The 56,401-nt window shown below is 71.6% G+C and carries 49 protein-coding genes, 2 pseudogenes and 1 riboswitch (2 of these 52 cut by a window edge); of the genes and pseudogenes, 26 read left to right on the top strand and 25 right to left on the bottom strand.

Annotated elements, in window-relative coordinates; all coding sequences use genetic code 11:
- A protein-coding gene (locus tag EJG53_RS16525; RefSeq protein ID WP_125045481.1) for a hypothetical protein crosses the window boundary here: on the bottom strand, positions 1-309 show its 5' portion. It extends 201 nt beyond the left edge of the window; only the first 309 of its 510 coding nucleotides appear in the window; the start codon lies at positions 307-309; its stop codon lies beyond the left edge, outside the window.
- Between the two features lie 207 nt (positions 310-516).
- Here EJG53_RS16525 and EJG53_RS16520 point away from each other — a divergent pair, with 207 nt between their 5' ends.
- Positions 517-906: a hypothetical protein gene (locus EJG53_RS16520; protein WP_125045480.1), complete on the top strand. Its 390-nt coding sequence runs from the start codon at positions 517-519 to the stop codon at positions 904-906.
- On the opposite strand, the gene EJG53_RS16515 is transcribed toward EJG53_RS16520, so the two are convergent.
- Positions 878-1,831 (bottom strand): IS481 family transposase, encoded by a 954-nt coding sequence (locus tag EJG53_RS16515; protein WP_125045479.1) that lies wholly within the window; start codon positions 1,829-1,831, stop codon positions 878-880. The two genes, EJG53_RS16520 and EJG53_RS16515, sit on opposite strands and share 29 nt — an antisense overlap.
- Before the next feature lie 140 nt (positions 1,832-1,971).
- Positions 1,972-2,861, bottom strand: a protein-coding gene (locus EJG53_RS16510; RefSeq protein WP_174856555.1) for an IS5 family transposase whose coding sequence is annotated in 2 segments (ribosomal slippage) — positions 1,972-2,504 and positions 2,504-2,861 — 891 coding nt in all. Because the reading frame shifts where the segments join, the coding sequence is not laid out codon by codon here.
- 36 nt (positions 2,862-2,897) lie between these two features.
- Between EJG53_RS16510 and EJG53_RS16505 the strand changes: the two genes are divergently transcribed.
- Positions 2,898-3,527 carry a class I SAM-dependent methyltransferase gene (locus tag EJG53_RS16505; RefSeq protein WP_125045478.1) on the top strand — a complete coding sequence of 210 codons (630 nt, stop codon included), beginning with the start codon at positions 2,898-2,900 and terminating at the stop codon, positions 3,525-3,527.
- A gap of 257 nt (positions 3,528-3,784) precedes the next feature.
- On the opposite strand, the gene EJG53_RS16500 is transcribed toward EJG53_RS16505, so the two are convergent.
- A complete protein-coding gene (locus EJG53_RS16500; protein WP_125045477.1) occupies positions 3,785-4,660 on the bottom strand; it encodes an AraC family transcriptional regulator in 876 nt (291 codons plus the stop codon).
- A 186-nt stretch (positions 4,661-4,846) separates the two neighbouring features.
- On the opposite strand from EJG53_RS16500, the pseudogene EJG53_RS16495 reads away from it, so the two are divergent.
- Positions 4,847-5,587: pseudogene (locus tag EJG53_RS16495) on the top strand (M24 family metallopeptidase); the annotation flags it as partial.
- 82 nt (positions 5,588-5,669) lie between these two features.
- Here the strand turns inward: EJG53_RS16495 and EJG53_RS16490 are convergent.
- Entirely contained in the window at positions 5,670-6,683 is a 1,014-nt protein-coding gene (locus tag EJG53_RS16490) for a zinc-binding dehydrogenase (protein WP_125045476.1), read from the bottom strand.
- Positions 6,684-7,090: 407 nt separating this feature from the next.
- Here EJG53_RS16490 and EJG53_RS16485 point away from each other — a divergent pair, with 407 nt between their 5' ends.
- Complete coding sequence (locus tag EJG53_RS16485; protein ID WP_125045475.1) at positions 7,091-7,735, top strand: pentapeptide repeat-containing protein; 645 nt, start codon at positions 7,091-7,093, stop codon at positions 7,733-7,735.
- Between the two features lie 156 nt (positions 7,736-7,891).
- On the opposite strand, the gene EJG53_RS16480 is transcribed toward EJG53_RS16485, so the two are convergent.
- Positions 7,892-8,389 (bottom strand): hypothetical protein, encoded by a 498-nt coding sequence (locus EJG53_RS16480; RefSeq protein WP_031004826.1) that lies wholly within the window; start codon positions 8,387-8,389, stop codon positions 7,892-7,894.
- A 357-nt stretch (positions 8,390-8,746) separates the two neighbouring features.
- On the opposite strand from EJG53_RS16480, the gene EJG53_RS16475 reads away from it, so the two are divergent.
- The gene (locus EJG53_RS16475) at positions 8,747-10,078 is read left to right on the top strand and encodes an SGNH/GDSL hydrolase family protein (RefSeq protein WP_125045474.1); all 1,332 of its coding nucleotides are present in this window, start codon (positions 8,747-8,749) and stop codon (positions 10,076-10,078) included.
- A 973-nt stretch (positions 10,079-11,051) separates the two neighbouring features.
- Here EJG53_RS16475 and EJG53_RS16470 read toward each other — a convergent pair.
- Positions 11,052-11,627, bottom strand: coding sequence for a TerD family protein (locus EJG53_RS16470; RefSeq protein ID WP_030022317.1), 576 nt, complete (start codon positions 11,625-11,627; stop codon positions 11,052-11,054).
- 224 nt (positions 11,628-11,851) lie between these two features.
- On the opposite strand from EJG53_RS16470, the gene arfB reads away from it, so the two are divergent.
- Entirely contained in the window at positions 11,852-12,289 is a 438-nt protein-coding gene (gene arfB / locus EJG53_RS16465; protein ID WP_125045473.1) for an alternative ribosome rescue aminoacyl-tRNA hydrolase ArfB, read from the top strand.
- Between the two features lie 211 nt (positions 12,290-12,500).
- Here arfB and EJG53_RS16460 read toward each other — a convergent pair whose 3' ends face one another.
- Positions 12,501-13,103 (bottom strand): flavin reductase family protein, encoded by a 603-nt coding sequence (locus EJG53_RS16460; protein WP_125045472.1) that lies wholly within the window; start codon positions 13,101-13,103, stop codon positions 12,501-12,503.
- A 301-nt stretch (positions 13,104-13,404) separates the two neighbouring features.
- Between EJG53_RS16460 and cdgB the strand changes: the two are divergent.
- Positions 13,405-15,092 (top strand): annotated as a pseudogene (gene cdgB, locus EJG53_RS16455) (diguanylate cyclase CdgB).
- A gap of 257 nt (positions 15,093-15,349) precedes the next feature.
- Positions 15,350-16,321: a carbohydrate-binding protein gene (locus tag EJG53_RS16450; protein ID WP_125045471.1), complete on the top strand. Its 972-nt coding sequence runs from the start codon at positions 15,350-15,352 to the stop codon at positions 16,319-16,321.
- Positions 16,322-16,451: 130 nt separating this feature from the next.
- Here EJG53_RS16450 and EJG53_RS16445 read toward each other — a convergent pair whose 3' ends face one another.
- The 3 genes from EJG53_RS16445 to EJG53_RS16435 all read right to left on the bottom strand — a co-directional run bounded on the left by EJG53_RS16445 (position 16,452) and on the right by EJG53_RS16435 (position 19,799).
- Complete coding sequence (locus EJG53_RS16445) at positions 16,452-17,381, bottom strand: 1-phosphofructokinase family hexose kinase (protein WP_125045470.1); 930 nt, start codon at positions 17,379-17,381, stop codon at positions 16,452-16,454.
- A gap of 274 nt (positions 17,382-17,655) precedes the next feature.
- Positions 17,656-18,867 carry an N-acetylglucosamine-6-phosphate deacetylase gene (nagA, locus tag EJG53_RS16440; RefSeq protein ID WP_125045469.1) on the bottom strand — a complete coding sequence of 404 codons (1,212 nt, stop codon included), beginning with the start codon at positions 18,865-18,867 and terminating at the stop codon, positions 17,656-17,658.
- Entirely contained in the window at positions 18,867-19,799 is a 933-nt protein-coding gene (locus tag EJG53_RS16435) for an ROK family protein (RefSeq protein WP_125045468.1), read from the bottom strand. Before EJG53_RS16435 ends, nagA begins: the two co-directional genes overlap by 1 nt.
- Positions 19,800-20,152: 353 nt before the next feature.
- On the opposite strand from EJG53_RS16435, the gene EJG53_RS16430 reads away from it, so the two are divergent.
- The 3 genes from EJG53_RS16430 (at position 20,153) to otsB (ending at position 22,827) form a co-directional block, all read left to right on the top strand.
- On the top strand, positions 20,153-21,424 hold the full coding sequence (locus EJG53_RS16430) for an extracellular solute-binding protein (protein WP_125045467.1): 1,272 nt from the start codon (positions 20,153-20,155) through the stop codon (positions 21,422-21,424).
- 119 nt (positions 21,425-21,543) lie between these two features.
- Complete coding sequence (locus EJG53_RS16425; RefSeq protein ID WP_031001642.1) at positions 21,544-21,813, top strand: DUF3263 domain-containing protein; 270 nt, start codon at positions 21,544-21,546, stop codon at positions 21,811-21,813.
- Between the two features lie 159 nt (positions 21,814-21,972).
- Complete coding sequence (otsB, locus tag EJG53_RS16420; RefSeq protein WP_125045466.1) at positions 21,973-22,827, top strand: trehalose-phosphatase; 855 nt, start codon at positions 21,973-21,975, stop codon at positions 22,825-22,827.
- A 50-nt stretch (positions 22,828-22,877) separates the two neighbouring features.
- Here otsB and EJG53_RS16415 read toward each other — a convergent pair whose 3' ends face one another.
- Both EJG53_RS16415 and EJG53_RS16410 read right to left on the bottom strand, forming a co-directional pair.
- Positions 22,878-24,338, bottom strand: coding sequence for an alpha,alpha-trehalose-phosphate synthase (UDP-forming) (locus EJG53_RS16415; protein WP_125045465.1), 1,461 nt, complete (start codon positions 24,336-24,338; stop codon positions 22,878-22,880).
- Between the two features lie 166 nt (positions 24,339-24,504).
- The gene (locus EJG53_RS16410) at positions 24,505-25,452 is read right to left on the bottom strand and encodes a glucosyl-3-phosphoglycerate synthase (protein ID WP_125045464.1); all 948 of its coding nucleotides are present in this window, start codon (positions 25,450-25,452) and stop codon (positions 24,505-24,507) included.
- Between the two features lie 163 nt (positions 25,453-25,615).
- Positions 25,616-25,772, top strand: a riboswitch (SAM riboswitch).
- Positions 25,773-25,789: 17 nt separating this feature from the next.
- Between EJG53_RS16410 and thrC the strand changes: the two genes are divergently transcribed.
- The 6 genes from thrC to EJG53_RS16380 all read left to right on the top strand — a co-directional run bounded on the left by thrC (position 25,790) and on the right by EJG53_RS16380 (position 32,967).
- Positions 25,790-27,079, top strand: coding sequence for a threonine synthase (gene thrC, locus EJG53_RS16405; RefSeq protein WP_125045463.1), 1,290 nt, complete (start codon positions 25,790-25,792; stop codon positions 27,077-27,079).
- A 183-nt stretch (positions 27,080-27,262) separates the two neighbouring features.
- Positions 27,263-27,541, top strand: a complete 279-nt coding sequence (locus tag EJG53_RS16400; RefSeq protein ID WP_031001649.1) for a MoaD/ThiS family protein — start codon at positions 27,263-27,265, stop codon at positions 27,539-27,541.
- A 438-nt stretch (positions 27,542-27,979) separates the two neighbouring features.
- Positions 27,980-28,183 (top strand): cold-shock protein, encoded by a 204-nt coding sequence (locus tag EJG53_RS16395; protein ID WP_003986833.1) that lies wholly within the window; start codon positions 27,980-27,982, stop codon positions 28,181-28,183.
- A 427-nt stretch (positions 28,184-28,610) separates the two neighbouring features.
- Positions 28,611-30,233 (top strand): chaperonin GroEL, encoded by a 1,623-nt coding sequence (gene groL / locus EJG53_RS16390; RefSeq protein ID WP_030022296.1) that lies wholly within the window; start codon positions 28,611-28,613, stop codon positions 30,231-30,233.
- Between the two features lie 326 nt (positions 30,234-30,559).
- Positions 30,560-31,294 (top strand): SDR family NAD(P)-dependent oxidoreductase, encoded by a 735-nt coding sequence (locus EJG53_RS16385; protein ID WP_244955173.1) that lies wholly within the window; start codon positions 30,560-30,562, stop codon positions 31,292-31,294.
- Positions 31,295-31,476: 182 nt separating this feature from the next.
- Positions 31,477-32,967, top strand: a complete 1,491-nt coding sequence (locus EJG53_RS16380) for an alanine/glycine:cation symporter family protein (RefSeq protein WP_125045461.1) — start codon at positions 31,477-31,479, stop codon at positions 32,965-32,967.
- Here the strand turns inward: EJG53_RS16380 and EJG53_RS16375 are convergent.
- The 3 genes from EJG53_RS16375 to EJG53_RS16365 form a co-directional block, all read right to left on the bottom strand.
- A complete protein-coding gene (locus EJG53_RS16375; RefSeq protein ID WP_125045460.1) occupies positions 32,964-34,448 on the bottom strand; it encodes a PTS transporter subunit EIIC in 1,485 nt (494 codons plus the stop codon). The two genes, EJG53_RS16380 and EJG53_RS16375, sit on opposite strands and share 4 nt — an antisense overlap.
- A 62-nt stretch (positions 34,449-34,510) precedes the next feature.
- On the bottom strand, positions 34,511-35,470 hold the full coding sequence (murQ, locus tag EJG53_RS16370) for an N-acetylmuramic acid 6-phosphate etherase (protein ID WP_125045459.1): 960 nt from the start codon (positions 35,468-35,470) through the stop codon (positions 34,511-34,513).
- A gap of 111 nt (positions 35,471-35,581) precedes the next feature.
- Positions 35,582-36,529 (bottom strand): MurR/RpiR family transcriptional regulator, encoded by a 948-nt coding sequence (locus tag EJG53_RS16365; protein ID WP_031001657.1) that lies wholly within the window; start codon positions 36,527-36,529, stop codon positions 35,582-35,584.
- Between the two features lie 152 nt (positions 36,530-36,681).
- On the opposite strand from EJG53_RS16365, the gene EJG53_RS16360 reads away from it, so the two are divergent.
- The gene (locus tag EJG53_RS16360) at positions 36,682-37,044 is read left to right on the top strand and encodes a hypothetical protein (RefSeq protein ID WP_125045458.1); all 363 of its coding nucleotides are present in this window, start codon (positions 36,682-36,684) and stop codon (positions 37,042-37,044) included.
- Position 37,045: 1 nt separating this feature from the next.
- Positions 37,046-37,327 (top strand): DUF4031 domain-containing protein, encoded by a 282-nt coding sequence (locus EJG53_RS16355; protein ID WP_125045457.1) that lies wholly within the window; start codon positions 37,046-37,048, stop codon positions 37,325-37,327.
- Between the two features lie 130 nt (positions 37,328-37,457).
- On the opposite strand, the gene EJG53_RS16350 is transcribed toward EJG53_RS16355, so the two are convergent.
- Positions 37,458-38,765, bottom strand: a complete 1,308-nt coding sequence (locus EJG53_RS16350) for a Cmx/CmrA family chloramphenicol efflux MFS transporter (protein WP_125045456.1) — start codon at positions 38,763-38,765, stop codon at positions 37,458-37,460.
- A 260-nt stretch (positions 38,766-39,025) separates the two neighbouring features.
- Between EJG53_RS16350 and EJG53_RS16345 the strand changes: the two genes are divergently transcribed.
- Complete coding sequence (locus EJG53_RS16345) at positions 39,026-39,508, top strand: DUF2243 domain-containing protein (protein WP_125045455.1); 483 nt, start codon at positions 39,026-39,028, stop codon at positions 39,506-39,508.
- Positions 39,505-40,329, top strand: a complete 825-nt coding sequence (locus EJG53_RS16340; RefSeq protein ID WP_125045454.1) for a cytochrome c oxidase assembly protein — start codon at positions 39,505-39,507, stop codon at positions 40,327-40,329. The genes EJG53_RS16345 and EJG53_RS16340 overlap by 4 nt, the downstream gene beginning before the upstream one ends.
- On the opposite strand, the gene EJG53_RS16335 is transcribed toward EJG53_RS16340, so the two are convergent.
- Positions 40,316-41,047: an HD domain-containing protein gene (locus EJG53_RS16335; RefSeq protein WP_174856417.1), complete on the bottom strand. Its 732-nt coding sequence runs from the start codon at positions 41,045-41,047 to the stop codon at positions 40,316-40,318. The genes EJG53_RS16340 and EJG53_RS16335 overlap by 14 nt on opposite strands.
- A 184-nt stretch (positions 41,048-41,231) precedes the next feature.
- Between EJG53_RS16335 and EJG53_RS16330 the strand changes: the two genes are divergently transcribed.
- A complete protein-coding gene (locus tag EJG53_RS16330; RefSeq protein ID WP_125045453.1) occupies positions 41,232-41,936 on the top strand; it encodes a copper homeostasis protein CutC in 705 nt (234 codons plus the stop codon).
- Here EJG53_RS16330 and EJG53_RS16325 read toward each other — a convergent pair.
- Complete coding sequence (locus EJG53_RS16325; RefSeq protein WP_125045452.1) at positions 41,933-43,174, bottom strand: MFS transporter; 1,242 nt, start codon at positions 43,172-43,174, stop codon at positions 41,933-41,935. The genes EJG53_RS16330 and EJG53_RS16325 overlap by 4 nt on opposite strands.
- Before the next feature lie 135 nt (positions 43,175-43,309).
- On the opposite strand from EJG53_RS16325, the gene EJG53_RS16320 reads away from it, so the two are divergent.
- Positions 43,310-43,675 carry an ArsR/SmtB family transcription factor gene (locus EJG53_RS16320; protein ID WP_218041918.1) on the top strand — a complete coding sequence of 122 codons (366 nt, stop codon included), beginning with the start codon at positions 43,310-43,312 and terminating at the stop codon, positions 43,673-43,675.
- Between the two features lie 61 nt (positions 43,676-43,736).
- On the opposite strand, the gene EJG53_RS16315 is transcribed toward EJG53_RS16320, so the two are convergent.
- A complete protein-coding gene (locus tag EJG53_RS16315) occupies positions 43,737-45,815 on the bottom strand; it encodes a HelD family protein (RefSeq protein WP_125049406.1) in 2,079 nt (692 codons plus the stop codon).
- Positions 45,816-46,310: 495 nt separating this feature from the next.
- Between EJG53_RS16315 and EJG53_RS16310 the strand changes: the two genes are divergently transcribed.
- Complete coding sequence (locus tag EJG53_RS16310; RefSeq protein WP_125045450.1) at positions 46,311-46,502, top strand: hypothetical protein; 192 nt, start codon at positions 46,311-46,313, stop codon at positions 46,500-46,502.
- A 339-nt stretch (positions 46,503-46,841) separates the two neighbouring features.
- Positions 46,842-48,083: a glycosyltransferase 87 family protein gene (locus tag EJG53_RS16305; protein WP_371858800.1), complete on the top strand. Its 1,242-nt coding sequence runs from the start codon at positions 46,842-46,844 to the stop codon at positions 48,081-48,083.
- Between the two features lie 75 nt (positions 48,084-48,158).
- Here the strand turns inward: EJG53_RS16305 and EJG53_RS16300 are convergent, their stop codons facing one another.
- The 4 genes from EJG53_RS16300 to EJG53_RS16285 form a co-directional block, all read right to left on the bottom strand.
- On the bottom strand, positions 48,159-49,802 hold the full coding sequence (locus tag EJG53_RS16300) for a DNA repair helicase XPB (protein ID WP_125045449.1): 1,644 nt from the start codon (positions 49,800-49,802) through the stop codon (positions 48,159-48,161).
- A 110-nt stretch (positions 49,803-49,912) separates the two neighbouring features.
- Positions 49,913-52,294 carry a tetratricopeptide repeat protein gene (locus EJG53_RS16295; protein ID WP_125045448.1) on the bottom strand — a complete coding sequence of 794 codons (2,382 nt, stop codon included), beginning with the start codon at positions 52,292-52,294 and terminating at the stop codon, positions 49,913-49,915.
- The gene (locus tag EJG53_RS16290) at positions 52,291-53,928 is read right to left on the bottom strand and encodes a hypothetical protein (RefSeq protein ID WP_125045447.1); all 1,638 of its coding nucleotides are present in this window, start codon (positions 53,926-53,928) and stop codon (positions 52,291-52,293) included. The genes EJG53_RS16295 and EJG53_RS16290 overlap by 4 nt, the downstream gene beginning before the upstream one ends.
- Positions 53,929-54,417: 489 nt before the next feature.
- Positions 54,418-55,476, bottom strand: coding sequence for an NADH:flavin oxidoreductase/NADH oxidase (locus EJG53_RS16285; protein ID WP_244955634.1), 1,059 nt, complete (start codon positions 55,474-55,476; stop codon positions 54,418-54,420).
- A 157-nt stretch (positions 55,477-55,633) separates the two neighbouring features.
- Between EJG53_RS16285 and EJG53_RS16280 the strand changes: the two genes are divergently transcribed.
- On the top strand, positions 55,634-56,206 hold the full coding sequence (locus EJG53_RS16280) for a TetR-like C-terminal domain-containing protein (protein ID WP_125045445.1): 573 nt from the start codon (positions 55,634-55,636) through the stop codon (positions 56,204-56,206).
- 7 nt (positions 56,207-56,213) lie between these two features.
- Here the strand turns inward: EJG53_RS16280 and EJG53_RS16275 are convergent, their stop codons facing one another.
- On the bottom strand, positions 56,214-56,401 hold the end of the coding sequence (locus EJG53_RS16275) for a helicase-associated domain-containing protein (RefSeq protein ID WP_125045444.1). The gene runs 2,413 nt beyond the window's last position; 188 of the gene's 2,601 nt are visible here — the last part of the coding sequence; the start codon falls outside the window, past its right edge — the gene reads right to left on this strand; its stop codon occupies positions 56,214-56,216.

Below are 56,401 nucleotides of genomic sequence, written 5' to 3'. Positions count from 1 at the left end.
GGACCTCGGGTCGTCTGCGTAGTTGAACTTGTTCGTGCAGCGCTCGTCCGTCCCCTTGGAGGCGCTCGACGACGCGCCGTGGGAGGTCTTCTGCGTGGTCTTGGTCGAGGCGGCGGACGCCTGCCGGCCGCTCTCGGAGGTGGACGAAGAGGGTGCGGACGAAGAGGACGCGGACGTGGCCGTCGTCGACGAAGGCGCGGCCTTGGTGTCGCCCCCCTGACCGCAGGCGGTGAGGCCGAATGCGGCGGCGGCGATGACCGCGGCGGCGGCAGCCTTGCGGACGTGACCCAGTGTGGTGAGGTGCGACATTTTTCTCCCCGTTCGACGTCGGTTGGTGAGAACAAGACTGTCGGCCACCCCTTATTTTTTCCCGTCGCGTGACTAACGCTTCGCTAACGAGCGGCGCGTACGGGCCCGGGCGGCCCCGGTCGGCTCCGGTCGGCTCCGCCCCCCGTCCAGCTCCGGGAGGCGCTGATGCGACAATCCCGTCATCCGTTACATCAGGGTGAGGGGACTATGCGGGACCGGGACCGGGAAGCCGTCTGGTGGGAACTGGACAACGGCAATGGGGTGGCGGCCGTGTCCATGGGCTGGCTGCGGGAGCAGTACAACGGCGAATGGGGCCGCCTCAGCATCGGCCGGGCCGCCGAAATCAGTAAGTGGCTCACCGATGACGGCATAGCCCACCTGCCGTCGCCGATGCCTTCCCGGGAAGCCGAGGAGGTCCTGCTGTACAAGCGGGAGTCCCCCATAGGGCTGCTCATCAGGGCTGCCCGGATGGAGCCGCCCTTTGCCGAGAATCCGGTGGCTGCGGCCTACTTCCTCTCGGCAGTGCACAGCAACAGCTCCACGGGCGCTCCCGACTCCGGCGTCGGCCCTAGATGTGTTGTTCGCAGAGGTTGGTGACGCGGCTGGCTGGGGTGTGGCCGCCGATGCCGGTGTGGGGTCGGTGGTAGTTGTACCAGTCCAGCCAGTCGGCGAAGGCGGCCTGGCGTTCGGTGTCTGAGGTGTAGGGCCGGTGGTAGGCCCATTCGTCGAGCAGGGTGCGGTGGAAGCGTTCGACCTTGCCGTTGGTCTGCGGGCGCCAGGGCTTGGTCCAGCGCGGCTGGAGGTCCAGCTCGCGGCAGGTGCGGCGCCAGGTGTTCTGGGAATAGGCCCAGGCGTTGTCGGTCAGGACGCGTTCGACGGTGATGCCCCGGGCGGCGAACCAGGCCGTGGCCCGGGTGAGGAAGCCCGCGCAGGTATCTGCCTTCTCGTCGGGCAGGTCTTCGGTGTAGGCGAGGCGGGTGTGGTCGTCCAGGGCGGTGTGCAGGTAGGCGAGCCCGGCGCCGGCGCGGTTCTTGCGGCCGGCGGCCCGGCCGAGAGCTCTGTGGCCGCCGCCGTCGGGGATGCGGCCGAGTTTTTTGACGTCGACGTGGAGCAGTTCGCCGGGCCGCTGTCGTTCGTAGCGGCGGACCGGCTCGCCGGTGGCCCGGTCGGTGGCGGCCAGCGGCGGCAGACCGTGCCGGCTGAGGACGCGGTGGGCGGTTGAGGGGGCGACTCCGGCGCGGACGGCCAGTCGCAGTGGGCCGATCCGGTGCTCGCGTCGCAGGCGGACGACTTCGTTCTCCACCGCTGCGGGTGTGCGGTGCGGCTGGTGGTGGGGCCTGCTGGAGCGGTCTTCCATGCCTGCGTGACCGTGGCGTTGGTAGCGGCCGGCCCAGCGGGCCGCTGTGGTGTGGCTGACCTGGAACCGTTCGGCCGCCCGGCGCAACGGCCAGCCCTCCTCGACGACGCACCGGGCCAGCCGCAGGCGGCCGGTCGGGGTCAGTGGAGCGTTACGGTGGATCACGAGGGTCTCCTGCACTCGGCGGTAGATGTCGCAATCCACACCGAGCCAGAAGGCCCTCACCTCGTTCAAGCACCACGCACGGCGCGTCGCCTGTCACCAACGTCCCGAGACAACACACCTAGAGCCTTTCTGACAAATGATCACCTGGCCGTTTCGCGGAGCCAGAGAATCAGGGAGGCTAGGACGACTCCCGCGCGGTAGCGGTCCGCGAGCTTGTCGAACCTAGTTGCGATCGCACGGAACTGCTTGAGGCGAGCGAAGCATCGTTCGACCACGTTGCGGTCGCGATAGATCTCCCTGTCAAAGGCGGGTGGCCGGCCACCGAAGCGCCCCCTGCGTCGACGGTTGGCCACCTGGTCGCGGCGCTCGGGGATCGTGGCGGCGATGCCCCGACGCCTCAGCAGATGACGGATGGCCCTGCTGGAGTAGGCCTTGTCACCCAGCACACGGTCCGGTGTCGTGCGCGGGCGGCCCGTGCCGACGCGCGGGGTGCGGACCCCGTCGAGGACGTCGGCGAACGCGGTGGCGTCGTTGACGTTTCCGGGTGTGAGCACGATCGACAGCGGCAGTCCCCGGCCGTCGACGGCGAGATGGACCTTGGTGGTCAGCCCGCCCCGGGACCGACCGAGTGCCTGATGCGCCTGCGAGCGGCCCGGATCTTCCAGTTCGTCCCTGTCTGCGTCCCCCTTTTACGGGCGCCCGCGGCGTGCTGGTGGGCCCGGTTGATCGTGGAGTCAACGGCGACGATCCACTCCACCCGGCCCCCCGCGTCATCATGGACCTGGACATGCTCCAGCAGCTTCGCCCACGTGCCATCGGCCTCCCAGCGGGCGAACCGCTCGTAGACGGTCTGCCACGGCCCATACCGCTCGGGCAGGTCGCGCCAAGGAGCCCCGGTCCGTAGCCGCCACAGCACGCCGTGGACCACCTGCCGGTGATCACGCCACGGACGGCCCCGTCCGTCCACCTGGGGCAAAAGGGGCTCTATCCGCCCCCATGCCGCATCCGTCAACTCACCTCGACCTACCACAAGATCAATTATCAGACCGGCTATAGAGTCCTGCCCGTGGTGAATCACCAGGACGAGACCAGGACGGCCTACGACGGAGTCGTCGAGCTGTACGCATCGCTGTTCGCAAACCGGCTGGAGACACAGCCTTTCTCCCGGACCATGATCGGCACCTTCGCCGAACTGGTGCGCGCGACGGGCAACCCGCGGGCAGCGGACGTCGGGTGCGGTCCCGGACATCTGACAGCCATGCTGCACGAACTGGGCCTGGACGCCTTCGGACTCGACCTCGCCCCCGGCATGATCGACCACGCCCGGCAGGCCCATCCGGCGCTGCGCTTCCAGGAGGCGCGGATGGAGTCCCTGCCGATCGAGGACGCCGCGCTCGGCGGCGTACTGGCCCACTACTCGATGATCCACACCCCTCCGGGAGAACTGCCGGAGCTGCTCGCCGAGCAGGCACGCGTCCTGGCGCCGGATGGCCTGCTCCTGGTCTCCTTCTTCGGGACCGACGAACAAGAACCGGTCCGCTTCGACCACAAGGTGGCGCCTGCCTACAGCTGGCCGGCGGATCGCCTGGCCGAACTGCTGGCCGACGCCGAGCTCGTTCCCTTCGCCCGGTTGCTCCACGATCCAGCCTCCGAAAGGGGCTTCCTCGACGCCCATCTGCTGGCCCGCCGTTCGTAGGCCCTGCCCGGTAATCCCCGCCGGACGGTCGGCGCACCTCCCGATTGCCAACTCAGCCGAACCTCGCTGATTGGACGGGAATTGTCAGACAGGCTCTAGCCTCCCTGATTCTCTGGCTCCGCGAAACGGCCAGGTGATCATTTGTCAGACAGGCTCTAGCACTGACCCCATCGCCGTCGACGTATAGGAAGATGTGGCCGGGTGGGCCGCGCAGGTCGGGAGACGGACGACGTCAGTCGGAAGACGGGTGAGGCGCGTCAGTCGGAAACGGCTACGCGTTCCACAGGAATCCACAGTGCCGCGTCCGCCTGGGTTCCGTCGTCGGAGAGGCGGGTGCGGAGGATTTCGGGGCCCGGCCTGCTCTGGTACGGGTTGGACGGGAACCACTGCGTGAACACGTCGCGCCAAAGGATCTGCAGCGCCTCGGGGAAAGGGCCGGCGTTCTCGAATACCGCCCAGGTGCCCGGCGGGACGACCAGCGTGTCCAGGTCGTCGTCCGGCGCGTCCGCCCGGGTCACCACGCCGTGGTAGTAGTCGAGTTCGGTGCCCTCCGCGCGGCTCGGGTCGAGGTCGTCGCACACGGCCACGAGGCCTTCCGGCCGCTGGTCGGAGAGCGCGGTGATCCGTTCCGTCGTCTCCTGGCCGATACTCCGGATAAATTCCGCGATGGCCGGGTTCACCCCTTGATGTACGAGCGGGACGCGCGCCTTCTTGCCTACGACGTGGAACTGTTCCTTCTCCACGATTCGGTATCGCATACTGCTGCTTCCTTCGACGACGAGTCGGAAGGACATCCGGGGCTGCGCGTGCAGCGGAGCACCGTACCGCCGGGCTTCGCCGGGGCCCACACCGTGTACGGCCCGGAAAGCCCGCGCGAACGCTTCGCCCGAGCCGTATCCGTACCGCACCGCGATGTCCAGCAGTGTCCGGTCCCCGGCGAGCACTTCGGCCCCAGCGACCGTGAGCCGCCGGCGGCGGATGTATTCCGACAGCGGCATCCCGGCGAGCGCGGAGAACATACGGCGGAAGTGGTATTCCGACGTGACGGCGATTCTGGCCAGCTCGGTCACCTCGACCCGGCGGCGAATGTGCGCCTCGATGTGATCCAGGGCCTCGTTCAGCCGTTCCAGCACTCCGGTCTCCTTCTCTTACGCCTGCGACGGTAGGCAGACTGCATGGTCCCGCACCCGATATCTCGTGCCCGGCTCGGTCGGGTGCGGCGCGTAGGAGGCGGTTCGGGGTCAGGGCACCGGCTGCGGCTCTTCTGTGGCGTGCCGGACGGGGGTGGGCTCGCGCGTAGCGGCGTGGGTTTTCGCGCCATGGCGACTTCATTGAGGGCCGAGGACTACGGACGGCGGTTGACGCGGGCAGCCCGCGCCGCGGAGGACGCGGGGCTGGCGGGGATGATTGTGAAGCCTGGTCCGTTGATGGTGTGGTTGTGCGGCTACACGCCGGCGCGCTTCAGGGGGCTGATGACCGCGCTGGTCGTCAGCGCGCAGGGGCAGCCGCGGCTGCTGGTACCGGCGGACGAGGAGGCCGTCGCGGAGCAGGCCGCAGGGGCGGGCGTGCTGTCGGTGGCTGCTTGGGCGGAAGGCGCGGGCCCGTATGGTCTGCTCGCGAAATGGCTCGGCCAGGAGGGGCGTTACGGCGATTCGGACATGACGTGGGCCCGATGACCTGCTGGCTTTGCAGCGCGCCGCGCCGGGGATCTCGTACCTCGCGGTGACGGAGGCGCTGCCGATGCTGCGTGCGGTCAAGGTCACCTTCGAGGCGGTCCGACCGGGTGCGGCGTGCCAGGAGATCGATCGGCGGCCCGGCGGGTCGTCAAGGCGGCGGGCTACGGCGAGTACTTCACCCAGCGTACGGGCCGGGGGATCGGCGCCCTCACTCGCGAGCCGCCGTACCTGGTCGAGGGCGAACATCTGCCGCTGGTCCCGGGGATGTGCTTCTCGATCGAGCCGGGGATCTACCTTCCTGGACGCTTCGGCGTGCGGATCGGGGACATCGTGACGTGCACGGAGACGGGCGGGCGGTGGCTGAATGCGAGTGATCAGGCGTTGGGGGGGTGGGGTGAGGGCGTAGCCCTACGGGTCCCGGGGCGCGGCCCCCGGGCTACGGGCTTCGGGGCCCCGGGCCCCGGGGCTACGGGATCAGGACGACCTTGCCCATCGTGCCGCGGTTCTCCAGGGCGCGGTGCGCGGCCGCCGCCTCGGCCAGGGGGAAACGCTGCACGTCCGGTACGAGACGGCCGGCTACCGCCTCGGCGAGGGACGCGGTCTCCAGAGTGCGCATCGGCTGGTCGCCGCCCGCCTTGGCCATCATCGCCGGGCCGAGTACGTACTCCGAGGTGATGCCGCGTTCGGCCAGCTCGCCTTCGGCGAACTCCAGCGGTCCGCCGGTCAGCGGCCCGCCCGAGGACCAGCCGAAGACGAGGTGACGTCCGCCGCGGGCGAGCAGGTCCACGGCGGCGCGGCCCGGTGCGCCGCCCACGGAGTCGAAGAGGAGGGTGGCGCCGGGGGCGTCCCGCCCGTCCAGGAAGGCGCGTACCTCGGCGGGCCAGTCGGCTTCCTTGTAGTCCACGGCGAGGTCGGCCCCCAGCTTCCGTACGCGTTCGGCCTTGACCGGGCCGCCGGCGAGGCCGATGACGGTCGCGCCGGCGTTCTTCGCGTACTGGACGAGCAGCGAGCCGATGCCGCCGGCCGCCGCCGTGACGATCACGACGTCGTCGGCTGCGAGGTCGGCGAAGAGCAGGATGCCCATGGTGGTGCGGCCGGTGCCGATCATGGCTACGGCCTGGGCCTCGTCCAGGTTTTCGGGGATGTCGTGGAGCTTTTCGGCGTGGACGACGGCCTTCTCGGCGTAGCCGCCAGGGTTCATGCCCAGGTGGGCGACGACCCGGCGGCCCAGCCACACGGGGTCCGTGCCCTCGCCGAGGGCCTCCACCGTGCCGGCGACCTCTCGGCCGGGGACGGTCGGCAGGTCGGGGAGCGGGGCGGGGCCGCCGGTGAGGCCCTCGCGGATGAAGGTGTCGAGCAGGTGGACGCCGGCCGCTGCCACGGCGATCCGCACCTGGCCGGGGCCCGGGCTCGGGTCTTCGACCTGCTCATACGTGAGGTTCTCGGCGGGGCCGAAGGTGTGCAGCCGGATCGCGTGCATGGGGTCTCCTGATGAGGGCGGTGGCCGGCCGCCGGGCGAACCGGCGGGGCGGTTGAACGTTTCGTCCGCCCTCACTCTGTTTCCTCAACTTTGGTTGAGGTCAAGGCCGGATCGTGAAAACCGCGGACGCGTGGGCGGACGTGGGCCGACGTGAGTTGGAGTGAGTCGGGATGGGTCGTCGCGAGCTGTCGCGAGAGGGCGTGGGCCCGTGCGGGTCGAGTGATGTTTTCGCTGGTCAGATGGCTGGTTCAGGGAATTGTCAGTGGGGTGGGTCACGATGGGGTCAGTTGGTCGTGCGGGTGGGTTCGGGACGGAAGAGCGAGAAGGCGGTGGACGGGCATGAGGGAGCGTGACGGCGGGACGGGGCGGCCGGGGCAGAGAGGGCGGCGGGACGGGGAGGGGGTTTGGTGCGGGAGGCGCGGCGGCCGACGGTGCGGTTGCCGGAGCTGAAGGCGTACACGGACACCGAGTTGGAGACCGAGGGCGACTACGACGGGCTGGAGTTCGCGGACGCCGACCTGATGGGGCAGCCGGCGCGCGGGGCCCGGTTCATGGACTGTGCGCTGCGGCGGTGCGCGCTGGACGAGACGGTCCTGAGCAGGGCGCGGTTCATCGACAGCGTGCTGGACGGAGTGCGCGGGGTGGGGACGGACCTGTCACAGGCGTCGCTGAGGGATGTCGAGGTCCTGGACGCCCGGCTCGGCGGCGTCCAGATGCACGCGGCGGTGCTGGAGCGGGTGGTGGTGCGCGGCGGGAAGATCGACTTCCTGAACCTGCGCAAGGCGAAGCTGAAGGACGTCGCCTTCGAGGGATGTGTCCTGGTGGAGGCGGACTTCGCCGGCGCGGAGCTTGAACGGGTGAGCTTCGACGACTGCACGCTGTCCCGGGTGGACTTCAGCGCCGTACGGATGCGCGATGTGGACCTGCGCGGGGTGGCCCGGCTGGACATCGCCCGGGGGGTCGACCGGCTGGCGGGCGCGGTGATCAGTTCGGCACAGCTGATGGACCTGGCGCCGGCCTTCGCGGCGGAGATAGGGGTGCGGGTGGAGTGAGCGGGGTGTGCGGCGGGGAGTAAGTCATGGGGAGTGCATTACGGGGAGTGGTCCGGACGCCGGAGGCGCGGCGGACCGGCCGGGGAGGGGACTGCGGAGTGGGATGGGCAACCGGAGCGCGCGAGCGGAGTGACCGAGGCGCGCGGGGGCGAACGTTCAGACGCGGGGGAAGCGGGCCTGGAGGTCCCATACGGCCGGGTTGTCACCGAGCCCGTCGTGCAGGTCGGTGAGGTCGGCGATCAGGTCGTGCAGGAAGTCACGGGCCTCGCGGCGCAGGGCGGAGTGCTGGAAGGTGAGCGGAGCTTCGTCGGCCGGCATCCAGTCGGCGTCGACGTCCACCCAGCCGAAGCGGCGCTCGAAGTACATCCGGTCCGCCGATTCGGTGAAATCCAGCTCCGCGAACTGCGGCTGTGCGGCGCGGTTGCCGAGGGGATCACGGTCGATCCGCTCGACGATGTCGCACAGGGCCCAGGCGAAGTCCAGCACCGGCACCCAGCCCCAGGAGGTCTGGACCTCGCGGTCCTCCTTGGTGTCGGCCAGGTAGACATCGCCGCAGAAGAGGTCGTGGCGCAGGGCCCGCACGTCAGCGGTGCGGTAGTCCGTCTGCGGGGGGTCCGGGAAACGGCGGGAAAGGGAGTAGCCGAGGTCGATCACGTTCCTGATGGTGTCACGCTCGTACGTTCGTCCGCGCCGTCGCGGTCGGCGTAGTGGATGGAGGCGGGACGGGCGCAGGCGGACGGACGGGGGAAGAGCGGGCGGAGACGAGGGCGGGCGGGAGCGGCAGTCCTGCCTGTGAAAGAGCGACGAAGCGGCCAAGCAGCCAGGCGGCCAAACAACCAAGCAGGCAAGCAGTCAAGCAGTCAGACAACGAATCAACGCGGAGGCCCGCGGACACGGACAGGCCTGCGGACAGGCCCGCGGATACGGACAGGCGCGCGGGCAGAACCACGGACGGACAGCGGACCAACGAGGCAACGAAGCAGAGGGTGGGGATGGATCATGACGGGTTCCATGACCAGACGGTCGGGCGTCGCACTGTTCGCCGCCGCGGTACTGGCGGCACTTCCGGTGCTCGGCACGGAGCGGGATGCGGCCGCGGTGGCCGCGGCGACGCCTGTGGCGGGGGCCGCGGGGGCTCAGAGCGGCGGCCACGGCAGCGGTGGCTACCGTGATCACAGCAGCGGGCAGCGATGGCGGGGCGGCTGGGCGACCTCCGTGCAGGCACCGAACGCGCTGAATCCGAACTGGTCGACGCAGGGCTTCACCGACCAGACGGTCCGGCAGGTGGTCCGGGTGAGTACGGGTGGCACCCAGGCCCGTATCGAGCTGTCCAACCGATACGGCCGTACGCCGCTGACCATAACCGGCGCGACCATCGCCCGTACGGGTAAGGGGGCGGCGGTGCAGGACGGGACCGTACGGCAGTTGCTCTTCGGGCGGCAGCAGTCGGTGACCGTGCCCGCGGGCGGCGAGGTGCGCAGCGACGGGCTGCCGATGAAGGTCAAGGCGCTGGAGTCCCTGACCGTGACGCTGTACCTGGCCGGGCCCACCGGGCCGGCCACCTACCACCAGTCGGCCCTTGCCACGACCTACCGCGCGGCGGGTGACCACCGTGCGGACACCGGGGGCGCGGCCTTCACCGAGCAGTCGCAGTCCTGGTACTACCTGTCGGGGGTGGAGGTCACCGGCGGTAAGGACGACGCCCGCCGTGGCGCGGTGGTGACCTTCGGCGACTCCATCACCGACGGCTTCGGCGCGACCGTGGACGCGAACCGCCGCTATCCGGACGTGCTGGCGGAGCGCTTCGCGGCCATCGGGCACCCGCGCAGCGTGCTCAACCAGGGCATCAGCGGGAACCGGGTCACCGCGGACTCGACGTGGGCCGGTGAGAAGGGCGTGGCCCGTTTCCGGCACGACGTACTCGGCGAGCCGAACGTGGGCACGGTCATCGTCCTGGAGGGGATCAACGACATCGGCGCCAGCGCCTGGCCGGACTGGCCCGGCGGCCCGGCCCCGGACGTGTCGCTCGCCCAGCTCATCGAGGGGCACCGCTCACTGATCCGCCAGGCTCACGCGGCGGGAGTGAAGGTGATCGGAGCGACGGTGACGCCGTTCAAGGGCGCCGCGTACTACTCCGAGCGGGGCGAGGCCAAGCGGGACGGGCTCAACGAGTGGATACGTACCTCCGGCGAGTACGACGAGGTCGTGGACCTGGACCGGGCCCTGGCCGACCCGGCCGACCAGGACCGCCTGGCCCCTGCCTATGACGTCGGCGACCACCTGCACCCGAGCGACGCGGGATACCGCGCCATGGCGGAGGCGGTCGATCTGGACGAGCTGTAAGGGGGAGGCCGACGGGCGGCGGATTGGCGGATTGGCAGCGCGGCGGTGAGGGCTCGCGGTAGGTGGTCGCGGCCTCGCCGGGGTGGGCCAGGCCCGGCCAGTCCGGGTCCGGCCAGTCCGGGGCCGGTCGGGCCGGGGCCGGTCGGGCCGTTTCGGCCCGACCGGCACGGCTCGTCCTCCTGGATCGCGCTCGGTGGTGGCCCTGGCGACACCTCATCGCCGCAGCCGTGAGCAATCCACACGCTCAGGCTCACGTTTGCGGTCACGTCCGCGTCCACGATGCGGCCGGCCCACGGCCACGTCCACGGCTTCGAAGGGCGGGGGAGAGGGCGAGGGGGTGGGGCAGAGGGGGAGGGGACGATAGGGCGAGGAGGCGAGAGTAAGCAGGCAAGTGGTGGGCAAGTGGTCGGTGGCCACTGCCGTGGTCCCTCGGCCGCCAACCGGTTCTGGTCCACCACCAGAGCCCGCCTCACCCGTTCACACCCGTCCAGTCGCGTTCACGGCGTGGGCCCGCCCGTCGCCCGGGCCCACCAACTCCCGCCCAGGCGCGCAGAACCACCGCCCCACGCCACACCGCAGGACAAGCCGACCGCCGTGGCATCAGGGGCCGACCCGACGTGCGTGGACCACCGCGAGCGCAACGCCAGAGTGTTATGAGTGTCGGGACCAGCCTCGCCGTGCGGGGACCACCCACTCAGGGGGGCGGTAGCCCCCCAAGGGCCGGGAGTAACCCCATACCCGTCAAGGCCGGATGGCACGACGGTCTACCGTCCGTCACGGCAACCTTCGCCCCGCCCCAAGCGACGCCCCCATGCCCCAAGCCCCGCGCCCACAAAAAACCTCACCCCAAGCACCGCACCCCACCCCAAACACCACACCCCACCAAGACCGAAATCCTGGCGGGGCGCGGTGTGAAGCTGTCCGAGGCGCAAGCCCGTCAGGGGCGGGCGGCGTCGGAAACGAAGGCTCTGGGTCAGACGTTGACGCCGAAGTCCTTTGCGATGCCGACCAGGCCGGAGGCGTAGCCCTGGCCGACGGCGCGGAACTTCCACTCGGCGCCGTTGCGGTAGAGCTCGCCGAAGACCATGGCGGTCTCGGTGGCCGCGTCCTCGCTCAGGTCGTAGCGGGCGATCTCGGCGCCGCCGGCCTGGTTGACGATGCGGATGAAGGCGTTGCGCACCTGGCCGAAGTTCTGGCTGCGGTTCTCGGCGTCGTAGATCGAGACCGGGAAGACGATCTTGTCGATGTCCGCCGGGAGGGCGGCCAGGTTGACCTTGATCTGCTCGTCGTCGCCCTCGCCCTCACCGGTGACGTTGTCACCGGTGTGCTCGATGGACTGGTCCGGCGTGACCTTGTTGTTGAAGAAGACGAAGTGCTGGTCCGAGTAGACCTTGCCGCTCGTGTTGACCGCGATGGCGCTCGCGTCGAGGTCGAAGTCCGTGCCGGTGGTGGTGCGGACGTCCCAGCCGAGGCCGACCGTGACGGCGGTCAGGCCCGGTGCCTCCTTGGTGAGCGAGACGTTGCCGCCCTTGGACAGGCTTACAGCCATGGGGATGTCCCTTTCCTCGTCGAATCGTCGGGCTCCGTACTGCGGACGAAGCTACCGTCACCCTGCACAACGCCACTAAGGGACCGTCGGGTTCCAGCTCCCTTTACTTTCTTTGCCAATTCCTGATGCCGGGGGGCGGGGAGAGGGCACGGGCGAAGGCGGGCGGCCGGGTGGATGCGGCAAAAGAAGGTGACGGGAGCGGGTGGACGCGGGATCATGGGGGCATGTCAGGGCCCTATGTCATCCGCGGTTCGGTCGCTCTTCCGGAGGCCGAGCTGGTGTGGCGTTTCACGCGTTCCTCGGGGCCCGGCGGGCAGCACGTCAACACGTCGGACAGTCAGGTGGAGTTGCGTTTCGACGTCGCGGCCACCGACGCGCTGCCCGAGGTGTGGAAGGAACGGGCGCTCCAGCGGCTCGCCGAGCGCGGCCGGCTGCTGAACGGCGGAGTGGTGTCCGTACGGGCCTCCGAGCACCGTTCCCAGTGGCGCAACCGGGAGACCGCCGCCGTACGGCTCGCCTCGCTCCTCGCCGAGGTCACCGCGCCACCGCCCAAGCCCCGGCGCAAGAGTCGGATACCGCGCGGGATCAACGAACGCCGGCTGCGGGAGAAGAAGCAGCGCGGCGACGTCAAGCGCGGCCGCTCCGGCCGCGACTGGGGCTGAACACTCCCCACCACGCGCGCGCCCTCTGCACCTCCGCGCTCCAGCCCGCGTCGGCCGGCAGAAATGCTCCCCTACGCACGCGCCTTCTGCACCTCCGCGTTCCAGCCCGCGTCGGCCAGGGGAAATCCCCCTATGCGCGTGCCCTGCACCTCCGCGCTCCAGCCCGCGTCGGCCAGCGGACATACTCCCCTACGTGCGCGCCCTCTGCCCCTCATCCCAAGTGCCGGTACTTCCCCCGGAAGTAGGTGAGCGGCCCCTTGTCGTCCCCGCCTGCGTCTGCCGCCAGCACGCGCCCGATGACCAGGGTGTGATCGCCGGCCACGACCCGCTGTTCGGTACGGCATTCCAGGTGGGCCAGGGCGCCGCCGATCAGCGGGGCTCCGGCCTGTTCGCCCCGTTCCGTAGGAATGTCCTCGAAGAGCAGTCGGTCGCTGATGCGGTTCTTCATGGCGAACCGGCCCGCAATGTGCCGCTGTCCCTGCGACAGCACCGAAATAGCCCAAAGGGGCTGGCGCTCCAGCAGGTCGTCCATGCGGGAGTTGTTGCGAACGCTCACCATCACCAAGGGCGGTTCGAGCGACACCGACATGAACGCCGTGGCGGTCATGCCCACGTCCTCGCCGCGCGGTCCGTCGTCCGGATCGTGCGCGGTGATCAGTACGACCCCGGCGGCGAGCCGGGACAGGGCGGCGCGGAACTCGTCGTCACTCACCCCTCCAGGATGGGGGATCGACCCTTCACCGGGCGCGGAGAGTGGCGTGGCGGGCGCCGCGGGGTGATCGCCGGGCGTGGCGGCGGAGGTTTTCGTGAACACGCCATGAACGCTAACGGGGGTCGTAGGCTGCTTGCATCGGGCCCGGGGACCAGGCGTGGCCTAGGTCCGGCGGCCGAGTGTGTTTTGCGTCCGGATTTGCGTTCAGGAATTGTAGAAGTGCCCCCAGCGGCAGCCATTTGAAGATCATCAAGCGACCGCCACGCTCTGTGACTTGAGTCACAGCAGCCAGTAATTGTTGACCCTGTGTACCGAGTGAACAGCTCACTGTGATTCAGTGGCCGTGGCAATCGGACGACACAGAATCCTGGAGTTGCTGTCGAGGTCTCGGGGAGAGCGAGCGATGGAGACCGAGTCGGAGCCATACGTCCGTCTTGCGACCCTGAGGCAGCTGCACCAAGTGGTCGCCGAGCTGAACACCGCACGCAGCCTTGCAGACACCCTGCAGACCGTCGCCGACGGAGTGATCACGGGGCTCGGGTACGAGCTGGCCGCGGTCAACCTCGTACGGCCGGACGGTGACCTCGTGGTGGCCGCGGTCGCCGGCAGCGCCGGTGCCGAGGCCCTCATGGCGGGCCGGGTCGGCTCCCGCGCCTCGTGGGACCGCCGGCTGAACATGGCCGAACGCTGGGGCGGTCTGTGCTTCATCCCGCACACCGAGGGCTGGGTGCTGGACGACGACGATGTGCCGCAGTGGCACGCCGCCGGGCCCGAGCCGCGCTTCCCCGACGAGTGGCACCCGATGGACCGCCTCTTCGCGCCCATGTACACGGCCGCGAACGGCGGGGGCGAGCTGCTCGGCGTGCTCTCCGTCGACAAGCCGCGCAACGGCCGCCGTCCTGGCGCGTGGGGTCAGGAAGCGCTCCAGATGTACGCGTTCCAGTCCGCCATCGCGATCAGTAACGCCCGGCTGCGCGCCAACATGCAGCGCGCGCTGGTCCGCCTGGAGCGCGAGCAGCAGGCCCTGCGCGCCAGTGAGGAAAGCTTCCGGCAGGCGTTCGAGTACGCGCCCAGCGGCATGGCCATCGCCGAGATGGGCGGTGACCAGCACGGCCGGCTCCACCGTACGAATGACGCGCTGTGCCGCCTGCTGGGCCGCCCGGCCTCCGCGATGCGCCGCTACTCCTTCTCCGACCTCGTCCACCCCGAGGACATCGGCACCCTGCTGCGCACCTCCGCCGAGGGCGGGCGCGCCGAGCTGCGGCTCGCCCGCCGGGACGGCACGTACGTGTGGGTCTCGCTGCGCAACTCCGTCGTCGCCGACACCGCCGACGGCCCGCGCTTCCTGCTCACCCACGTCGAGGACATCGAGGAGCGCAAGCGCCACGAACTCCAGCTCGCGCACCGCGCCAGCCACGACGCGCTGACCGGGCTGCCCAACAGCGCCGAGCTGCGCGCCCGGCTCGGTGCCCGGCTGTGTTCGCGCCCGCCCGGCTCGGACGCGGACGCGTACGCCTCGGCCGCCTCCGCCGCGTCGGTCGCCGCCTTCCAGGAGGCGCACGGCTTCGGCTCGGACGGCCCCGAGGTCTTCGACGGGTACGACGCCGCCGACGGCCCGGAGCGGGGCCGTCCGGACCGTACGACCACCATGTCCACGTCATCGCGCCGTCGGACGGGCCGGAGGACGACGGCGCCAAGGGCCTCGCGGTGCTCTTCTGCGACCTGGACGGCTTCAAGTCGATCAACGACCGGTTCGGGCACCACACGGGTGACGCGGTGCTCATCGAGGTGGCCCGGCGGCTGACCAACGGGGTGCGGGACGGCGACACGGTCGCCCGGCTCGGCGGCGACGAGTTCGTGGTGCTCGCGGACGGCCTGGGCAAGGCCGACGCGCAGGACCTCGCGGTCCGGCTGCGCAACGGCATCATCCCGCCCATTCGGGTGGACGGGCGTGGCGTACGGGTGGGCGCGAGCTTCGGCATCGGGTGGGCGGCCTGCGGGATGTCCGCCGAGGAGGTCCTGCAATCCGCCGACCAGCGGATGTACGTCGAGAAGCGGTCCCGCTCGAAGGCGAGCCGGCGCGCGGGGTGAGCCCCGGCGGGGCACGAGCGGGCGCGCGCCGTCCGAACGCGCGACCTGGCGCTCCGGCGCGCCCCGGGCCGCCGCAGTACGCCTCCTGAAGGCTTCGGAAGGGCGCCCGCCGCAGGTTTCTGTAGCGATCCTGTGGCCGTTCCGGCTCGGCGTGCCATCGCTCGAACGGGGTAGGCTGCGCCGATGCGGCGGGGCGCCGCCGGGGGCCCGAAGATCAGCACAGCCATCTCGCACAGACCGCTGGGGAGTGACACGGAATGACGGCCGGCAACAACGGTGCGGGCACGCCCGAGGACGACGACCCGTTCGCCCACCTCTACCGCTCCGAGGGCGGCGAGGGCGGCGGGCAGGGCGCGGCGGGCGGCGGCTCGGCAGCGCGTCGGCCGGGTGTACCGCGTGCCTCGTACAACCAGGTGCGCGCGGTCGGTGAGCGCCAGTACGGACAGCGGCAGTACGGCCAGCAGCAGGTCCCCGCGCAGCAGCCGTACGGACAGCAGAACCAGCAGCCGTACGGGCAGCAGAACGCCCACTACGCCGCCCCCGAGACGCTCCCGGGCGGCGGCGACGCCCGCCAGGGCCCGCCCCCGGGCCACGGCAACGGCGGCGCGCCCCGGCGCAACCACAAGGGGCTGCTGATCGGCGCGGTCTCGGTCGTCGCGGTGGTGTGCATCGGCATCGGCGTGGCGATGATCACCAACAAGGACGGCGGCAAGAAGGACGAGGCGGGCGGCGGTGCCGACCCGACCCCGACGGCCGGCGAGTCCGTCAAGCCCAGCGACAAGCCGTCCGGCAAGCCGTCCCAGGGGCCGCTGCCGAAGGAGGCCGCGGCGTCGCTCTCGCTCAGCCCGGAGGCGACCACGGACAAGTCGGTACCGGGCGCCAAGGCGGCGAACGGCGCCTACGTGTCGCTGAACAAGGTCGGCGCTTCCGCCACCTGGTCGGTCGACGTTCCCAAGAGCGGTGAGTACACCCTGCTGATCGACTACGGGGTGCCGGGGAAGGACATGAAGGCGTCGCTCGGGGTGAACGGCGGGCAGCCCGACAAGATCAACATGTCGAACTTCGCGCACGCCGCCGAAGGAGCCTGGGACAAGGGCTGGACGACCACCTACCGGTGGATCAACCTCAACCAGGGCACCAACACGCTCAAGATCTCCTGCGAGCAGGGCGACCAGTGCGAGGTCAACCTCGACCGGGTCTACCTCAAGGCGGGGCACGTCAAGCGCTGAGGCCCGGCACTCAGCGACGCCCGAAAGCACCCGGCAGCGGCCGTCACACCCCTCACGCCGGACCGGATGCGCCGCCACGCCCCTACGCCGCCACGCGCCTACGCCGCCACGCGCCTATGCCGCCACGCGCCTATGCCGCCACCGGATGCTCCGTCACCGTCACGCGCCCCAGCAGCTCTTCGTACGTACCCCGGTCGAACTCCCCGGCCGCCGGGGCCCGTACGGTCGCCGCCGACAGAGCCACCGCGCGCGCCAGCCGGGCCGGCCAGGGCAGGTCTTCGACCAGGCCGGAGAGCAGGCCGGCCACCGCGGAGTCGCCGGCGCCGGTCGGGTTGCCGGCGATGCGGCGGGGCGGGGCGGCCTGCCAGGCGCCGTCCGCGGTGACCACGAGCATGCCGTCGGCGCCCAGAGAGGCGGCCACCGTGTGGGCGCCGCGGCGGCGGGCGTCGCGGGCGGCGCGCAGGGGTTCGGTGGAGCCGGTGAGGGCGGCCAGTTCGTCGGCGTTGGGCTTGGCGAGGTCGGGGCGGGCGGCCAGGCCGCGGCGCAGCGGTTCGCCGCTGGTGTCCAGGAGGACGGGTACGCCCGCCGTACGGGCGGCGCGGGTCAGCCGCGCGTAGACGTCGACGGGGACGCCCGGCGGGAGGCTGCCGCACAGGGCCACCGCCTGTGCGCCGGTGAGCAGTTCGCGGTAGGTGGACATGAACGCGTCCCACTCGGCGGGGGTGACGACCGGGCCCGGCTCGTTGAGCTGGGTGGTGTCGCCGGTGGACTCGTCCACGACGGCGACGGTGCGCCGGGTCGCGTCGCCGACCGGGACCAGCGCGTCGGTCACCGAGGTCTCCTGGGCGAGCAGCGAGCGCAGCGCGTCGCCGGTGCCGCCGCCCGCGAAGCCGGTGGCGACCGCCCGGTGGCCGAGCGCGGTCAGCACCCGGGCGACGTTCAGGCCCTTGCCGCCCGGGCGCTCGGAGACCTCGGTGACGCGGTTGGTGGAGTGCGGCTGGAGCCGGGGCACGCGGTAGGTGATGTCGAGGGCTGCGTTCAGCGTGACCGTGAGGATCATGGTTCCCCCTCCCCGGAACGTACGTGGACATACGGCGGCACACCGGGCCGGTGACCGGTGGGTCCGTACGGGACGGACCGGTGCGCCGGTGCGCGAGTGCGCAGCGATCATGCCATCGCGAGCGGTGGTTGGCCCAGCCCTTGGGCCGACCGCCGCACGGTCTGCACCGGTCCGGGCACCCCGAACCGGCCATGTGGCACGTGCGGGGGCCCGTTCGGCCCTGCCGCGCGTCACTCGGGCGCGGACGCTCCGCCCCGCTGTCCCGTGCGCCGCCTCACACCCCCGTCGGCCGCACCACCCATTCCCCGCGCCGCACCACGCCCACCAGGTCGTACGCGGCGTCCAGGACGACCAGGTCCGCGTCCTTGCCCGCCTCGATCGAGCCGGTGCGGTCGGCGACGCCGAGCAGCCGGGCCGGGTTGCCGGACAGGGCCTGTACGGCTTGCGCGACGGTGAGTCCGTCGATGGTGAGCGCGCGCTTGAAGGCGCGGTCGAGGGTGAGGGTGGAGCCCGCGATGGAACCGGCGGTGGGGCCGTCGGCGATGCGGGCGACACCGTCCTTGACCTCGACGGTCATCGGGCCGAGCGGGTACATGCCGTCGTTCATGCCGGCCGCGCCCATCGCGTCGGTGATGAAGGCGACCCGGTCCGCGCCCGCGTCCCGGAAGGCCATCTCCAGGACGGCGGGGTGCAGGTGCGTACCGTCGTTGATCAGCTCGACGGTGATCCGCTCGTCCTCCAGAAGCGCGGCGATCGGCCCCGGCGCGCGGTGCCCGAGCGGCGGCATCGCGTTGAACAGGTGGGTGGCGACGGTCGCGCCCGCGTCGATGGCCTCGCGGGTCGCGTCGTACGAGGAGTCGGTGTGGCCGATGGCGGCGATCACCCCGGCGTCGGCGAGCAGCCGTACGGAGTCCAGGCCGCCGGGCAGCTCGGGCGCCAGGGTCATCATCTTCGCGGTGCCGCGCGCGGCGTCGACGAGCTTGCGCACGTCCGCCGGGTCGGGGTCGCGCAGCAGGCCGGGCTGGTGGGCGCCGCAGCGGTGCGGGGAGATGAACGGGCCCTCGAAGTGGATGCCGGCCAGGTCGCCCTGCTCGGTCAGCTCGGCCAGGACGGCGGCCTGCCGGGCCAGCTCGTCGAGGTCGCCGGTGACGGTGGAGGCGAGCAGGGTGGTGGTGCCGCGCCGCCGGTGGGTGCCGATCGCCGTCAGGCACTCCTCGGGGTCGGCGGACGAGAAGGAGCCGCCGCCACCGCCGTGTACGTGGATGTCGACGAAGCCCGGGACGACGAGATGGCCGGTCAGGTCGATCACCCGGTCGCCGGGTGCCGGGGCGGTCGCCCCGGCGGCGTCCGCCGCGTCGGTGATACGGGTGCCCTCGAAGGCCACCAGGCCCTCGTCGGCGACGCCGGACGGCAGGGCGACCCGGGCGCCCGTCAGGACGGTGCGCCGGGGGCTCGGGGCGCTGTCCCCGGACTGTTGCAGCGGCATCAGGCAGTTACCTCCGTGGAGAGAAGATCCCAGGCGAGCAGACCTGCGCCCAGGCAGCCGGCGGCGTCCCCGAGCGCAGCCGGAACGATCAGGGGGAGCCGCTGGAAGGTCACCCGGGAGCGGACCGCCGCACGCAGCGGCTCGAACAGCGTGTCGCCCGCCTCGGCCAGCCCGCCGCCGATGATCAGCGTGTGCGGGTCGAGCAGGGTGAGCGAGGTGACCAGGCCGGCGGCGAGGGCGTCCACCGCGTCCTGCCAGACGGCCTGCGCGCGGGCGTCCCCGGACTCGACGGCCTTGGCGGCGTCGGCGGCGGTGGCCCGCGGGTCGCCGCACGCCTCGGCCCAGGCGCGGCCGACGGCGGCGGCCGAGGCCAGCGTCTCCAGGCAGCCGCGCTGGCCGCAGCCGCAGTCGGGGCCGTCGGGCCGTACGACGATGTGGCCGATCTCGCCCGCGCTGCCGTGCGCGCCCGCCTCGATGCGGCCCTCGATGCCGATGGCGCCGGCGATGCCGGTGCCGAGCGGTACGAACAGGAAGCGGTCGGCGCCGCGGCCCGCGCCGATCCGGCCCTCGGCGAGGCCGCCGGTGCGGACGTCGTGGCCGAGGGCGACCGGGACGCCGCCCAGGCGCTCGGAGAGCAGGGCGCGCAGGGGGACGTCGCGCCAGCCCAGGTTGGCGGAGTAGGCGGCGATGCCGCGCGCGTCGTCGACGATGCCGGGGACGGCGACGCCGGCCGCCGCGGCGGTGCTGCCGAACCGCTGCCGCCCGGTCTCGCGCAGTTCCTCGGCGAAGTCCAGGATCGAGGCGACGACCGCTTCCGGGCCGCGTTCCCGGCCGGTGGGGCGCCGGGCCTCGTGGAGCAGTGTGCCGTCCGCGCCTGCCAGGGCGGCCTTCATTCCGGTGCCGCCCACATCAAGGGCGATGACGTGTCTCACGGGGACAGTTTCGCGCGATCGGCCGTGAAAGGTCTAGTCCACTCGCGGGGATGGCGTGGTTCCGCTCCCGCGAAGGGCGTGCTCGGGCCTGGGGGCAGGAGGTGGTTCCGCAAGGTCCGGACGGGGTGGGTCGGCCGGCCCGGACGGGGTGATTCCGGTCCGTACGGCCGCTTCCGTACCACCGCGACCTGTGGGTGTGACAGGCGATACGCCAACGAAATGAGGGGTGGTGTAGACCTTGTGTGGGTAAACGGGGGAGACTCGTCGTTCATGCCGGTTGAGGGTGGACCTCTGAAGCCACCGGGCATTCCCCGGCAAGCACGGAACATTCGGGACAAAAGGCGGTAACGGCAGTGCAGCGGCGGTACTTGAGCCTGGCGGCAGCGGGACTCACCACGGCCATGACGCTCTCCTTGTCCTCCTGCGGCAGCGGCGTGGGCGACGGTGGCGACGTCACTCTCAAGCTCGTCGCGGCGGACTACGGCGACAACGCGTCGAACTCCTCCAAGCACTACTGGAACAGGCTCGTCAAGGACTTCGAGAAGAAGAACCCGGGCATCAAGGTCGACGTCTCGGTCTACAGTTGGACGGACGTCGACAAGAAGGTCGAGGAGATGGTCAAGTCCGGTAAGGCTCCGGACATGGCCCAGATCGGCGCGTACGCCGACTACGCGGCCGAAGGCAAGCTCTACAAGGCCAGGGACGTGCTCTCCATCCCCGTGCAGGCCGACTTCGTCCCCGCCCTCGCGGAGGCGGGGGAGTACAACCGCGAGCAGTACGGGATGCCCTTCGGCTCCAGCACCCGCCGCCTGTTCTACAACAAGAAGCTCTTCGCCGAGGCGGGCATCACCGACCCGCCGGAGACCTGGGCGCAGGTCGCGGCCGACGCGGCCAAGCTCAAGGCCAAGGGCGTGAAGATGCCGTACGCGCTGCCGCTGGGCCCGGAGGAGACGCAGGCCGAGACGCTGATGTGGATGCTCAGCGGCGGCGGCAGCTACACCGACAGCATCGGCAAGTACACGATCGACTCGAAGGAGAACGTCAAGACCTTCGAGTGGCTGAAGAAGGAACTGGTCGCCCCGGGGCTGACCGGCGGCGATCCGGCCAAGCTCAACCGCCAGGACGCCTTCAACGCCTTCGCGGCCGGCGACGTGGGGATGCTCAACGGCCACCCCACCCTGATGAAGCAGGCCGAGGCCAAGGGCGTCGAGTACGGCACCGTCGAGCTGCCGGGCCCGGCCGGCAAGGCCAAGGCCACCATGGGCGTCGCCGACTGGATGACGGCGTTCAAGCAGAACGGCCACCGCGACCAGGTCGGCAAGTTCCTCGACTTCGTCTACGACGAGAAGAACGTCATGGACTTCTCGGGCCACTACGGGCTGCTGCCGGTCACCACCTCCGGCTCCCACGCGATGCTCGCCGACAGCAAGTACGCCAAGCTGCACAGCTTCCTGCGCCAACTGGACAACGCCGTGTTCTACCCCGCGGACAAGACCTCCTGGCCGCTGGTCAGCAAGACCGTCAAGGCGAAGATGGGCAAGGCGGTGGGCGCCAACGGCAACCCGGCCGGCGTGCTCAGCGACATCCAGAACACGGCCAACGAGGCGGACAACTCCGCCGAGTGAGCCGCCGCGCGCCCCGGCACCCCGTAGCGCGCCCCGGCACCCCGTAGCGCGCCCCGGCGCCCCCCGCCTCCGGACCGGCGGCGGGGATTGTCGTACCGCGGCCTTATCGTGGACGGGTGATGACGAGTGAGGGCACCGACGGCGGCACCGGAGGCGGTGGCATAGGAGCACTGTCCCCGCAGGACGAGGCGGTGCTCGGCGTCGAGCGCCGCTCCTGGCCCCGGCCGGGCGTCAAGGAGCGGGTCATCCGCGAGCGGCTCGGCATCTCGCCGACCCGCTACTACCAGTTGCTGAACGCCCTGCTGGACGACCCGCGGGCGCTCGCCCACGACCCGGTCACGGTCAACCGGCTGCGCCGCGTCCGCGAGGCCCGGCGCGGCCGCCGCTGAGGGACGGCCCGCGGGGCGCCGGACGGGCCGGGGTGCGGGGCCGGAAGACGGCACGAGCCGCCGATACGCCCGTACCCAGGCACCCGCAGCCGACGCCGCGCTGCGCCGGTCCCCCCCGTACCCGGCACCCGCCCGCACCCGCCCGGTAACCTCGTCGCCATGGGCAGCCCCCCGAACTCCTTGCCGACACCGGTCACCGAAGCGGGCCGGGACGGTCTCGCCGCGCTGCTGGACAGCCCCGGCCGAGCCGTGCTCGCTCTCGACTTCGACGGCACACTCGCCGACATCGTGCCCGACCCCGAGAAGGCCCGCGCCCACCCCGGCGCCGTCGCCGCGCTGGCCCGTCTGGCGCCGCGGCTGTGTTCCCTGGTGGTCATCACCGGCCGCCCGGCCGGCGTCGCGGTCCGCCTCGGCGGCTTCACGGACGCGCCGGGCCTGGAACGGCTGGTGGTCCTCGGCGGCTACGGCGCCGAGCGCTGGGACGCGGCCACCGGCACGGTACGGGCGCCCGCGCCGCCGCCCGGCGTCGCCGCCGTACAGGCCGAACTCCCCGGCGTCCTGGACGGACTGGGCGCCTGGCACGCCTCCTGGGTGGAGGACAAGGGCCGCGCCATCGCCGTGCACACCCGCCGCGCAGAGGACCCGCAGGCCGCCTTCGAGCTGCTGCGCGAGCCGCTGTACGCGCTCGCCGAGCGGCACGGCCTGATCGTCGAGCCCGGCCGGTACGTCCTCGAACTGCGGCCGCCCGGCATGGACAAGGGCGTCGCGCTCGCCGAGTACGTCCGCGAGACCGGCGCCACCACCGTCCTGTACGGGGGCGACGACCTCGGCGACCTCGCCGCCTTCTCCGCCGTGGACAAGCTGCGGTCGGACGGACTGGCCGGGGTGCTGGTGTGCAGCGGCAGCGCGGAGGTCGCCGAGCTGGCCGGCCGGGCGGACCTGGTCGTCGACGGCCCGGCGGGCGTGGTCGCGCTGCTGCACGCTCTCGCGGACCGGCTGGAGGAGCCCGCCTGACGGGCGACCTGACAGCTCTGCGGCCGGGGCCCTCCCGGGGCCCCGGCGCGCTACTCCTCCAGCGCCCGAAGCTGCTGGAGGAACCACCGGTCCGGCGGCAGCGCGGTGGCCGCGGCGGCCAGCCGCTTCGAGCGCTCGGCCCGCTCGCCGTCCTCCATGGACAGCGCCTCGTGCAGCGCGCGCGCCGTGGCCGAGACGTCGTACGGATTGACGCAGACCGCGTCCTCGCCCAGCTCCGCGTACGCCCCGGCCTCCCGGGACAGCACCAGCGCGCAGCCCGCCTCGGAGATCACCGGGACCTCCTTGGCGACCAGGTTCATCCCGTCCCTGATCGGGTTGACCAGCGCCACGTCGGCGATCCGGTAGGCGGCCAGCGACCGCGCGAAGTCGTCCTTCACGTGCAGCACGACCGGCTGCCAGCCCGGGGTGCCGTACTCCTCGTTGATCTCCTCGGCCAGCCGCCCGACCTCGTCGGTGTAGGAGCGGTAGACCTCCAGGTCCTGCCGGGAGGGGTAGGCGAACGCGATGTGCACGACGCGTTCGCGCCACTCGGGGTGCCCGGCCAGCAGCGCCCGGTAGGCGCGCAGCCCGCGCACGATGTTCTTGGACAGCTCCGTACGGTCCACCCGCACGATCGTCTTCCGGTCCGGCCCGCCGATCTGCTCGCGCAGCGCCGCCAGCCGCTCGTCCACGTCCGGGCGGTGCGCCCGCTCCCGCAGGAACTCCGCGTCCGCGCCCAGACCGTGCACGCCGAGCCGCGTCGTCCGGCCCTCGTGGACGATGCTCAGCCCGCCGTCCGCGTCGCGTGCCACCTCGGCGCCCAGCACCGCCGCGCAGCACTCGGCGAACGCCTCGGCCCAGCGCCGCGTCAGGAACGCGGCGCGGTCGCCGCCCAGCATGCCGCGCAGCACCGCCTCGGCCACGTCGTCCGGCAGCATCCGGAAGTAGTCGGCGGGCGCCCACGGCGTGTGCGAGAAGTGGCCGATGCGCAGGTCGGGGCGGCGGGCGCGGAGCAGACCGGGCACCAGCGTGAGGTGGTAGTCCTGCACCAGCACCACGGCGCCGGGCGCGGCCTCGTCGGCGAGCGCGTCCGCGAAGGCCGCGTTGTACGCCTCGTACGAAGCCCACTGGGCGCGGAACGCGTCGTCGAAGGAGGGCTCCAGCGGCGTCTGGTAGAGCATGTGGTGGACGAACCACAGCACGGAGTTCGCGATGCCGTTGTAGGCGTCGGTGAAGACGTCGGCGGGGATGTCCAGCATGCGTACGTGCTGGCCGCCGGTATCGGCGGTGTCCAGATGGCCGCCGCTGCGCCGGGCGGCCTCGCGGTCGCCGTCCCCGAGGGCGGCGCACACCCACACCGCACCGGCGTCCGGGCCGATCGCGGACAGCCCGGAGACCAGCCCGCCGCCGCCCCGTTTGGCGGTCAGCGTGCCGTCGTCCCCCTTCGTGTACGAGACGGGACCGCGGTTGGACGCGACGAGGACCTTGGCACCAGAACGCTCGGAGACCATGTTGCGAGACTAGCCCGCCACCCATCCGCTCAAACGTGCGGAGCGGAGGCGGAACGTCACTGTTTACGCGGCGTCGGAAGCGGGCCGCGCGGCGCCCGGCCCGGGACCCTGGGTCGGGCCCATCGGGCCGCCCACCGATCGCCTCTCGGGCCGCCCGCCGCCCGTCTCAGGCCGCCCGGCGCTCCGCGTACTCCGGTATCTCCGCCATCGGCGGCCGCTCCTCGGTGTCCACGTCCCAGGTACGCGGCACGAAACCGGTCTCCCCGCGCTCGAACTGGGTGAGCCGCGGGCGCACCAGGTGGCCGCGGGCCAGCCGCAACTGCGCGGTGCGGTAGATGGCCGCCGCCATCCTGCCGAGCGCCTGGCCGCTCTGGTGGCGGTGCTTGCGCACCCCGATGTCCACCTGGGCCAGCGCGTCCAGCCCCACCGTGTGCAGCGCGTCGACCAGCAGGCCCAGCTCGACGCCGTAGCCCACCGGGAACGGCAGCCGCTCCAGCAGCGACCGGCGGGCCGCGTACTCCCCGCCGAGCGGCTGCACGAACCCGGCGAGCTGCGGCCAGTGCAGGTTCAGCAGCGGCCGGGCGACCAGCTCGGTGACCCGGCCGCCCTGGCCCGCCGCCTCGCCCAGCGGACGGTCGTACATGCCCTTGACGAACTGCACGTCCGGGTCGGTCAGCAGCGGACCGACGATCCCGGAGACGAAGCCCGCGTCGAACTCGCGCAGGTCGGCGTCGACGAAGCAGACGATGTCGCCGCCGGTGGCCAGCAGGGAGCGCCACAGCACCTCGCCCTTGCCGGGCAGCGCGGGCAGCCGCGGCAGCACCTCGTCCCGGTGGACCACCCGCGCGCCCGCCTCGGCCGCGACCTTGGCCGTGCCGTCCGTGGAGCCCGAGTCCAGCACCACCAGCTCGTCGACGAGCGGCACCGACGGGGTCATCAGCTCCGTACGGACCGACTCGACGATCGCGCCGACCGTCGCCTCCTCGTCGAGCGCGGGCAGCACGACGGAGACCGTCTGCCCCGTCTCGCGCTTCGCGGCCAGCAACCGGTCGAGCGGGCGGTCCGCGGCCGACCAGGACCGGCCGGCCAGCCAGCGCTCCACCTCTTCCAGCACGTGCGGGTCTCCTTCGTTCCCGGATCAGCGATGTGATCCATCTCGCGGTGCGGACGGCTGTCTCGACCGCCCGGCCCTTCGGCTACAGTCTTGAACAACGCGATCGTCCCGGACATGCCGGGGTCGGCGCGACAAACGCCTGGGCCCCGGCCCGGTGCCATACCGCTCATCCAGAGGGGCAGAGGGATACGGCCCGTTGAAGCCCCGGCAACCCTCCAGCCGGTCTCCGTCGTCGCGCAGGTACGCGGCCCGCGAGGCTCCCGGCTCGGGAAGGTGCCAATTCCGTCTCGCGGCGAGATGCGTCGCGAGGAAGATGAGGAGAAAGGGCCTCGCCTCCATGGCTGTGCAATCCGTCGAAAGCACCCCGTCCGCCAGCGTCTCCCTCGGTCCCGCCGTCGCGCTGTCCTGCCGCGAGTGCGGCGAGCGCTTCGACCTCGGACCGATCTTCGCCTGCGCCTCCTGCTTCGGACCGCTGGAAGTGGCGTACGACCTGCCGGCGGGCGACCCCGAGGGCCTGCGCAAGCGGATCGAGGCGGGCCCCAACAGCATCTGGCGGTACGCGCCGCTGCTGCCCGTCCCGGCCGACGTGGCGGACAAGCCCAACCTCAACCCCGGCCTGACCAAGCTGGTCAAGGCCGACAACCTGGCCCGTGAGCTGGGCGTCACCGGCGGCCTGTACGTCAAGGACGACTCCGGCAACCCGACGCACTCCTTCAAGGACCGCGTCGTCGCCATCGCCGTCGAGGCCGCCCGCGCCTTCGGCTTCACCACCCTGTCCTGCTCCTCCACCGGCAACCTCGCCGGCGCGGTGGGCGCGGCGGCGGCCCGGGCGGGCTTCCGCTCGTGCGTGTTCATCCCGCACGACCTGGAGGCGGGCAAGGTCGTCATGGCCGCGGTGTACGGCGGCGAGCTGGTCGGCATCGAGGGCACCTACGACGACGTCAACCGCTTCTGCTCGGAGCTGATCGGCGACCCGCTCGGCGAGGGCTGGGGCTTCGTCAACGTGAACCTGCGCCCGTACTACGGCGAGGGCTCCAAGACCCTCGCGTACGAGATCTGCGAGCAGCTCGGCTGGCGGCTGCCGGACCAGATCGTCATCCCGATCGCCTCCGGCTCCCAGCTCACGAAGATCGACAAGGGGCTGAAGGAGCTGATCGCGCTCGGCCTGGTCGAGGAGAAGCCGTACAAGATCTTCGGCGCCCAGGCCGAGGGCTGCTCGCCGGTCTCGACCGCCTTCAAGGCAGGTCACGACGTCGTACGGCCGCAGAAGCCGGACACCATCGCCAAGTCGCTGGCCATCGGCAACCCGGCCGACGGCCCGTACGTGCTCGACATCGCCCGGCGCACCGGCGGCGCGGTGGAGGACGTGAACGACGCGCAGGTGGTCGACGCGATCAAGCTGCTGGCCCGTACGGAGGGCATCTTCGCCGAGACGGCCGGCGGGGTGACCGTGGGCGTCACGAAGAAGCTGATCGAGGACGGGCTGCTCGACCCGGCGCTGACCACCGTCGTGCTCAACACCGGCGACGGGCTCAAGACGCTGGACGCCGTGGCGCCGACCACCGGGCCCACGGCCACCATCCGCCCGAGCCTGGACGCGTTCCGCGCGGCCGGCCTGGCGGGCTGACCGCCGCGCGCGGCCGTACACACCCGTACGCGGTCGCGCGCACCCGTACGCGTCGGTACACACCGGTACGCGTCCCGTACACCACGGCACGCGCCGGCGTACCCCGTCCGCGCCCGCGGTCATCGGTACGCCCGCGCCCGCCGCCCCTACGCACTCCTCCCGCGAGCTGGAAGGCAGCACACCATGAGCGTCAACGTCCGCATCCCGACCATCCTGCGCACCTACACCGGCGGCCAGGCCGAGGTCCCCGCCGAGGGGGCGACCCTCTCCGAGGTCATCCAGAACCTGGAGCAGAACCACGCCGGCATCGCGGCCCGCGTCCTGGACGACACCGGCAAGCTGCGGCGCTTCGTGAACGTCTACGTCAACGACGACGACGTGCGCTTCGAGCAGGGCCTGGCGACGCCGACGCCGGACGGCGCCGGCGTATCGATCATCCCGGCGGTGGCCGGCGGCTGCTGAGGCGGTCGCCCGGACGCCGTAACGATCTTTTTCGGCCCTTCCCCGGCCGAACGGCTGGAATCGCCCCGTCCGCCACGAAGCGGACGGGGCGATTCCATGTTGTTAAAGGCGATACAGTTGAGGTGATTCCTCGTCCAGCGCGTGCCGAACGCATATGAGTGCCCGGCAAGTTGTGCGCGAAGTGTGGACATGATTTGTCGCGTTGGTGAGCTTTGCCCGGCCCGACTTGCCCTGCCGTATGGGCTTTTCTTCGCATATTTGCGATTGTTCCCGAGAAGAATTCTCGTCCGACTGACCTGTTGCGCTGGGCAGTTGGACAGATACATTCAGCGGCGGTCGACGCGTTCCGGCGCACACCCCCTCCTGTCGGGGGGTGAGGTCTGACCCGGGTCCGCGGAGTGCGGTCCTGTGCAAGGGCCAGTAATAGGGGAGTTAGGCATGGCTCAGGGCACCGTCAAGTGGTTCAACGCGGAGAAGGGGTACGGCTTCATCGCGGTCGACGGTGGTGCGGATGTATTCGTCCACTACAGCGCGATCCAGATGGACGGTTACCGCACCCTTGAGGAGGGTCAGCGGGTCGAGTTCGAGATCTCGCAGGGCCAGAAAGGGCCGCAGGCGGACATGGTCCGCGTGGCCGGCTGAAGCGCCGACCGACTGCTGCGTACGAGGGTCCGCGTCCCCTGTGGGGGGCGCGGGCCTTCTGTGTTTGGGTGGGTAGGGGGGTGCTGCGGGGGGCGCAGGTCATCCGGGCCGCACCCGGTTTGACACCCGCCCCCCATGGGGATGGCTCCCGCCAAGCCGCTTGCGCCCTCCCGTCGCCCGGCCGCCACCCCCATACGAGGCTTCTGCGAAGCCGCTTGCACTCTAGGGGGTCGAGTGCTAATCATTGCGTTAGCACTCTACGAGTGAGAGTGACAGCTAAGGACCGACTCGGTGAGGTCCGCGGGCAGGTGGGGCAAGGAACCACAAGCTCGCAGACCGTCCGTCGCGGGCGCCAGCGCGGTCCGGAGTATCCACCCTCCCCCAGACGCAGTCCGGGGGGACCCCCAGTCCGGGAGGACCACTTCACATGGCCAAGATCATCGCGTTCGACGAGGAGGCACGGCGCGGTCTCGAGCGCGGGATGAACCAGCTCGCCGACGCCGTCAAGGTCACCCTTGGCCCCAAGGGCCGCAACGTCGTCCTCGAGAAGAAGTGGGGCGCCCCCACGATCACCAACGATGGTGTGTCCATCGCCAAGGAGATCGAGCTCGAGGACCCGTACGAGAAGATCGGCGCCGAGCTGGTCAAGGAGGTCGCGAAGAAGACGGACGACGTCGCCGGTGACGGCACGACGACCGCGACCGTCCTGGCCCAGGCCCTGGTCCGCGAGGGGCTGCGCAACGTGGCCGCCGGCGCCAACCCGATGGCCCTGAAGCGCGGCATCGAGCGCGCCGTCGAGGCTGTCTCCGCCGCCCTGCTGGAGCAGGCCAAGGACGTGGAGACCAAGGAGCAGATCGCTTCGACCGCCTCCATCTCCGCCGCCGACACCCAGATCGGCGAGCTGATCGCCGAGGCCATGGACAAGGTCGGCAAGGAAGGCGTCATCACCGTCGAGGAGTCCCAGACCTTCGGTCTGGAGCTGGAGCTCACCGAGGGTATGCGCTTCGACAAGGGCTACATCTCGGCGTACTTCGCCACCGACATGGAGCGTATGGAGGCGTCGCTCGACGACCCGTACATCCTCATCGTCAACTCGAAGATCTCCAACGTGAAGGACCTCCTTCCGCTGCTGGAGAAGGTCATGCAGTCGGGCAAGCCGCTGCTGATCATCGCCGAGGACGTCGAGGGTGAGGCCCTGTCGACCCTGGTCGTCAACAAGATCCGCGGCACCTTCAAGTCCGTCGCCGTCAAGGCCCCGGGCTTCGGCGACCGCCGCAAGGCCATGCTCGGCGACATCGCCATCCTCACCGGTGGCACGGTCATCTCCGAGGAGGTCGGCCTCAAGCTGGAGAACGCCGGTCTCGACCTGCTGGGCCGCGCCCGCAAGGTCGTCATCACCAAGGACGAGACCACCATCGTCGACGGTGCCGGTGACAGCGAGCAGGTCCAGGGCCGCGTCAACCAGATCCGCGCCGAGATCGAGAACAGCGACTCGGACTACGACCGCGAGAAGCTCCAGGAGCGTCTGGCGAAGCTGGCCGGCGGCGTGGCCGTCATCAAGGCCGGTGCCGCCACCGAGGTCGAGCTCAAGGAGCGCAAGCACCGCATCGAGGACGCCGTGCGCAACGCGAAGGCGGCCGTCGAGGAGGGCATCGTCGCCGGCGGTGGCGTCGCCCTGCTGCAGGCCTCCTCGGTCTTCGAGAAGCTGGAGCTGGAGGGTGACGAGGCCACCGGTGCCGCCGCTGTGAAGCTGGCCCTGGAGGCCCCGCTGAAGCAGATCTCCGTCAACGGCGGCCTCGAGGGCGGCGTTGTCGTGGAGAAGGTGCGCAACCTGGCCGTCGGCCACGGTCTGAACGCCGCGACCGGCGAGTACGTCGACATGATCGCCGAGGGCATCATCGACCCCGCCAAGGTCACCCGCTCCGCGCTGCAGAACGCCGCGTCGATCGCCGCGCTGTTCCTGACCACCGAGGCCGTCATCGCCGACAAGCCGGAGAAGGCCGCCGCGGCCGCTCCGGGCGGCATGCCGGGCGGTGACATGGACTTCTGATCCTCCCGGATCAACTGTCCTCAAGTCGCTGGGGCGGCACTCCTCCTCCCGGGGGGTGCCGCCCCAGCGGCGTTCCGGCACCTTTCGGGCGTGCGGCCTGCCGTACGGCGCGGCGTGCCGCTCCGTACGGTGGTCCAGGTGTGCCGTTCCGCACGGCGGTCCTTGCACTGCCCCCGGCCCGGCGGGGCACGATCACCCCATGACGACTCGAAACGGACAGGCTGCCCGACCGGACCGGTTCCCCGCGGACACCGTCGCCCTGATCACCGGCGGCAGCAGCGGAGTGGGCCTGGCGGCCGCGGCGGCTGCTCGCGGACGGCGCGCGGGTGGTGGTGTGCGGCCGCGACGAGCGCCGCCTGGACACCGCCGTGGCGCACCTGAGGGAGCGGGCGCAGGACGCGGTGACGGGCGGCGAAGCGGCCGTTGCGGATGCGACGGGGACGGGCCCGGGAGCGGCCGGTGACGCGGCGGACCGGGTGTTCGGCGTACGGGCCGACACGGCCTCCGTCGCCGACCTGGACGCCGCGGTCGAGGCGGTACGCGACCGCTTCGGGCACCTCGACATCATCTTCGCCAACGCGGGCCGGTACGCCGCCGCTCCCTTCGAGGAGATCACCGAGGCCGACTTCGACCAGGCGGTCGGCGTGAACTTCAAGGGCGTGTTCTTCACCGTCCAGCGGGCCCTTCCGCTGCTGCGCGACGGCGGTGCGGTGGTCATCAACGCCTCGTCGCTCGTGCAACGCGGACAGGCGGACGCCACCCTGCACTCCGCGACCAAGGCCGCCGCGCTCAACCTCGCCCGGACGCTCGCGGCGGCGCTCGCCGGGCGCCGTGTCCGCGTCAATTCGGTGAGCCCCGGCTACGTCGAGACGCCGATGTTCGCGGGCTCGGAGATCGATGTGGCGGAGGCGGAGAAGCTGAAGGCGCAGACGGCGGCGGGCAGGTTCGCGCGGCCCGAGGAGATCGCCGACGCGGTGGCCTTCCTGGCGTCCGGCGAGGCGTCGTACGTCAACGGGCAGGACCTGGTGGTGGACGGCGGGCTGCACGGCTGCGCCATGTGAGGGCTGTGGGGGACCGGGGCGCCCATCAGGGCGTTCCGTCGTTATGTCGCTTCTGTGAGATTCAGCATGCAAGGCGACGGTGGTCCTGGTATGGGCATGGCGGCCATACTTTCGGGAGCCTCACCGGAAGGTGATCTTCCGCGATGGCCGTCCCCGTACCCGGACGCCCCGCAAGGACGCCCATGAGCACGCTCGATTCGCTGATCGTCGCAGTCAACGACGGTCTCTGGACCTATTTGCTGATCCCGCTGGTGGTCTGCGCCGGTCTGTACTTCACGGTCCGCTCCCGGGCCGTGCAACTGCGGCTCTTCCCGGAGATGCTGCGCGTGCTCAAGGACAGGTCGGAGCCCAGGGCGGACGGCTCCAAACCGGTCTCGTCCTTCGGTGCCTTCACCATCTCGGCGGCCGCACGGGTCGGTACGGGCAACATCGCGGGCGTCGCCACCGCCATCACCCTCGGCGGGGCGGGCGCGGTGTTCTGGATGTGGGTGATGGCGGTCGTCGGCGGTGCCTCGGCGTTCGTCGAGTCGGCGCTGGCCCAGCTCTACAAGGTCCGCGACACCAAGGACCGGGACGGTGCGGGCTCCGGTACGTACCGTGGCGGCCCCGCCTACTACATGCAGCGCGGGCTCGGGAAGCGCTGGCCCGGTGTGCTGTTCGCGGTCGCCATCACCGTGACCTTCGGGTTCGTCTTCAACGCCGTGCAGTCCAACACGATCACCTCGGTCGCCTCCGGGTCCGTCTCCGGCAGCGGTGCGTCGTGGTTCGCCCCGGCGGTCGGCCTGCTGCTGGCCGTCCTGCTGGGCGTCGCGATCTGCGGCGGTGTCCGCCGCATCACCTCCGTTACGACCGTCCTCGTACCGGTCATGGCCGTCGTCTACCTGCTGCTGGGCACCGCCGTCGTCCTCCTCAACCTCGGCGACCTGCCGCGGGTCTTCGGCGACATCGTCGGCGGCGCGTTCGGCTTCAAGGAGCTGACGGCCGGCGGGATCGGCGCGGCGATCCAGCAGGGCGTACGGCGCGGCATGTTCTCCAACGAGGCGGGCCTGGGCTCGGCGCCCAACGCGGGCGCCGCCGCCGAGGTCACCCACCCGGTCAAGCAGGGGCTCGTCCAGTCCCTCGGCGTCTTCTTCGACACCCTGCTGATCTGCTCGATGACCGCCTTCATCATCCTGACGACCACCCCGGAGCTGGGCGGGCGGCAGGGCGCCGACCTCACCCAGTCCGCGCTGACCGACACGCTCGGCGGCTGGGCCGGTCACGTGCTGACGGCCGTCGTCTTCCTGCTCGCCTTCAGTTCCATGATCGGGAACTACTACTACGGCGAGTCCAACATCGGCTTCATGACGCGGCGCACCTGGGTCCTGCCCGTCTACCGTGCCCTCGTCCTCGCGGTCGTCTTCCTCGGCGCGCTGGGCTCGGTGAGCGTCATCTGGAACCTCGCCGACGTCTTCATGGGCCTCATGGCCCTGATCAACCTGCTGGCCATCATCCCCCTCTCGGCCATCGCCTTCCGCCTCCTGGACGACTACACGGCCCAGCGCCGCTCCGGCCTCGACCCGGTCTTCACCCGGTCCCGGATGCCGGACCTGACGGGGGTGGAGTGCTGGCCGGACGCTCCGGCGGCGTCCGAGCGCCGTGAGACAGCGGGGGCAGGAGCGGGGGCGGCCTAGCCTCCGGCGGCTACCGGTTCCGTGGCCGCGTTCAGGTCCGTCAGGGCCTGCTTGCCGAAGCCGAAGAAGTACGTCGCCAGGAAGCCCACCGCGTAGCCGACGAGCAGGCCGGCGGCGTAGACGGTGAGGGTGGCGCCGAGCGGCTGGTTGCCCTTGAGGAGGGGGAACAGGGCCCAGCCCGACGGGCCGATGGCGGTGGCGCCGGCCGTCGTGCCGAGCTGGTTGAACAGGCCCACGAAGCCGCCGCCGAACGCGCCGCCCACGCAGGCGGTGACGAACGGGCGGCCCAGCGGCAGCGAGACACCGTAGATGAGCGGTTCGCCGACACCGAGGAACCCGGCGGGCAGCGCGGACCTGACGGTCGCACGGATCGAGCGGTTGCCGGGCAGGCGGACGTAGACCGCGAGGGCGGCGCCCACCTGGCCGGCGCCGGCCATCGCGAGGACGGGCAGCAGCACCGTGTAGCCCTGCTGCTCGATGAGCGTGGTGTGGATGGGGATCAGGGCCTGGTGCAGGCCGAGCATGACGAGCGGGAGGAAGAGGCCGCCGAGCAGGAAGCCGGCCGCGGCGCCGCCGTGGGCGAGCAGCCAGTTCGCGCACGTACCGATGGCGGTGGAGACCTCGCCGGCCACGAACATCAGGCCGAAGAGCGTGACCAGGCCGGAGACCAGCACGGTCACGGTGGGGGTGACCAGGACGTCGAGCGCCTCGGGGACGTACCTGCGGCACGCCTTCTCGACCTGTACGGCGAGCAGCGCCGCGCCCAGGGCGCCGAGAACCCCGCCCTGGCCGGGCGAGAGCTGCTGGCCGAAGGCGCTCACCTGGGCGACACCCGCGTACACGATGATCGCGGCGACCGCGCCGCCCAGGACGGGCGTGCCGCCGAACTCCTTCGCGGTGTGGTACCCGACGAAGACCGCGATCAGGGACATGAAGCCGGAGGCGGTGGCGGCCAGCGCCGGGACGAGGGCGGGCAGCAGGCCGAAGTTGGTCAGCAGGCCGTTCAGTCCGGCGATGATGCCGCAGCCGATGAGGGCGGGGATCAGCGGGACGAAGATGTCGGCGATCCGGCGGAGGAAGAGTTTGACCGGGGTCGCGTTACGGGCCTTCTGGCGGGCTTTGAGGGCGGCGCCCTGGGCGGCGAGTTCTTCGGCGGTGGAGAGGGCGGGACCGGTGGGGTCCGCTGTGGCGGGAGGTTCTGGCGGGGCGGGTGGCGCGTCCCGTCCGGCCTCGACCAGGGCGGCGAACTCCGGGGTGACGCGGGCGACCGTGCCCGGTCCCAGCACGATCTGGTACGTGTCGTCCTCCACCACGCCCAGGACGGCGGGCAGTGCCTTCAGGGCGGCGTCCTGGACCAGCGAGCGGTCCGCGACGCCGAGGCGCAGCCGGGTCATGCAGTGGGTGACGGACGTGACGTTGGCGGCGCCGCCGACCAGGGGGAGGATCGCGGCGGCGGTGGCGCGGTTCTTCTCATCGGACATGGTGGTGCCTTGCTGTGCGGGTGGGTCGGCCGGAGCGGGCTGGTGGCGGGGCGCCTGGCGGGTCAGCCGCTCGGGGAGGGCGGGGTGTGCAGGGCGGTGTGCAGCGCGGCCCTGAGGTGGCCTCGGGAGCCGTCCAGCAGCCGGGCCGCCGTGGGCCCGTCGACCCCGGCCAGGACGACCAGGATGGCGTTCTTGACCTTCCCGTCGGTGGCGGCGAGCGCGGCCTCGATCTCCGGGTCGCCGGCGCCGGTGGCCAGCGCCACGATGCGGCGCGAGCGGGCCCGCAGCTTCTCGTTGGAGGCGCGGACGTCGACCATCAGGTTTCCGTAGGTCTTGCCCAGCCGGATCATGGTGATGGTCGAGAGCATGTTGAGGACCAGCTTCTGCGCCGTACCGGCCTTCAGGCGGGTGGAGCCGGTGAGGAGTTCGGGTCCGACGACGACCTCGATGCCGTGGTCGGCGGCCGCGGCCAGCGCCGAACCCGCGTTGCAGGACAGGCCGACGGTCAGCGCGCCGCAGGCCGTGCGGGCGTGCTCGACGGCGCCGACGGCGTACGGGGTGCGGCCGGAGGCGGAGACGCCGACCACCGTGTCGTCGGCGGTCAGGCCCAGCGCGTCCAGGTCGGCGGCGGCCAGCTCCTTGCTGTCCTCGGCGCCCTCGACGGCGGCGACCATGGCGGTGGGGCCGCCCGCGATCAGGCCCACGACCTCGGACGGGTCGGTGTTGAAGGTGGGCGGGCACTCGCTGGCGTCCAGCACGCCGAGGCGGCCGGCCGTGCCCGCGCCCGCGTAGACCAGCCGGCCGCCGCGGGCCATCCGCTCGGCGGTGGCGTCGATGGCGGCGGCGATCTCGGGGAGCCGGTCGGCGACGGCGGCGGGGACGGTGGCGTCCTCGCCGTTCATCGTGCGGGCGATCTCCAGGGTGGACAGCCGGTCGATCTCGGCGAGTTCGGGCCGGAAGGCCTCGGTGGTGAGTGTGTCGAGCTGGGCGCGCAGTTGTGCGTACTCGGCGGGGGAGGTCATGGCGGTGGCGGCTCTTTCCGGGCGCGTACGGCTCGGTACGGGCGCGTACGGCTCTGTACGGGGGCGCGGGAGGCGATGGACCTGTACGGCCGGCCGGTGGCCGGGCCGGGGTCAGCGGTGGGGCGTCCGGGGCGAGTGGCGGTGGGCGAGCGCTTCGTAGGAGGCGGACAGGGCGGGCGCCGCCGTCTCGTACGTACGCTGTGCGACGCCCACGAACAGGCAGTCCACCACGAGCAGTTGGCTGGTGCGCGAGGACATGGCGGCGGGGCGCAGCTCGCTCTCCCGGGCCGTGGACGTGGTGAGGACGTGATCGGCGTACGAGGCGATGCCGCCGTCCGGGCGGCCGGTGATCGCGATGGTCGTCGCACCCCGGTCGAAGGCCACCCGCAGCGGTTCTATGACGTCGGTCGTACGCCCCGAATGGGTGATCGCGATGGCCACGTCACCGGCGCGCATCTGGACCGCGTTGGTCACGGCGAGGTGCGGGTCGGAGTGGGCGTGCGCGATCAGGCCGATCCGCAGCAGCTTCTGGACCAGGTCCTGGCCGACGAGGTTGGAGGCGCCGATGCCGTACACGTCGATGCGCCGGGCCGCGGCCAGCGCGCCGACCGCGGCCTCCAGTTGCGTCAGGTCCAGTCCGGCCGCGGTGTCGGCCAGGCACTGCTGCTCCTCCTGGGCCAGCTTCGCGACCACGTCGGGGAGCGCGTCGTCGACCGCTATGTCGGCGGTGACGGCGGGCGCGCGGCCGGTGGCCTGCTGGGTGGCGAGGGCGGCCAGCGCGATGCGCAGGTCGCGGTAGCCCGGGTAGCCGAGCAGGCGGGAGGTCCGTACGACGGTGGCCTCGCTGGTGCCCGTACGTTCCGCGAGGCCGGTGACGGTGAGCGCGGCGCAGCCGGCCGGGTCGCCCGCGACCGCCTCCGCGACCCGCTGCATGGAGCGGGTCATGGACGGCGCCAGCGTGCGCACCTTGGCGGCCAGGGCCGCGGGGGCGGGCGGGCCCGGGGCGGCCCGGACGGCGGCGCCGGAGTCCTTGAAAGTTTCCTTCAGGTCGGGGCTCACGACTGAAAAGTAATTTCAGCGCCGGTCCGCGTCAATACCCGAGGGGTGCCGTGCCGTGCCGGGTGTCGGGTGCCGTGCCGGGTGTCGGGCGTCGGCGGCTGCCGGCGCGGGCAGCCGGAGCGGTTGTCAGTGGTGCGGGAGAGAATGGGGGCATGGAGCTCGAACAGGCACTGCACACGGCCCGCGCGCTGGTCCTCGCGGACCTGGTGGCGGGCGAAGTCGCCGACGCGGAGATCGTCTCGCTGGTCGAGGACTCCGTGACGCACCGCCGATGGTGGGTGGAGCAGTGGCCCGAGGGCGCCGAGTTCGTGGCCGGGCTGATAGCGCAGGACGTCCAGGACGCGCTCCTGGAGCGGTACGGCCGCTGGCCGCTGTGCCCCGTGTGCCTGCACGGCGGCGACCCGCACGCCCTCGACGTCGAGCCCGAGTTGGGCCCCGATCCGCACTGGGTCTGCCCCAAGACGGCGGTCTCGGTGGCCCGGGTCGGCTCGCTGGGCGCCACCCGGGGAGGCTGACATGGCCCTCTACATCGACCCGCCGACCTGGCCCGGGCACGGCCGGATGTGGTCCCACCTCGTCAGCGACGCCTCGTTCGAGGAACTGCACGCGTTCGCGGAGCGCATCGGCTGTCCCCGCAAGGCGTTCGACGGCGATCACTACGACATTCCGGCGGAGCGGCACGCGGACGCGGTGCGCGCGGGCGCGCTGGAGATCGGCAGCAAGGAACTGGTCCGCCGCCTGCGCGAGGCCGGCCTGCGCCGCCCGAAGAGCCGGGAGGGCGGGGTGGTGGGGCAGTAGGGGGCACAGGCGGAGGGGGAGCGACGGTAGAGGGCGGGTACCAGGCCGGTGCCGGGCCCGGATACGGCGAAGGCCCGCCCGGAATGCCGGGCGGGCCAGGTGGGGGCGCGGTGGGTGCGGGCGCGTGCCCTCAGCTCCGGTCCGAAGCCTCCACCGTCCCGGCCGCCTGCACCGTCCGGGCGGTCTCGGCCGTCTGGGCCGCGTCCACCGTCCCGGCGGTCCCGGCCGTGTGCGCCGTCGTCTGCTGCGGTGTGCCCGCCGAGGAGGCGACCAGGCGGGAGGTGCTCTTCGTGCGGTGCAGCCGCAGGGCGACGAGTGTGGTGGCGACGCCCAGCGCCGCGAGCGCCGAGGCCGTCCACGCGACGGCCGGGTAGCCCCAGCCGGCGCTGATGACGAGCCCGCCGAGCCACGGCCCGATGGTGTTGCCCAGGTTGAAGGCGGAGGTGGTGGTCGCGCCGGCCAGCGTCGGCGCGGCGGTCGCCACGTTGAACATCCGGGCGTTCAGGGCCGGTGCGGTGGCGAACGCGGTCACGCCGAGCAGCAGCGAGAGCGTGATGGCGGCGACGGAGTTCTGCGCGGTCAGGGCCAGGAGCGCCAGCACGGTGGCCGAGGCGCCGATGCCTCCGATGATCGTCCCGAAGGGGTGCGCGTCGGCGACGCGGCCGCCGACGAACGTACCGATCAGCGCGCCGACACCGAACAGCGCCAGTACGGTCGGCACGCTGCCCTCGGCCAGTCCGGCCGTGTCGGTGAGCAGCGGCGCCAGGTAGGAGAACAGCGCGAAGACCGCGGCGCCGTTCAGCGCGGTGCCGATCAGTGCCAGCCAGACCTGCTTGTCGCGGTAGATGCTCAGCTCGCGACGGAGCACGGGACGCTCGTCACCGGTCGGCACGGCCGTCCGCGGCACCAGCGCGATCACGCCGATCAGGCCGACCGCCGAGAGGACCGCGACGGCCCAGAAGGCGGACCGCCAGCCCGCGTGCTGCCCGAGCAGCGCGCCGGCCGGTACGCCCGCGATGTTGGCGATGCTCAGTCCGCCGACCATGACGGCCATCGCGCGGGCCCGCGCCGTGACCGGCACCAGCGACACCGCGACGGCCGCGCCGACCGCCCAGAACCCGGCGCAGGCGAGCGCGCTGACCACGCGGGAGACGAACAGCACGCCGTACGACGGTGCCACCGCGCCCGCGACCTGCCCGAGTCCGAAGACGGTGAGCAGGGCTATCAGCGTGGTGCGGCGGGGCAGTTGGAGGGTGGCGCCGGCGAGCACCGGCGCGCCGACCACCATGCCGATCGCGAAGGCGGAGACCAGGAGACCGGCCTGGGGAATGGTCACCCCCATGTCCCGGGCCAGGGGCTGGAGGATGCCCGACAGCATGAATTCGCTGGTGCCGAGGGCGAAGACGGAGAGTCCGAGGACGTAGACGGCGAGGGGCATGCGGGTGCGATCGGGATGGTCTTGCATGTCACGCACGAACAGTGCTGATGCGCATGACATTCCCGGGAGCGGTGCCGGTCCCGGAACGGTACCGGGCGGTTCCGGGCGGGTGGCCGGGTCGCGTCCCCACGGCGTTTCGCCCTCTCCGGCCCGGGTACCCCGGCGACTCCGCCCGGTCGGGCCCCGGCCCAGGCCCCGGCCCAGGCCCCGGCCCGCGACGGCGAGGAGGTCCGGATGAGGCGTACGGCGAGGAGGCCCGGATGAAACGTACGAGGACGGTGGCCAGCGGCGTGCTGACGGGCATCGGCACCGCCGCGTTCATCGACGAGACGGTGTTCCACCAACTGCTGCACTGGCACCACTTCTACGACAAGTCGACCACGGACGTCGGCCTGGTCTCCGACGGCCTGTTCCACGCCGGAAGCTGGCTCGCGATGGTGGCGGGCCTGGTGCTGTACGCGGACGTCCGGCGCCGCGGGAAGCTGGTGCCCCGGGCGTGGTGGGGCGGGCTGTGTCTGGGGCTGGGCGGGTTCCAGCTCTACGACGGAACGTTCCAGCACAAGGGGCTGGGCATCCACCAGATCCGGTACGGCGTGGATCTCGCGCCGTACGACTGGACGTGGAACGGGATCGCCGTACTGCTTCTGGCGGCCGGCGCACTCCTGCTGGTGCGCGCCTCCCGCGCGACTGCACGCACCACGTCGTCATACACCGCCCCGACCACCACCTCGCGCAGCCGATGACGGCTGCCGCCCTGCCCCCGGCCTTCACCGCGGCCGTCACCACCGCCGCCGTACTCGGCTGCCTCGCGTATCTGGCGGCGGCGGCCCGGCTGCGCGCTCGCGGGGACGCCTGGCCGTACGGGCGCGACGCGCTGTTCTGCGCGGGCGGTGCGGTCCTGGTGGCGGGCGTCGCCGAGCCCTGGGGCAGCGCTCCGCCGTTCACCGCGCACATGCTCACCCACCTGTGCGTGGGCATGGTGGCGCCGCTGCTCCTGGTCCTCGGCCGCCCCCTGACGCTGACCCTGCGCGCCGCGCCCGTACCCGTACGCCGCGGCCTCGTCGCCCTGACCCGCGCGCGCTGGGCGGCGGTTCCGGTGCTGCCGCCGGTGGCGGCCCTGCTCGACTTCGGCGGGCTGTGGCTGCTGTACCGCACCCCGCTGCTGTCCGTCAGCCACCACAGCGCTTGGCTGAACGCGGCCGTGCACCTGCACATCCTGCTTGCCGGCGTCCTGTTCTCCTTCGGGCTGCTCGCCCTGGACCCCGTACGCCACCGCCCCGGCATGGCCCTGCGGGCGGCCGTGCTGCTGGCGGCGGGCGCGGCGCACGCCGTTCTCGCCAAGTCCCTGTACGCGGCGGGCCCGCCCGGCACGTCCTTCGCCGCCGCCGACCTGCACCTGGCCTCGCAGGTCATGTACTACGGCGGTGATGCCGTCGAGTTGGCGCTGGCGGCTGTCGTGGCGTGCCGCTGGTACCGGGCCGAGGGCCGTGCCCTGCGGCGCGCGCGGCGCACGGACCGGCCGACGCCGCGCGGCACGACGGCGGCGGCCGCTACCCGGTGGTGAGCAGTTCCAGCTCGGTGGTCAGGTTGCGGCGGGCCACCCGCTCCCACTGCTGCTTGCCGTACGGCGTCCGGTACAGGCTCGCCATGTCCAGGAGGTGCCGCAGCACCTCGGCGCGCCCAGCGCGGAACTCCCGGTCCGGCACGAACCCGTACTCCTCGCGGACGGCGGCGGCGTAGGCCGCGTACTGCTCGGGCGCTCCGGCCAGGACCGCCAGGTCCGCGTCGCACAGGGCGGCGCCGTTGTGGTCGTCGGGCGCCGGGTCGTGGCCCGCGGTGAGGCGTACGAGGCGGGCGACCTCGGCCGTACATGCGGCGTCGATGCCCAGCTCGGGCAGCGCGCGCTCGGCGAGGGCGGCGCTGCGCTCCTCGTTCTCGGAGCGTTCGGGCCGGTAGACCGCGTCGTGGAACCAGGCGGCGAGGCGGACGGTGTCCCAGTCCACGGGGACCCCGGCGTCCAGGTCGGTCGCGTGCACGGCCAGCTCGTCGATGCGGTCCAGCACGGCGAGGAGGTGACCGGTCGTGTGGTACCGGCGCTGCGGCTCCGACCAGCGGCCGAGCAGGTTGTCCGCGTACGGGGCCGGGTCGGGGTCGGCGGGGCCGCTGCCGCCCCGGGCGCCGGCGACGGCGGTGGCCCAGCGGTGGTGCAGATCCGGGAACGGGTCGGCGCCGCCACCGAAGCGGGTGTGGGCCGTACCGGACGGAGGTGTCGTGCGAGCCATACGGCCCATTGTGCCCGGGGCGAGGTCAAGAGGGGGTTTCCGGTCGAGTACCGGGGCGTTGTGGTCCCGGTGGGCGGGTCGGCCCGTACTCTGGATATTGGACTAGACCTGTCGTCCTCTCGCTGTCCGTGTCGGCATCCCGTCCAGTCCTGCTGAAGTCGTCACGTCGAAGGAATGGGGACCCATGACCAAGCGCGCACTCCTGGAGGTGATCGCGCTCGATGCCGCCGACGCGGTGGCCGCCCAGGCCGGCGGTGCGGACCGCCTCGAACTCGTCAGCGACATGGCCGCCGACGGCCTCACCCCGTCGCCGCGGACCGTCGCGGCGGTCCGGGCGGCCGTCGACATCCCCGTACGGGTGATGCTGCGGGCGGCCGACGGCTTCGCGGCGGGCGACGTCGACGCCCTGTGCGCGTCGGCCGCCGCCCTGCGGGCCGAAGGGGCGGAGGAGTTCGTCTTCGGCTTCCTGGACGCGGCCGGCCGGCCGGACCTGGCCGCAGTACAGGCGCTGGCCGCCGCGGTCGACGGCTGCCGGTGGACGTTCCACCGGGCCATCGACCGGGCCGCCGACCGCGACGCGCTGCGCAAGGAACTGGCCGGGCTGCCCGGCCTCGACACGTACCTGACGGCGGGATCGCCGGCCGGTGTCGAGGACGGACTGCCGACGCTGCTGGCCGAGCGGGCCCGTACGGCGGAGGGCGAGCCCGGCTACGGGCCGCGGCTCCTGATCGGCGGCGGGCTGGTGCTCGCGCACCTGCCGGAGCTGCTGGCGGCCGGGGTGGACGCCTTCCACATCGGCGGCGCCGCCCGCCCCTCCGGCTGGGAAGCGCCGGTGGACGCGGGGGCCGTGGCGGCGTGGCGGGAGGCGCTGGAGGGGGTGCCGGTCTAGAGGCGGGCGGGGGAGGGGTGCTGCGGTTCCGTACGGGACCGCAGCACCCCTTCCGAAACCTCCCCGGCTCCCTCCGGCGTCGCCGCAGCCGTCGCGGTCTTCGCCCGCCGCCGTGTCGTCACCACCGCCGAGGTCAGGGCCAGCAGGGCGAGCACCCCCGACGCCAGCGGGAACCAGCGCGGCCCCAGCAGCCCGACGGCCACGCTGCCCGCGCCGCCGCCCGCAGCCATGCCCAGGTACAGGGCGCTGCTGTTGAGGGAGAGCAACAGGGGCGCGTCGGCCGGGGAGAGGGACGCCATCCGGTGGGCGAGCGAGACGGCCGTCGCCCAGGCGAAGAGGTGGACGACCAGGACGTACGCGAGGGAGCCCGCCATGGTGAGCGACAGCCAGGGCAGGGCGAGGTAGCCGGCCGCCGCCATGGCCACGCCGGTGACCATGACGGTCCGTACGCCCAGCCGGTCCACCGCCCGGCCGCCCAGCCAGCTTCCCGCGACCGAGGCCAGGCCCGCGACGAACATGATCAGGGTCAGCCGGCTCGCGTCATCGCCGGTGGCCGGGTGTACCGCCGTCGCCAGGAAGATGTAGACGCTCTGCACCGCGATGAAGAAGAGGAACGTGGTGCCGATGCCGCTCAGGACGCGGCGGTCGCGCAGCGGCACCAGGCGTTCGCGCAGGCCGGGCGCGGCCGTCGGGGCCGGGATGCCGCGCAGCAGTACGGCCAGGCCCGCGAGCGCCACGGCGCCCAGCGCGACGACGAGCCACATCGTCAGCCGCCAGTCGGCGTCGCCGATGTACGTGCCCAGGGGGACACCGAGCGCGGTGGCGACCGTCATCCCGCCCATCACCGTGGCCAGCGCGCGGCCGCGGCGCTCGGGCGGCGCGATCGAGGCGGCGGCCGCGCTGGCGGCCGGGGTGTAGAGCGCGGCGCCGGCCGCGGCGAGTACGCGGGTGGCGAGCAGCAGCGGGTAGGTGGGGGCGAGGGCGCTCAGCGCGTTGCCCAGGGTGAAGACGGTGAGGGCGGTGAGCAGCAGCCGCCGCCGCGGCCAGCGGGCCGTGAGGGCGGCGAGCGGCGGGGCGAGCACCGCGTACCCGAGGGCGAAGACGGTGACCAACTGGCCCGCGGCCGGTACGGAGATGTCCAGGTCGGCGGAGATGTCGCCGAGGAGGCCGGCCATCACCATGGTGTCGGTCCCGACGGCGAACGCGCCGAGGGCGAGCAGAAGCAGACGAAGACGCACGGGTGTCCTTCCCGGTACGGCGCGTGCGACGGACGGGCAGCCGCGACGCCGGGTAAAGTTTGATGTGCGTCAAACGATATGGATTGTTGGATGATTGTCAAACAGTCGGGGGCTCGGAAGGGAGAGGGGAACGCCGTGGCGGACGAGGAGGAAAAGCTGCTGCCGCAGCCGGACACCGCCGACATCGAGCTGGTCAAGGTGCTGCACGCGCTGGGTGACCCGACCCGGATGCACCTCTTCCGGGTCTACGCGTCGGGCGAGCAGCACGACTGCTCCTCCGAACGGCTGGGTCTGAGTCACCTGCACAAGTCGACGGTCTCCCACCACATGCGGATCATGCGCGAGGCCGGGCTCGCCTCGACCTGCGCCGTCGGGCGCAACCGCTACGTACGGCTGCGCCGCGCCGACCTCGACGCCCGGTTCCCCGGGCTGGTGGAGTCGCTGCTGGCGTCCCTGCCGCCGGTGGAGGCCCCGGAGCCCCCGGAGTCCCCGGAGCGGTGAGGGAACCGGCCGCAGGCGCCCGCGGGCCAGTGCGGCCAGTGCGGCCGGTACGGGAACCGGCTCAGGCGCCCGCGCCGAGCTGTTCCGGCAGGGCGGCCGCGTGGACCACCGTCAGCCCGGAGACCGCGCGGGTCAGGCAGACGTACAGGCGGCGCAGGCCGGTGCGTTCGTCCGGTTCGCCGCCGACGATCGCGGCGGGCTCGTCGACCACCACGTAGTCGTACTCCAGACCCTTGGCCAGAATGGCCGGGACCAGGGTCAGCCGGGCCTCCGCCGAGGTCTCCTCGCCGGGCGCCAGGACGGTCAGTCCCGCCGCTTCCAGCGCCGCGCCCAGGGCGGGCAGCCGGGCCTCGGCCGCGATCAGGCCGATCGAGCCTTCCTTCGCCAGCGCCTCGTGGCAGGCGGCAATGACCGCGTCGTCCAGCTCCGCCGACGGCACCGGCCGGATCGCGAAGTCCCCGGCGGACTCACGGATCGAGGTGGCCTCGGTCAGCTCGGGAGCGATCGCGGGCAGCAGCCGCGAGGCGTACGCGATCACCTCGCGCGGCACCCGGAAGCCGAGCGTCAGCTCCTCGATCCGCGCGCCCGGCTTGCCCAGGTGGGCCAGCGCCTCCTCCCACGTGTTCGTGGACCACGGCGTGGTGCCCTGCGCGATGTCGCCCAGGATCGTCGCCGAACCGGTCGTACAGCGCCGCCCCACCGCCCGGTACTGCATCGGCGACAGGTCCTGCGCCTCGTCCAGCACCACGTGCCCCAGGGAGTGCGTACGGGAGACGAGGTCCGCCGCCTCGTCGATCAGCACCGCGTCCGCCGCCGACCACTTGGCGCTCTTCACGCTGCGGGCCGGCTTCGCCCACAGGATCGTCTTCTGCTCCTCCGGTGTCAGGATGCCCTCCGCCTGCGCGGCCAGGAACTCCGCGTCGCACAGCAGCCGCAGCACCAGCTTCGCCGGGTCGACCGGCGGCCACACCTCCTTGACCACGGCCTTCACCGCCGCGTTGCGCGCCACCGCGTCCTGCACCCGGTCGTCCGGCGCCTCGCCCGCCTGCTCCATCCGTACGAGCACCGCGTGCGCGATGCGCTGCGGCAGGGCCTCCCGGGCCGCCCCGTACCGGATGTCGCGGCGCCGCAGCTCCTCGACGATCTCCTCGATCTCGTACGCCGGCACCCGCCAGCGCCGCGAACCGCGCACCACCACGCACGCCTCTTCCGGCTTGCGCACCTGCGACCACACCGCCCGCCGCAGCACCTCCGCCAGCCGCGCGTCCCCCTTGACCGTGGCCGCCGCCGCGTCGTCCGTGCCCCGCACCTCGACGTGCGCCACCAGGTCGTCGACGGTGGCCTGCTTGACCTCCAACTCGCCCAGCGCGGGCAGCACCTGCTCGATGTAGTGCAGGAACGAGCGGTTCGGACCGATGACGAGCGTGCCGGAGCGGGCCAGCCGCTCGCGGTGCGCGTACAGCAGGTAGGCGACCCGGTGCAGGCCCACCGCGGTCTTGCCGGTGCCCGGCGCCCCCTGGACGCAGACCGTGCCGCCGATCCCGGCGCGCACGATCTCGTCCTGCTCCGGCTGGATCGTCGCCACGATGTCGCGCATCGGCCCCACGCGGGGCCGTTCGATCTCGGTCTGGAGCAGCTTGCTGTGCTGTTCCGCCTCGGCCGGGTCGGTCAGGTGCTCGTCCTCGTACGCGGTCAGTTGCCCGCCGGTGTAGCCGAAGCGGCGGCGCAGCTTGAGGTCCATCGGGTCCTTCTTGGAGGCCCGGTAGAACGGCTGTGAGACCGGCGCGCGCCAGTCGATGACCATCGGGTCGCCGTCGGCGTCGTGCACGTGCCGGCGGCCGATGTAGAAGTTCTCGCCCGCCGCGCCCTCGGCCGCGTCCACGCCCGGGGCGTGCAGATAGTCCAGGCGGCCGAAGAACAGCGGGGTGTGGGCCAGGTCGGCGAGCGCCTTGATACGGGCGTCGACCTCGCCCTGGAGCACTTCGGCGTTGACCCAGTTCGCGGTGACGTCCGCGATGTTGAGCGCCTCGGCGTCCGCGCGCATGGCGCGCAGCGCCGCCCGGGAGGCGGCGAGGTGGGCGCGTTCGCGCTCCAGCGGGTCGGACCGGTCGTGGGTCTGGTCGTGGGCGTGCGAGGGCACGGTGTTGCCTCCGGCGGATCCGGCCACGGATGTACGTGACGGCGTGCTCGTACGTACTCGTAGGCGTCTGCAGATGCGGGTCGCGTGTCAGATGCGTTCAGATGCGTGAAGCGGGGAGCCGGCCGGTTTCCGTGCGGCCGGTGGCACTCCGCTCAGGCTCTGAGGGAGGCGGGCAGACCGGCGATTGTAGCCAGCAGGTATCCGGGGCGCCAACGGATTTCCGCGGCGGGGCGGCCGGTGGAGGCGGCCGGCGTGACGAGGGCGGGCCCGGCGGGCACCGCGACGATCCGCCGGACCCCCGGCCTTCCGTCCGGCTGACCCCCGACTTTCCGTCCGGCCCGCCCCTGACCTTCCGCCCGGGCGGACCCTGACTTTCCGCCCGGCCCCGTCCATCTCCCGTAGGGGGCGGGATAGGCCCTGGGGCTGACCGAAGACCTGTCAGGGATGGGTCCGTGGGCCGATGTGCCGGGCCCGCGCGAAAACCATCATGGAGGTATGAGCAGCGCAACCATCACCCCAGGCACCCTGCACCCGACCCACGGCGCCACCGCCCTCGGCCCGGACGCCGCCCACGCGCCGCACACCCACGAGCAGCGGCACATCGTCGGCAACGTCTTCCGCGCGGTCAAGGTCTTCGCCGCCGCCGCGGTCAGCGTCGTCCTCCTCGGGGAGTACGCGGACGACTGAGCCCGCGCTCCGGGCACACCGAGAACCACGTCGAGACCCGAGCACCGAGCACCCAGAACCCAGAACCCAGAACCCAGAACCAAGAAAAAAAGCAGGCCCTACCCGGCTCCTTTCCGCCCTCTCCAGCCCCCGGCTGATACCCAACCAGCATCCGGATGACCGGAAACCGTTACAAACAGTCGGTCTCGATCGACTAGCGTCGCCGCAGACAGCGTGCGTCCGCGACGAGGAGGGGCCAAACAAGTGTCTGCCGCCGAGGGGACGCGGTCGCTACCGCACAGACGGCCGTGGACGCGGCATCTCACGCGCCCGGACAAGAAGACGATCGCCGCAGCGGTACTGCTCCTGCTGTCCCTGGCCGGGCTGGCCGCCGTGTTCCGGCTGGTGAGCCTGTCCATGTCGGACATAGCGGTCTACCGCGCCGAAGGTGAGGCCGCGGCGACCGGCGGTGACCTGTACGGCTTCACCGTCACCGAGTGGAACCTCCCCGCGACGTACCCGCCCTTCGCGGCCCTGCTGTTCATCCCGACGACCTGGCTCCCGATCGGTGCTCTCAAGGTCGCCTCCGTCCTCGTCAACGTGGCCCTCGTCCCGGTCCTGCTGCACCTCTCGTACAAGGCCGCGTACACCCCCGGCACCGGCGGTTCCGCGGGCGCGTCCCGGCTGCGGCGCGCGCGGACCCTGCCCGTCGTGCTGGCCGCCACCGCGGTCGCCATCTGGCTCGAACCGTTCTTCCAGACCCTCGTCTTCGGGCAGATCAACATCGCGCTGACCTGCCTCGTCCTGTGGGACCTGGCCCGCCCGGACGGTGCGCGCCTGAAGGGCTTCGCGGTCGGCGTCGCCACCGGCGTCAAGCTCACCCCGGCGGTGTTCGCCGTCTACCTGCTGATCACCGGCCGGGTACGGGCCGCCTGCACCGCCCTGGCCGGTTTCGTCTGCTCCGTGCTGCTCGGCGTGCTCGTCCTGCCGGACGCCAGTGTCGAGTTCTGGACCCAGCGGATGTTCGAGACCGGCCGGGTCGGCAAGGCGTGGATCGTCGACAACCAGTCCTTGCAGGGCCTGCTGGCCCGCTGCCTGCACACCGAGGAACCGGGCCTGCTGTGGGCGGGCGCGGCCCTGTTGACCGGCATGGCCGGACTGCTCGTCGCCCGCCGGGTGTACGTGCGGCGCGGCCTGGACTCCTGGGGTGTGCTGTGCACCGCGGTCACGGCCCTGCTCGTCTCGCCGATCAGTTGGTCCCACCACTGGGTGTGGTGCGTACCGCTGCTGGTCACCCTCGGGGCGCACGTCCGCGGCGTACGGTGGCGCCGCGCGCTGCTGGTGGCCGTGGCGGTCCTCTTCACCGCCCGCACGATGTGGATACTCCCGCACCAGGGCGACCTCGACCTGCACCTCACCTGGTGGCAGCAGCCGCTGGCGGCCCCGTATCCGCTCCTGGGGCTGGCGATGCTGGCCGCGGTGGCCTGGTGGAGCCGCCGGGCCCCGGCCGCCCCGCTGGCCACTCTGGCCCGCCGCCCCTTCCCGCTGCCGCGCAGCGCCCGCCCGTCCCGCGAGCTGAGCACCCGCGTCCCCGAACGCTGAGCCCGGCCCGGGGCCGGGCAAGCGCCTTGACCGGTCGAGCGCCTCGACCGGTCAAGCGCCGAGTCGCCCTCCCCCTCAGTCCTCCGCAAGCAGCTCCGTCGCGTCCACGATCCGGTACGCGTACCCCTGCTCCGCCAGGAAGCGCTGCCGGTGCGCCGCGAAGTCCTGGTCCACGGTGTCGCGGGCGACGACCGAGTAGAACCGTGCCTCGTGCCCGTCCGCCTTGGGCCGCAGCACCCGCCCCAGCCGCTGCGCCTCCTCCTGCCGGGACCCGAACGTGCCCGACACCTGGATCGCGACCGTCGCCTCCGGCAGGTCGATGGAGAAGTTCGCGACCTTGGAGACGACCAGGACGGAGATCTCCCCCTCCCGGAACGCGTCGAAGAGCTTCTCGCGCTGCGCGTTGGTCGTCTCCCCCTTGATGACCGGCGCGTCCAGGTGCTCACCCAGCTCGTCGAGCTGGTCGATGTACTGCCCGATCACCAGGGTCTGCTCGCCCTGGTGCCGCCGGACCAGCGCCTCGGTCACACTCTGCTTGCTGGCCGTCGTCGCGCAGTACCGGTACTTCTCCTCCGGCTCGGCCGTCGCGTACGCCAGCCGCTCCGACTCGGTCAGGCTGACCCGCACCTCGACACAGTCCGCCGGCGCGATGTACCCCTGCGCCTCGATCTCCTTCCACGGCGCGTCGAAGCGCTTCGGGCCGATCAGCGAGAAGACGTCCGACTCGCGCCCGTCCTCCCGTACGAGGGTCGCGGTCAGCCCCAGCCGCCGCCGCGCCTGGAGATCGGCCGTGAACTTGAAGACCGGCGCGGGCAGCAGATGCACCTCGTCGTAGACGATCAGGCCCCAGTCCCGCGAGTCGAACAGCTCCAGGTGCGGGTAGACGCCCTTCCGCTTGGTCGTCAGCACCTGGTACGTGGCGATGGTGACCGGCCGGATCTCCTTCTTCGTCCCGCTGTACTCGCCGACCTCGTCCTCGGTCAGCGAGGTCCGCTTCACCAGCTCGTGCTTCCACTGCCGCGCCGAGACGGTGTTGGTGACCAGGATCAGCGTGGTCGCCTTGGCCCGCGCCATCGCACCGGCCCCCACCAGCGTCTTCCCGGCGCCACAGGGCAGGACGACCACACCCGACCCGCCGTGCCAGAACCCCTCGACGGCCTGCTGCTGGTACGGCCGCAGCGCCCACCCCGACTCGTCCAGCTCGATCGGATGCGCCTCACCGTCCACATACCCGGCCAGGTCCTCCGCCGGCCAGCCCAGCTTGAGCAGCGTCTGCTTGATCTGCCCGCGCTCCGACGGATGCACCACCACCGTGTCCGGGTCCAGCCGCGCCCCCACCAGCGGCTGCACCTTCTTCGACCGCAGGACCTCCTCCAGCACCGGCCGGTCGGTGGTGGTGAGCACCAGCCCGTGCGCCGGGTGCTTGCTCAGCGTCAGCCGCCCGTACCGCGACATCGTCTCGGCGATGTCCACCAGCAGCGCGTGCGGCACGGGGTAGCGCGAGAACCCGACCAACGCGTCCACGACCTGCTCGGCGTCGTGCCCGGCGGCCCGCGCGTTCCACAGCCCGAGCGGCGTCACCCGGTACGTGTGCATGTGCTCGGGCGCCCGCTCCAGCTCGGCGAACGGCGCGATGGCCCGCCGGCACGCCTCCGCCTGCTCGTGGTCGACTTCCAGCAGCAGCGTCTTGTCGCTCTGGACGATGAGAGGTCCGTTCACGCGCCTCGCCTTTCGCGTCACCTGCACCCGGCCGTTCCCCACCCCGACCGCGGCACCCGGCCGTCCGTACGGCCAAACGTCCAGTGTGCCTCATGGGCGGGTGATCGCCTTCAGCTCGCTACGTGGCCCATTCCGACTCCGACCTGCCTTCGTAGCTGGTCGGCCGAGTCGAGCGTGCTGACGGCCTTCTCCGCATCTCCGGTCTGGTGATACAGATCGGCGGCGAGCTCCAAGTTCTCCAGCGCTTCCGTGTTGCAGCCCTGCTGGAGCAGCGCGACCGCTAGAGCGGTGAGCTCGGAGGCCAGGCCATGATCGTCCTTGCCTTCGAGAAAAGCCTCCATGGCGAGGGTGTGCAGTTGTACGGCCTTTTTCCACCTGCCTTGTGCATGGCATACCTGGGCCATGTTGCCCAGAGTCATCGCCTCACCACGGTGATCTCCCAGCTGCCGGAAAGTTTCCAGTGCCTCCTGCTGCGCAGTGAGAGCCGCTTCGAACTCTCCGGCAGCGGTCAGCGTGCCGGCGAAGTTGGAGAGCTCGACCGCTCTTTCATGAGGCAGCAGCAGGCCATCGGGCATTTCGAGCGCCCGCCGGTGAAGTTTCACGGCCTGCTCGGCCTTGCCGTTGTTGCGCGTCGCCTTGGCGAGGCTGCCCAGGGCCTGAGCGTAACCGCGCAGATCGCCCTTCTTCCGAAAGATTTTCGCGGCCTTTTCGAGGGCGTCGGCAGCTTCCTCTGCTCGGCCCAGCTCGGTCAGCGTCTCGCCGGTGTTACTCAGCGCGCCCGCCACCCCGAGCCGGTCACCGGCTCGCTTGAACAGCTGGGCGGCTTCGTTGTGGGCTGCGACGGCCTCCTCGAATTTTCGCTGTTCGTGAAGGGAGAGCCCGAGGTTGTTCAGCGCACTGGCCAGGGCACGGCACTTCTTCAGCGCCCGGCAGATCTTGATGGCCTTGTGGTGCGCGCGAACGGATTTGCGCAGCTTGCGCATGTCCCGAAGCACCACCCCGAGAGAGCTCAGCAGGGAGGCCTCCGTGAAGCTGTCCTTGCGCCGTCGACTCGACCGGATGCCCGCGGACAGCGTCCACCCGGCATCCTCCAGGTAACGCATCTCCATCAGAAACTTGGAAACTGGAACGGACAGGGCGACACACATCAGGTCGTCGCCGACCTCGTGGGCCCAGAGGGCAGCGGCGACGAGGGTGTGTCGCTCGGCCTCCAGCCATTGCAGCGCTTCGGCTCGTCTCCCTGAGCCAGAACTCCCCTCAGGTTGTGACGGCGCGGGCTGGAAGAGCCTTTCACACGCCGAAGTGGCCGTCTTGTGGAAGTGGAGGAGCAGGCGCATGAGGGCCTTCCCCCAGGAGTCGTCGCCCGACACGAGCTGTTCCCAGGAGTAAAGACGTACGAGATCGTGCTGCTGCCAGCGGCCGTACGGACCTCGTGGCTCGATCAGGTGCCGGCGGGCAAGGTCCAGCAGTAGCCGTTCGGTCTCCTTGCAGCTCTTGCCGTACAACACGGTTGTGGCCTCGGTGGAGAAGTCCGGCCCGGGGTGCAGGGACACCAGACGGAAGAGCTCGGCCTGGTCCTTGGCGAGCCCCCGATAGGACAGTGCGAAGGTCGCGGTTACGGCGCGTTCCTCCCGGCTCAGCACGGACAGCCTGGAGTGCGTGTCCTCAAGGTCCTGGCGAAGGTGCGCCAGCGGTCGGGTCGGCACGTCCACGAGCAGGGATGCCAGAATGCGGAGGGCCAGCGGCAGACCGCCGCACAGGGCGACGAGCCGGTCGGCCTCGTCGGTCTCGGCCACTACCCGGGAGTCTTCGGGCAGAGCCGTGCGGACGGCGTCGCCCAGAAGCTCTCGCCCCTCGTCGGCGGGTAGCTCTCGCAAGGTCAGTGCCAAGGCGTCCAGTTCTGCAAGAGAATGCCGCGAGGACACGAGCGTGGCCGTGCTTCCGTCGCTCGGCAGAAGATGGTGGACCTTGCCGGTTGCCGGTACATCGTCCAGGACGACCAGGACCCGCCGCCCGGCGGCGGCAAGAGCGGCGAGTGCTGAACGATAGACGGTCGAGCGTTCCTCGATCCTGGAAGGAATGTGTTCCGGAGGGATACCGAGCGCCCTTAGGAGGGTGCCGAGCGCTCGCTTCGGAGAGACCTTGTGTTTCGGGTCGTACCCGTGCAGATCAAGGAAAAGTACTCCACCGGGAAACCAGCCGTCTCGCCCCAGTGCTCGGTGAGCCGCCTGAAGCACGATTTCGGTCTTGCCCGTCCCGGCGAGCCCGCTCACGACCACGGTGCCGCTCGTGGTGTTCGGTGGTGCCGGCGCCAGGGCTGCGAGTATCTGTTCCAGCTGTGGGCGGCGTCCCGCAAAGGTCGCCGACTGCCCGGGGAGCCCGGCGAGCGCGGGGTCCGGGCGGTCCGGAAGCGTCAGGCTGATGGAACGTCCTTGCACCACGCAGCCGAAGAAGGCCCCTCCGCTGATGTGGTTTTCGGTTCTCTCGGTCATTCTCCGGCCTCTTGATGCCGAGCCAGGGCCCTGTTGAAGGCGATCACTTCGGAGGCGCTGAAACCGCTCCTGGTTTCCTCGGTGACCACATAACCGACCTCGCGCCAAGCGTGGAGGAACGCGGGGTCCATGCCCATCTCGGTAGCGTGCTCTGCCATGTGCATCAGCACACCGTCGAAGTACTCCTTGGTTAGGGGGGTGGGTTCGTCGGCGTCGGGGTCGAAAAACAGCGGGTCGCCCGGCCCTGGCTCGCGGCCGAACTTCTCACGGAAGGCTTCCAACTGGTTTTCCAGACCTTCCATGAGTTGCTGTCCGCGCGAGGTGCCGGTCGAGATATGTATGACGGAGCTGCCGTCCGCGTTCCAAATGCGCTCAACGGGGCGGCTGGGCCGGTGGCGCGTGACAGCCGCTCCGCCGCTCTTCTTGCGCATCCTTTGCTGTGCCGCTTCGCGCACGGCCTCACGCCGTTCGGCCCACTGCCCGTCCGAATCCTGCTGTGTGCTGTCCGTGTCTTCAAGGTCGAGGTCGGCGGAACTGTCACGAGCGGCGGCACTCAGGCTCATTCTGGTGTGCATACCCACCCAGTCCAGCAGGTCGGGGGTGAGTGTTCGGTCCTGTGTCGTCACCTCGGGAATGTCCAGCTCGAAGGCCAGACGCGGTAGAGCGAGGCCGGGCGAGCTGGTCCATAACAGGGCATCCGGGGGGAACGGCTCGGTGAACGCGGGTACGGCGAACAAGCGCCCGAGAGTCTCGGTGACGGACATCTCCAGCTCGGGGGCGACAAGGAGAATGTCGAGCACCGGAACCAACGGGGACGACTCGTCCAGAGAAACAGCCCACTCCCAGGCATGTCTGCCCATGTCCTCCAGCAGCTCGCCGGGTTTTGTCATGAGCGCCGTGTACAAGGCCGGCAGCAACATGCCGGACTCTTCTTTCACCGGTAGCTCCGAGCCCTCGAGCCGGTGCAGTCCGTCGCGAAGCACGGTTCGAGGTGTTTCGTCGAACCACGACTCTTCTTCCGAGCCCTCCCAGAACCGCTGGACCCGCTCCTTCGCGTCCTCCGGCGGGTCGGGGAGTCGCAGATCGAGAGACGGCCCGTGGACCGCGCGGCAGTCCTGGAGAGACGACTCGGGCAACAGGCGCCGTGGCAGCCGGCGCTGGTCGAGGCCTGCCGCTTCGAGCCGGCCGGCGAGCGCCAGCATCAAACGCGCGTCATCCACCGGGAGCCCCAGGTCTTCGCTCGCCGAGACGGCCTCGCGTACGAAGCGCTGGATGCCCTTGCCATGCACGGTGTCTCGCAGGAGACGCAGCCATGCGTCACGAGCGTTGGCGAACTCGAACTCATCACGGAAGTTCTTGGGCCAGACCGTTCCCAGGAACAAGACGTCCAAGGGGTCGGTCTCCTGATGCCAGAGAGGGTCGGTCCCTTCCTGCTGGGCGTGTCCCAGCGCCGCGTAACCCCACGCGTAGGCACCGGCCAGGCTGAGTTTCCCCGGTGTGTTCGAGCGCATCAGCCGCCCGAGCGCCTCCTCGCCCAACGTGCGCGAATCATGACCACTCGTGACTGTGGCTGAGAGGTCCGAGGATGCTTCCCGCACCCGTTTCTTCTGTTTCTTCCTTGATGCTTTGCCCATGTTCCCTCCCTGGCTGCAAGGGTGACGCATCGTACTGATCCAGCTATTGGTTTCAGGACAATGCGACGAGCGACTCCCGAAGCGAGTGGCGCGAAAGCGGGGTGGGGCGAGGTGACTTCCGTCCGGTACTCGCCCCCCAAGCGCCTGTGCGATCGAAAGCCCGTGTGTGCCCCGCACCGGCGCGGCGGAGCGCGGTGACCCACAGTTGGATGGGGGCGGGACGCCGTCGGTGGGCAGGATGCCGAAGAGGTGAGCGTGGTCCCCGTGGGGTGTCCCGGTGCGCGAGCCCGCCGACGCATTGAGCACGGTGTTGCCGGCTAGGTGCGGCGCGTACCGGACGCGCAGATCGATGGTGAAGTCACCGCCCCGTGCCGCCCAGCCCCACTCGATCCGGTAGGAGTCGCCGGCCTTGGGGCATCTGTCGGGCAATCAGGGAGCGAACGGTGGCGCTGAACGGGCGCCGGTGATCCTGCGTGCTGGGGGCTTGCCTTAGAGCGCGCGCCGGTACTGGCGCGGCCAGGACATCTCGTCGTCGGAGCGACCGTGCAGGACGAGGTAGGGGTCACGGAGCAGTGCGCGCCCTATCAGTGCCGCGTCCGCCCGGCCGCCGGCCACGAGTTCGCCGACCTGCGACAGGTCGCCGACCGGGCCGACGGGAGTGACCGCGAGTCCGGTGGCCTTCTTGAGGGTGTCCGCGTACGGGACGTGGACGCCGTCCTGTGCCGGCGTACGGGCCTCCCGGTCCTGTACCGCCCCGCCGGACGAGACGTCCAGGAGGTCGATGCCCGCCGCCGCCAGTTCCTTGGCGAATGCCGTCGCCTCGTTGACGGTGATGCCGCCGGCGATCCAGTCGGTGGCGGTGATGCGGACGAAGACGGGCTTTTCCGCCGGGAAGGCTTCGCGGACGGCGCGCGCCACGCGCAGCGGGAGGCGCATCCGGTTCTGCAGGCTCCCGCCGTAGTCGTCCGTCCGGTGATTGGCCAGGGGGGAGAGGAATTGGTGCAGGAGGTACCCGTGCGCGGCGTGGATCTCGACGGCCTGGTAGCCCGCCTGGTGGGAGAGCCGGGTCGCCCTGGCGAACGCCTCGACGGCCTCGTCGATGTCGGCTTGACCGGCCTCTCGGGGAACGCTCAGGTCGCCGAACGGAACTGCCGACGGCCCGAACGTCTCCCAGCCGCCGTCGGCCACGCGCACCGCGCCGTTCTGGCCCTTGCCTTCCCAGGGCACCTGGTGCGAGCTCTTCCGGCCCGCGGCCAGCAGCTGGACCGCGGGCACCGCGCCGCGTCCGGCGATGAAGGAGGTCAGGTGCCGGTGTGCGGCGGCCTGTTCCTTGTTCCAGATCCCGAGGTCCGCCGACGTGGTCCGGTGGGCAGGCCCCACGGCCGTGGCCTCGACCATGATCAGGCCGACTCCGCCGGTCGCGCGCGCACCGTAGTGCACGAGGTGCCAGTCGGTCGGCCTGCCGTCCGGCCCCGCGGAGTACTGGGCCATCGGGGACATCCACAGTCGGTTGGGAATCGTGACGTCACGCAGCTTCAGCGGGCGCATCACGGGCCCTGCGGCCCCTTGGCTGGACATAGCAGAACTCACTTTCCGGGGCGCACGAAGCGCTCCTTGCAGTGATCGTTGCGTTTGCGTTTTCAACGTAACACAAGCGCAGCGAACGCTGCGTTAAAAAAGCAGTGATCGGTGCGATACTGGGGGTATGCCGCTGAAGACTCCTCCCTCGCCCCACACCGGCAGCCGGCCTGGCGGCCGCAGTGCCCGCGTCCGGGCGGCCGTCCACCGGGCCGTCGGGGAACTGCTCGCCGACGGGACTACCGAGCCGCTGACCATTCCGGTGGTGGCCGCCCGCGCGGGCGTGCACGCCACCACGGTCTACCGCCGCTGGGGTTCCGTCGGTGACCTGCTCGCGGACGTCGCGACCAGCCGTTTCTCCGGCGACCTCGTGGTGCCGGACACCGGCAGCCTGCGTGGGGACCTGGAGCGGTACGCGTCCGACCTCGCCAAGGATCTCGGCGACCCGGACACCCTCGCCCTGGTGCGCGCCACCGTCGGCGCCGCGGGCGGGCAGGGCGCCAGAGCGTGCAGCGGCGAACGTGGGCAGGCGCTCGAAGCCGTACTGGAACGGGACCGGGCCCGGGGCAATCAGCCTCCGACCCTCGAAAGCGCCACGGACGCCGTGCTGGCGCCGCTCTACTACCGGGCCGTCTTCACCGGGCAGCCGCCGACTCCCGAATGGGCCCGGTCGCTGGTGGCCCGCCTGCTGCCGGAATGACGTCCCCTCACGAAGCCGTCTCGTCCGCCAGTTCCGCCACGCCCGTGATGCGGTGGAGGGGGAAGGTGCGGACCTCGTCGGCGGTGTGGTCGTAGGCGGTGACGAAGCCGCCTTCGACGCGGACGGGGGCGATCACGCGCTGGCTGGCGGCGCCGTCGGCGTTGACGTAGCCGATCCAGAGGGTGGCGTTGGTCA

Origin of the sequence: Streptomyces chrestomyceticus JCM 4735 (assembly GCF_003865135.1) — a bacterium.
GTDB classification, from domain to species: domain Bacteria; phylum Actinomycetota; class Actinomycetes; order Streptomycetales; family Streptomycetaceae; genus Streptomyces; species Streptomyces chrestomyceticus.
Note: the sequence above shows the minus strand (reverse complement) of the source record. Positions and strands in the feature narration are given on the sequence as shown.

Bases quoted from the DNA above. Each gene is read 5' to 3' on its own strand.
- EJG53_RS16360 (WP_125045458.1), top strand. From the start codon at position 36,682: ATGGAGCTCGAACAGGCACTGCACACGGCCCGCGCGCTGGTCCTCGCG.
- EJG53_RS16290 (WP_125045447.1), bottom strand. From the start codon at position 53,928: ATGGGCAAAGCATCAAGGAAGAAACAGAAGAAACGGGTGCGGGAAGCA.
- EJG53_RS16450 (WP_125045471.1), top strand. From the start codon at position 15,350: ATGACGGCCGGCAACAACGGTGCGGGCACGCCCGAGGACGACGACCCG.
- arfB (WP_125045473.1), top strand. From the start codon at position 11,852: ATGTCAGGGCCCTATGTCATCCGCGGTTCGGTCGCTCTTCCGGAGGCC.
- EJG53_RS16415 (WP_125045465.1), bottom strand. From the start codon at position 24,338: ATGGTCTCCGAGCGTTCTGGTGCCAAGGTCCTCGTCGCGTCCAACCGC.
- EJG53_RS16470 (WP_030022317.1), bottom strand. From the start codon at position 11,627: ATGGCTGTAAGCCTGTCCAAGGGCGGCAACGTCTCGCTCACCAAGGAG.
- EJG53_RS16520 (WP_125045480.1), top strand. From the start codon at position 517: ATGCGGGACCGGGACCGGGAAGCCGTCTGGTGGGAACTGGACAACGGC.
- otsB (WP_125045466.1), top strand. From the start codon at position 21,973: ATGGGCAGCCCCCCGAACTCCTTGCCGACACCGGTCACCGAAGCGGGC.
- EJG53_RS16375 (WP_125045460.1), bottom strand. From the start codon at position 34,448: ATGTCCGATGAGAAGAACCGCGCCACCGCCGCCGCGATCCTCCCCCTG.
- EJG53_RS16310 (WP_125045450.1), top strand. From the start codon at position 46,311: ATGAGCAGCGCAACCATCACCCCAGGCACCCTGCACCCGACCCACGGC.
- EJG53_RS16340 (WP_125045454.1), top strand. From the start codon at position 39,505: ATGACGGCTGCCGCCCTGCCCCCGGCCTTCACCGCGGCCGTCACCACC.
- EJG53_RS16425 (WP_031001642.1), top strand. From the start codon at position 21,544: ATGACGAGTGAGGGCACCGACGGCGGCACCGGAGGCGGTGGCATAGGA.
- nagA (WP_125045469.1), bottom strand. From the start codon at position 18,867: ATGCCGCTGCAACAGTCCGGGGACAGCGCCCCGAGCCCCCGGCGCACC.
- EJG53_RS16355 (WP_125045457.1), top strand. From the start codon at position 37,046: ATGGCCCTCTACATCGACCCGCCGACCTGGCCCGGGCACGGCCGGATG.
- EJG53_RS16330 (WP_125045453.1), top strand. From the start codon at position 41,232: ATGACCAAGCGCGCACTCCTGGAGGTGATCGCGCTCGATGCCGCCGAC.
- EJG53_RS16400 (WP_031001649.1), top strand. From the start codon at position 27,263: ATGAGCGTCAACGTCCGCATCCCGACCATCCTGCGCACCTACACCGGC.
- EJG53_RS16395 (WP_003986833.1), top strand. From the start codon at position 27,980: ATGGCTCAGGGCACCGTCAAGTGGTTCAACGCGGAGAAGGGGTACGGC.
- EJG53_RS16380 (WP_125045461.1), top strand. From the start codon at position 31,477: ATGAGCACGCTCGATTCGCTGATCGTCGCAGTCAACGACGGTCTCTGG.
- EJG53_RS16350 (WP_125045456.1), bottom strand. From the start codon at position 38,765: ATGCCCCTCGCCGTCTACGTCCTCGGACTCTCCGTCTTCGCCCTCGGC.
- EJG53_RS16295 (WP_125045448.1), bottom strand. From the start codon at position 52,294: ATGACCGAGAGAACCGAAAACCACATCAGCGGAGGGGCCTTCTTCGGC.
- EJG53_RS16335 (WP_174856417.1), bottom strand. From the start codon at position 41,047: ATGGCTCGCACGACACCTCCGTCCGGTACGGCCCACACCCGCTTCGGT.
- EJG53_RS16280 (WP_125045445.1), top strand. From the start codon at position 55,634: ATGCCGCTGAAGACTCCTCCCTCGCCCCACACCGGCAGCCGGCCTGGC.
- EJG53_RS16475 (WP_125045474.1), top strand. From the start codon at position 8,747: ATGACCAGACGGTCGGGCGTCGCACTGTTCGCCGCCGCGGTACTGGCG.
- thrC (WP_125045463.1), top strand. From the start codon at position 25,790: ATGGCTGTGCAATCCGTCGAAAGCACCCCGTCCGCCAGCGTCTCCCTC.
- EJG53_RS16490 (WP_125045476.1), bottom strand. From the start codon at position 6,683: ATGCACGCGATCCGGCTGCACACCTTCGGCCCCGCCGAGAACCTCACG.
- groL (WP_030022296.1), top strand. From the start codon at position 28,611: ATGGCCAAGATCATCGCGTTCGACGAGGAGGCACGGCGCGGTCTCGAG.
- EJG53_RS16285 (WP_244955634.1), bottom strand. From the start codon at position 55,476: ATGCGCCCGCTGAAGCTGCGTGACGTCACGATTCCCAACCGACTGTGG.
- EJG53_RS16345 (WP_125045455.1), top strand. From the start codon at position 39,026: ATGAAACGTACGAGGACGGTGGCCAGCGGCGTGCTGACGGGCATCGGC.
- EJG53_RS16445 (WP_125045470.1), bottom strand. From the start codon at position 17,381: ATGATCCTCACGGTCACGCTGAACGCAGCCCTCGACATCACCTACCGC.
- murQ (WP_125045459.1), bottom strand. From the start codon at position 35,470: ATGACCTCCCCCGCCGAGTACGCACAACTGCGCGCCCAGCTCGACACA.